This is a genomic window from Anaerotruncus massiliensis (ex Togo et al. 2026) (assembly GCF_030825285.1).
Classification (GTDB): Bacteria; Bacillota; Clostridia; order Oscillospirales; family Ruminococcaceae; genus Anaerotruncus; species Anaerotruncus massiliensis.
Map to the genome: position 1 here is coordinate 1 of NZ_JAPJQF010000014.1, position 55,725 is coordinate 55,725.

Sequence of the window (55,725 nt, forward strand, 5' to 3'; positions counted from 1 at the left end):
TCACCCAAACGCCGATCTTGCAGACCTGCGTTTGAGTGATGAAATGATTGACCTGCTGAAAAGTGGGCGAATTGATACCGCCTTGCTTTGTGAACTGGCGGCGCACCCGGATTTTGTCAAGCTGCTGGCCGATATACAGATTTATGTTGAGGGTATCGCCGCAACACAGATACAGAACTTGAACGCATGGGTAGATGTGGCGAGGGCCGAAATTATGGAGAAGTACCAGCCGGGGGAGCATGACAAGACCGCTGGTGTCCTGCAAGCCGCCCATGTGCGGGAGGGCGACTATTTCAGCAGCCGGGTACATCACGACATAGACGCTATTATGGAGGACATACGGGAAGCACACAGGGGCAGGAGCGACAGCGCCCCGGAGAATACCATTGTGGACGAACTCAAGCGGGATTTGGAGGAAGTGGCGAACTTCAAAGGCAGTCGGGCGGAACACCTGTTGATGGTGTTGTGTAAGCAGACAAAACTGCGCTACACCAAGCTGACGGAGGAAGAAAAACAATGGCTGACCCGGATTGTACAAAAATCCGAGTTGACGAAAAGCTATGTGCCGCAACGGGGAAAACGGAAATAGCGAGCGACAATCGAGAAATTGCGAGGTAAAAAGTAATGTGTGGATTGATGTTAGTTAGGCCATGTAAACTTTATGCAGAACAAGTAATGTCATACAAAGAAGAAATGTCACAAAATGGGGATAGCTTTGACGGTTGTGCAGGACTTGAAGATGTCTATTCATTTGATGAATGGATTGATTTTGAAGGAAGATTAAGAAAAAAGTATAAAACTGGATATGTTCCATCAGAAGTGTTTTTAGCGGTAAGACAAAGTGACAAATTTCTTGTCGGAATGATTGATTTTCGTCACCCATTATCGGATTTTCTTAAAAATTATGGGGGCAATATTGGATATAGTATTCGTCCATCAGAAAGGCAAAAAGGGTACGCGTCTGAAATGCTAAAACTGGTTTTGCCCATTTGTCGCGACTTCGGAGAAAGTAAGGTTTTATTAACCTGCGATAAAGGAAATGTAGCTTCACAAAGAACGATTATTAAAAATGGTGGGATGTTGGAGAACGAAATTTCTGATACAGTAGGTTTAAGTAAAAGTGGAATAATACAAAGATATTGGATTTCATTATAACATCTTTCAACAATTCCTCGTCTGGGAGATAGCAAAGCCAGCCGAGCCAGTCAACGGTCAAGATGAACGGCGCTTACAGCGCCGCCGTTGACAGTCTCGCCCGTCTTTGCTGATGGGTAATCAAGGCGGGAAAGCCCTAAAATGGCTTCCCGCCCATTCCAATTCTGAGAGGTCGGACAACTCCAAAATAGCTTTGATGGCGGACAAGCACAGTATGGGATTGTCCGTCTTGTCTACCCATTCAGCGGGACGGGCGGCGGCGGTCAAGGTCGGGCGTAAGCCCGTTCATTTCAGCCTTGACGGTTGCCGTCCGTTCTGCTATTTTTGCCGAGTGTCTATACACAACATCGGGCTAACTTGACCCGATGTCCAAGCGGGGGCGAGGGCCGGGGGCTTCATATACGCCCTGTCTGCTGGCGAAAACAGTCCTGCGCTTGTGGCATCCCGCCCCGCAAGCACAGCCTGTTTTCCTGCCGCTTCAAATGCCGTTGCCCTCCACGGCGGCAACGGCATTTTCACGGCAACGCCGACAGAGCGTATAACACACTACACTTTGCTTCGCAAAGTCGTGTGCCAAGGGGCAAGCCCCTTTGGATTCCCCAGACAACAAAACAGGCGGTATGCTGCCCTCTCCGGGAGCATACCGCCGTTTGTTGTTAGCAGCCCGTTTCACGGTCTGCGTGTAGTCTCTTGTAAACTGACCTAAATAAGAGTAGAAACCAGCAGACTGTTTCCACTTATCAGCCTAATAAGCTGGTTATTAACAAATAGCTAACTGCAACAAGGGCAAAAAGGGAACCGCCTTGCGGCGGCTATGTCCATTCGGACGCTAGAAACAGGGAGAGGGCCTAAAGCGGTTATCGAGCTAGATTTGCCCCTGTACCCGCCGGAGCGCAGTACACAAATCCACTGTGTAAGAATCCATTGACTAAATATGAGCAGAAGGGATATATTTAAAGAAAATTCGACTGAATTGTTTTTTAAACCGCTAAAGTATGTTATAATAAGTTGGAAATATTTAACTAAATATAGTGGGGTGACCCAATGCAATTAAAAAACCTAGTCCATGAAGAATATGGAGAAAAATATTATGACCATTTGTTAGAACAGTGGAAAACATGCGTAGAAATGGCAAACAGCAATAGTGAAAAAAGGATAAGCACAAACAATGTATTTATATCAATTAATGCAGCGTTATTCGCAATTATTTCTTTTTCATTAGACTATAAAAGCATACTTCTTTCTGCTATTGGTATTGTAGTATGCGCTCTTTGGCTGAATTCTATAAGTAGCTATAAGAAAATAAACAGTGTAAAATACCAAATCATAAACGAGATAGAAACATTATTGCCTGTTTGTCCATATGCCTATGAATGGGCGCTACTTGGCGATGATAATAAATATAAGAGATTTACACATATTGAAAGAATGCTACCCATTGTATTTATTGGTATGTTTGCTATTGCTATTCTTGTTCCTACAATTAGTTGGCTTGTTGAGCATGTGTGTTTATGAATTGAGTAATTATAATGTCAATAAATATATTAAAGTTAGGAGATTATCCAAATGATTAATGTTTTTATCCCACACCGTTGGAACAACAACGATTACAGTGAAATTAGCGCATTGTTAGACAGAACAAAATATAATGTGCGGGACTACTCCGTACCAGCGAGTTCGCCATTTGATAGCATCGACAAAAGGTACAACGTAGACCCACAAATCCAAAAGCAAATTAAGTACGCTAGTGTGGTAGTATGTTCAAATCGGCCAGCTAATAATGCAGGCATGGCTATCGATGAAATAAAATATGCTCTTAGTGCTGGTAAGCCAGTAGTAGCTGTAAAAATTACAGACAATACAAGTAGTGAAATATCAAATTTGAATATTCCCGTTATTGCAAAGAGAAAAGATTCCTTGGAATTATGGATAAATCAAAATACATAAATGCACATATATTATTAGAAAAGGGGGTTGTATTTTCTGAAAATATCTGTTTTTTTGAGCTATCCGCAACCTCATTTTAATGTGCAAATGATTTTTATTGATAAAGTTAAACAAGCGTTAAATGATCTGGGATTAGAACCAAGGACCTTGGGCGATTCTGACTATGATTATGATGCTCCGTTAACAGCAATAAGACGGTTAATGCTAGAGTCTAATGGGCTTATGACAATTGCGTTTAAAAGAACCTTAATAACGAGTGGTGAATATAAAGCGAATAGTGACATAGGCTGTATTTCAGATCGAATAAAAGATAAATGGTTAACAAGTCCATATTGTCAAATCGAACCTGCTATGGCATTCCAGATAGGTTTACCGGTCCTCGTTTTGCGTGAGAAAGATGTGGTAGCTGACGGGATACTCGAAAAAGGGGTTTTGGGTACATACATGCCAGAATTTGATTTATCTTCTTCTTCTGATTATTTTAAAACTGTGGAATGGAATCAACTACTGAAAAAATGGGAATTGCAAGTACAAAAGGTTTATGAAAAAAAGGGAGAGCCTCCAAAGTTATTTTGAAAAAGTAACGTGAGGGCCTACACCCACCTATCAGGCCTGAATCCCTGTACCCGCTTGGCTTTTATGCACCCAATAATAAAAGGTGCGCAGAATCTGCACACCTTTTCGAGTAAATATGCTTGTTTGACCACCGTACAAAGCCTTTAATAATGCGGTTCTGTAGTTTGTTCCTGTATCACCACTCCGACCAAAAGTAAGAAATCCGAACCCATTGGGTTCGGATTTCTTTTATTGCCCGCGCCGGAGTAAATCCGCTCCATGGCCGCGCATCCTATTCCACCGCCGCGATCTCGGCGCTCCCCGAAAACGTCTCGATCAGGTCCTCCCCGGAGACCGCCTGCCCCAGCGCATAAAGGCCGCCGCCGCTGCCGAAGCGATCGTAGAACATCACCACGTCCCCCCAGGGCGCGTAGTATGCCAGCGTACCTTTCCCGGCGTCCGCCAGGGGCGTTTCCGCCGTGTCCAGCTTGTCCGGCGGGTAAAAGACCTTCTCGTTGGTGCTGAAATCCTCGATCTCCGCCGTCAGGGGGAGCTGTGCATAGAGCGCTTTCGCCGCCCGGCTGTCGTTGAGTTCAAACAGCACCGTGTTCCCGCTTGCCGTTACGCTTATCCGCATCGTTTCCGCCTCCTTTGTCCGGTCGGCTTCCTCTTTCCCCGGCGCGGGGCCCGCCGCGCTTTCGAGCGCGAAGGACACCGCCACGCCGCCGCTGCCGAGTGCGTCCGCAAGGCCCGGCGCGTCCTCGACCCGCCCGAGCGGCGTATAGCGGTACGTGGTGGAGAAGCTCTCATAGAACAGCACCAGGCAGTCGGCGCCGTACAGTATCAGATCTCCCGCGCGGATTTGGGAGGGGACCCGGGAATCGGTGGAGAGGCCGTCGTCGAGATAGCAGTATTTTTCGTTCCCGTTCATTTCGCTCATCTCGAGCGTCAGAGGCAGGCGTTCCGCCAGCGCCCGCGCGGCCCCGCTGTCGTAGAGCCGCGCCAAAAAGGTCTGCCCGCCGACCGTGACCCGCAGGGCGCGCCCGTCCGGCTCCGCCGCTGGGGCAGCGGCGTCCTCCTCCGGCAGATCCGCTCCCGTGGAAGCGGCCGGGGCCGCCTCCGCGTGGGACGGTGGATCGGAAAGGCCTACCCCGGGCGCCTGCCCCGCGTTCCCGCCGCAGGCCGCTAGATTCAAGGCGAGCAGCAGGGCCAAAATCAATGAAAATTCCCGCTTCAATCGGGACGCCCCCTTTCTCCGGGCCCGGCGGGCTTGCCGCGCCGGGCAGGTTCCAATTCGTTTCAAGGCCCCGGGGCCTTTACGCACAGCACGCCCGCGCCTCCCCGCCGGCCGGCCGTTTTGTCACGACCTGCCCCTTGGCCGCTTCGTCGTCCAGGATGATCTCCCCCACGGCGGGCGCCAGGATGCGCCCGGACCGCGGGTTTTTGATGCTGGCGACCGGCGTGGTGATCGTGGCGTCCACATCGGATTTCTCGAAGGCGAGATCCGTGCCGGTCATCTCGCAGTCGACGAGCTTGAGGTTTTTGCAGTAGCAGAGCGGCTGGGTCCCGATGATCTTGCAGTTTATGAGGGTGAGGCCGTCCGAGTACCACGCAAGGTATTCGCCCTTGACCACGCTGTCCTTTACCGTAACATTCCGGGCGTGCCAGAAGGCGTCCTTCGTATCGAGCACGCAGTTTTCCAGGACGGCGTTTTGCACGTACTGGAAGGAGTATTTTCCCTTGAAGCGCACGCCGGATAAATACAGGTCCTCGGCGCGCATCATGAAGTATTCGCCCTCGGCGGCGCCGTCCTCCATCCGGACGCCCCTGACCGACCAGCCGAACTCGGGCGAGACGATGTCGCAGCCGCGCAGGACGGCCCGGCTGCATTCCCGCAGGGCCTTGATCCCGTGCAGCTTCGTCCCGGAAATCTCGATGCTGTCGGAATACCAGAGCGCCGCGCGGCAGAGCCCGGTCATCTCCGAGTCCGTTATTTGCAGCCCGCGGACGTGCCAGAACGGGTAACGCAGGTTGAAAAAGCAATGCTCCGCCCGGATTTCGGCAGACTCCTTAAACGCGCTCTCCCCGTCGGCGGGGCCGTCAAAGGCGCAGTCCTTCACGAGCAGCTCCCTGCTGCCGTAGAGCGCCCGCTCCTGGTCAAAGGTCCGGTTGCTGATCTGTTTCATGTCGGTTCCTCCCTGCCCAATCCGGGCGGTATTGAAATGAGGTCTCGTTCGATCCGGTAAATCAGGTAATCCAGGCAGTCGATCCGCCTTTCGTCCCGGTGGATCCGGTCGAGCAGCGCGTCCCGGTGCCCGGAAAGCACCTTGAGCTGGTCCTTCCTGCCGCCTTCCCTCAGGCAGTCCAGAAACCTTGCGATCAAGTCCGGGCCGCAGCCGGCGTCCATGAGGTTCCGGACCAATTCCTCCCGCGGCGTGTCGCGTTCCGTCGTCATCTGCATCTTCCCTCCGGCGGCTGTTCTGGTTTCATTATAGGCCGGGGAAGAAACGATAGCAAATACTTATGTTAAATATATAACTATAGTTGAAAACTATTTAAATGTCTTTTATACTGGTGGCATAAGGGGGGCGCGTGATGGAGCTGAGAGTCTTACAGTATTTTCTCGCGGTGGCAAGGGAACAGAGCATCTCCGCGGCGGCGGAGTCGCTGCACCTTTCGCAGCCGACCCTTTCCATCCAGCTGAAGAATCTGGAGGAGGAGCTGGGAAAGCGGCTGATGATCCGGGGGACGCCGGGCTCCCGCAGGATCACCCTGACCGAGGAGGGGATGATCCTGCGCAAACGCGCGGAAGAGATTTTGGACCTGGTGAAAAAAACCGAAAGCGAGCTGTCGCTTTCGGACGGGGTGGTGGCCGGGGACATCCACATCGGGACCGGGGAAACCGATATCGTCCGGATGATCGCGCGGGCGGCGCGAAGCCTCCGGGAAACCTGCCCGGAAATCCATTACCACATCTCCAGCGGCAACGCCGTTTACGTGCTGGAACAGCTCGACAAGGGCCTCATCGATTTCGGGTTGGTCTTTGGGGCCGTCGATTCGGGAAAGTACCAGTCCCTGAAGCTCCCCGCAAAGGACACGTGGGGCGTTCTGATGCGCAAGGACGCCCCGCTCGCGGCCAAAGAGGCCGTCGTCCCGGAGGATCTGTGGGATCAGCCGCTCATCATTTCCAGCCAGAAAAGCGACGACTGGCCGCTCACCGGCTGGATGAAGCGGGATATCGCCGAATGGAACGTGGCGGCAACCTACAACCTCGTCTTCAACGCCTCCCTCCTGGTGGACGAGGGGCTGGGGTACGCGCTTTGCCTGGATAAGCTGATCAATACATCGGGGGAAAGCGGTCTCTGCTTTCGTCCGCTCAGCCCCGGGCTGGAGTCCGGGGCGTCCATCATCTGGAAACGGTATCAGGTGCTTTCCAAGGCCGCGGAGAAGTTTTTGCAGACGCTCCGCAACGCCTTATAGGTGGTGCCGGCGGACAGAACAGGAGCCCCGGAGACCGGCCCGCAAAGCCGGTCCCCGGGGCTCCCGCACGACCGGCCGCCCGGATAAAAATTCCTCAGGTAAGAACGCTTTGATTCAGCAGGGTATCGATCTGCCGCTCAAACTCGCCCGCGGTCAACGCGGCCTTTGAGGACAAGCGCCAGAGCGGGATCCGCATATGCTGGATCGCCGCATCCTTTTTCTCATCCCTCGTTCTCTGCTCGGGGGTATTGTGGAAGCGCCCGTCCAGCTCTATGGCCAGGATGGGATTATCGATCGCGTTGCAAAGGGTGAAATCCACGTGCGTGTTGTGGTGCAGGACAAAAGCACGCATGGCGGGGTCCTGATCCAAATATGCCTGATCGGTTATCAGGTTTGCCAGGGGGAGCTTCACCCGGCAGTACATCTGAGGATGTCTGCTGATATATGTATCGATATGCCGGTAGACGGTTTCCTCAAAAATGTTGTCTAAATTGTCGTGCGGCGTGTAGGCGCGCATCTTTCGGTACAAACCGTCAAACAGGCAGACCGTCTTGTCCGGGATTCTTTGCCCGTAGCTGTTGATATAATCGATCAGATCGCGCATTTCCTCGCTTTTGCGGTGCAGGAAAGGCGCGTCCGCCACCATGACGAACCGCTTTTTCGCCCGTGAAACGGCGACATTGAGCAGTTCTTTCTTGAACAGGCAGTGCTCTCCGGACAGGTGGTTGTTGGCAAAGGGCAGATCGTTGAGCACAGTGGAAAAGAATACGGTATCCTGCCCCCTTCCCTGGAAGGTGTGGATCGTACCGCACACGTCCTTCCCGCAGTGGAAGTGGCTTCTCAAATGTTCGCCCTGCGCCTTGAACGGCGTTATAACATACGTCTTTTCCAGCGCCGGGCCGGTCAATTCTTCAATTGCCCGGATCTCCCTTTCATTGCAGAAAGAACTTCCCGATCTGTCCGGCTGCGCATACTTGCCCTGGTCCACCGTCACCATCTGCATCGCGTTCTGATGGGCCTCGGTATAGATGATCAGTTCCCCGTTGTAGTAAAGTTTGTTGCAGTAGTTGATGATCATATAGTCGCACCGGTAGTGCTCCCGCAGGAGGGTCGGCTCCAGGGACCAAACCTTTTGCACGGAGCTCAAAAGGTTCTCCCGGAAGTAGTCATACGGTTCTTTCACGGCCGGCAGGGCGCCGGAGGCCCCGTCGGTGATCGCGCTCAACTGCTTCTGGTCCCCGACAATGATGCAGCGCTCCGCCAGATGGAGAACGGGAAGCCCGGTGATCAAATCGCATTGCGACGCCTCGTCCATGATGACGCAGTCAATTTTGTCCGCGCCCTTCAGCATATCGCTGAAATTGTAAACAAGGGCGTCCGCCGTGGTCAATATCACCGGATAGAACGCCCGGACTGCCTGCTTGCAGCCTCTATACAGGTTCCCTTCCTGGCGCTGCATCACCTCCGCCGCCTTCCGCCGTTCGGGATCTGTGTAAAACGCCCGCAAAAACTGCGCCAGCGCCTGTGTGGAGACGTTGATATAACGGCGGTCGTACAGCTCGGCCAGCTCGCGCTGCTTCTCCCGGAGCCCGGCACGCTCCAACTCCGCGGACAGCTGCTCGATCTCACGCTGCAAGTAAATGGATTCCAGCCGGAATTGCAGCAATAGTCCCTCGGATTTGAAGCTGTCGACATCCAGCCTCCAGATAAAGCTGTTTTTGATGCGGTCCCAAATGGAATAGCGGCCGGTATAGTCCAGCCTTTGCAGGGCGTGGGCGATGCGGTCGATCTCGCGGCGCATGCTTTCAAGGCCGCGGTTCTGAAACCTGTCGATGTTTCGAAATACGGGCTCCTCCCGGAACGCCTCTCTCCGTTTTTCCATATGCCGCAGCGCATTCTCATCTTCCTGCAGCCTGTTTTTCATTTCAACCAGACGGTTGATGTCCGCTTCCATCGCCTTCAGCCGCTTATAAAGCGAATGCAGCGTTTCTTCGTCGGGCGCGCGCTCCGGGATTCCCAACGCGCCGTCAAGCGTTTCCTGCACGCCCGACCTGAGGGTGTGATCCAGCTCCCGCATGATCTGCTGGTTCCCCAAGCGGAGATAGAAGGGGGGCAATCGCAGGCCGTCCAGCTCCTCCTTGATGTTTTCGATCGCGGAGTTGTTTTTTGAAACAACGACGACGCGCTTTCCGCTGATTACCAGATTCGCCAGGATGCTCAGAATCGTCGTCGTCTTGCCGGTCCCCGGGGGCCCTTCAATGACGGAGATCCGTTCGGACAGCGCCTTCTCGATCGCCTGCTTCTGCGAAAAGTTGGAACGGCTGAGCAATAGGATCGGCTGCTCCTTTGCCGTTTCAGGCGGGTCCGCGGACGTTGCAAGGAGGTAATGCGTCAGCAGGCTCTCCGGCTGGAGGTAGGCCTGATGAAAAATGGTCTCCAGCCGGTCCGCCGCCAGTTTTTTCAGATCCGTTTTGGGTTCTCCAGACGCCTCCTCGTGCGGCTGTTCTTTCCGTTGCGAGACAATCTGTTTATAATACTCCTGATAGTGCGTGAAAAGACGCTCGACCTCTTCCATCCCGGCGCCATACGCGTCAAGGCAGGTCCGGTACTCCTCGAACCGCCGCTGTTCCTGCGGGGATGCAAAATGACAGGAGCGGATATTTTCAAACCGGTAGGACATCTCCCGGCCGGAACCGGCAAACCTTCCCCGCAGCTTTCCGCCCTGATAACCGTCCACATGGATTTTGGAGACCCGTCCGGAGGTCCCGGTTACCGCGAGCAGACCGCCATGTTCGCGGGCGAAATCCAAATAGCGCAACAGCTCGGTTCTTTCCATTTGACCGCTCACCCCTTTTCACGGCGATGATACAGAATTTGTAAAATCATCATATCACACAGACGCCGGCGGGTAAAGCCCGCCCGTACCGCCGCATGAGGAATCCCCCCTGTTTTTACCGCCGAGCCGTTATTGCAGCGTCGGCGCTTCCCGTTTTCCCCTCCCCGCCCCCTTGGAGGCGCTTTCAAAGTATGCTATCATGGGGGCAGGAGGTGAGAGCGGTGGAACTTCGCGTTTTGAACTACTTCCTGGCCATCGCCCGGGAGGAAAACATCACCAGGGCCGCGCAGATGCTCCATGTGACACAGCCCACCCTGTCCCGCCAGATCATGCAGCTGGAGGAGGAGCTCGGGGTCAAGCTCTTTGTCCGGAGCAACCACAACATCATCCTGACGGAGGCCGGCATGCTGCTCAAGCGCAGGGCGCAGGAACTGGTCGCCCTGGCGGACAAGACGAAAAGGGACTTCCGGCACAAGGCGGAGGAGCTCGCCGGCGAGATCGCCATCGGCAGCGGGGAATTCCTCAGCACCAGCGTCTTTTCCCGCATGATGGGTTCCTTCCGGCAGGAGCACCCGCTCGTCCGGTACCAGATTTACAGCGGCAACGCCGACAACATCCGCGACTCGATCGAGCGGGGCCTGCTGGACCTGGGCGTGATGACCGAGCCGGTCGATATCCGCAAATACGACTTTGTCCCCATGCCGCTCAACGAGATTTGGGGCGTATTGGTGCGGACGGGCTCCGAACTGGCGGAGCGGGAAGCGGTCCGCCCGGAGGACCTGGCGGGCGTGCCGCTGATCACGTCGGCGGGGGATTTTGTCCAGAGCACCTTCGGGAAATGGTTTGGGCCGCTCTACGACCGGATCAACATCGTGGCGACCGGGAACCTGCTGTATAACGAGGCGATGCTGGCGGAGAGCGGCATGGGCGTCGTCCTATGCATTCGGCTCAACTGCACCTATCAAAACCTCCGTTTCATCCCCCTCGCCCCCGCGCTGGAAACCAACACGGTGCTGGCGTGGAAAAAGGACCAGGTGTTCGCGCCCGCGACGGCCGCATTCATCGACTACGCCCGGCAATACCTTTCCAGCATTTCTAGCGATAAAAGATAAGTATTAGACATTTCACGCGTGGGCAATTACAATGAAGGTGTTCCCGAAAGGGAGCGCCTTTCTTTTTTGAATGAGCGCTGTGAAGAGGTGGCAGGATGACGATCAACGAAGCGAGCGAACGCTACCGCATCCCGATTGAGGTGCTGCGGGAATACGAAAGCTGGGGACTGTGCGGCGAGGTCAAAAGGGTCATGGGCGCCTGGCAATATGACAGCCGGGACCTCGAACGGCTGAGCATGATCATGACGCTGCACGACGTGGGCTTCAGCAACGGGGAGGTGGAGACCTACATGCGGCTGCTGCTCTCCGGCCGGGACACCGAGCAGGAGCGGATGCGGATGCTCAACCGGCTCCGCGACTGCGCCATGGACGAGCTCCACTTTAAGCAAAAGCAGCTCGACCGGCTGGACTACCTGCGCTACAAGATCCAGCAGGCAGCAAAACAACACGGATAGCGCCGGGCAGCCGGTCTGACCGGATGCCCGGGATTCAGAAAGGAGTCATGCAACATGAAAAAATGGTTTGCCGTCCTGGCGGCCTGTACCATGACCTTCGCCCTCGCCGCCTGTGGGGGCGGAGCGGCCGCCGGGGAGGACCCGGCGGCCCTCTCCCAGCCGCAGGCCGAAGCGCCCGCCGCCCCCTCGGAGCCTTCCGGCCCCGAGTCCGTCGCGGCGGAAAGCGGGGCCCCGGGCGCGGCGGAGGGCCCGCAGGGCGGGGAGGAAACATCTGAAAGCACCGCTGCGGCGGAAGAAAACAAGGAGGATGAAAGGATGAAATCCCTGGTGGTCTACTTTTCCTGGTCGGGGAACACCGAATCGGTGGCCAACGAAATCCAGTCCCAAACCGGCGCAGACCTGTTCGAGCTGGTCCCTCTGACCCCCTACACCGACGATTATAACGCCCTGCTCGACGTCGCGCAGGAGGAACAGCGCGCCGGCGCGCGTCCCGCCATCTCCGGCAGCGTCGACCTCAGCGGGTACGATGTGATCTACCTCGGCTATCCCAACTGGTGGGGAGACATGCCGATGATCCTCTATACCTTCCTCGACGGCTACGACCTCTCCGGAAAGACCGTCGCGCCCTTTGTCACCAGCGGCGGAAGCGGGTTCTCCGGGACGATCGGCGCCATCCAGTCGATGGAACCGGACGCCAGCGTCGCGGAGGGGCTCTCCCTCGGCAGCTCCGCCGCCGCGGACCCCGGCGCCGCCGTGGCCGAATGGCTGGACGGGCTCGGACTGGCCTGAAAAGGCACGATAAAACCCTGATTTGATAAGGAGGCCGGTTATGAAACAGACAGCGGGCCGGGACGCCCTGGGCGATTTCGCCCCCCAATTCGCCGCGCTCAACGACGACGTACTGTTCGGCGAGGTGTGGGCGCGGGAGGAGCAACTTTCCCCGCGCGACCGCAGCCTCATCACCGTGACGGCGCTGATGGCGGGCGGGACAATCGATTCTTCGTTTGCATACCATCTGGACGCGGCGAAGAAAAATGGGATCACCAGAGCGGAAATCGCCGAGGCGCTCACCCATCTCGCCTTCTACTGCGGGTGGCCGAGGGCCTGGGCCGCCTTCCGGATGGCGAAGGAGGTCTGGAAGGACTGAAGGGCCCGGCCGGGCCGGGAAAACGCCCGTCATGGAGCACGCTCCACGGGCTGAAAACAGATCTGCAAAGGAGTCTTCCGTATGAATGATTTCAGCAGCGGCGCGATCTTCCCGCTGGGGGAGGAAAACGACGCCTACGCCCGGTATTTCACCGGGAAGTCCTATCTCCGCATGCTCTCCACCGAGGGGGTGGGGATCGCCAACGTCACCTTTGAGCCGGGCTGCCGCAACAACTGGCATATCCACCGGGCAAAGGCGGGGGGCGGGCAGATCCTGCTCTGCACCGGCGGGCGCGGCTGGTACCAGGAGTGGGGAAGGCCCGCCCGGGAGCTCCGCGCGGGCGATGTGGTGAACATCCCCGCCGGGGTCAAGCACTGGCACGGCGCGGCGAAGGACAGCTGGTTTTCGCACCTCGCGGTGGAGGTCCCCGGGGAGCAAACGGAAAACGAATGGCTGGAGCCGGTGGACGACGCCCAGTACGGTGGGCTGGCGTAACGGCCGGTCACCGGGGGGAGGGACGCCCTTGAAGCCGCGCCAAATGATCAAAATGGCCGTCGACCTCCTGATGACGGCCCTCCTGTTCCCGTTGATGGCCTTCCATCTGACCGGGCGGGCCGCACACGAGTGGATCGGGGCGGGCATGTTCCTGCTGTTCCTCCTTCACAGCCTGCTCAACCGGAGATGGTACGCGGGCCTGCGCAGGGGGCGGTACACCTCCTTGCGCGTTTTGCAGACGGCGGTCAACCTGCTGGTCCTGCTCTCGATGCTCGTCCAGCTGGCGAGCGGCGTATTGCTCTCCCGGTACGCGTTTCGTTTTCTCGGGATCGCCGGGTACGCCGCCCCCGCAAGAATGCTGCACCTGCTGGGGGCCTACTGGGGCTTTGTCCTGATGTCGCTGCACGTGGGGCTGCATTGGGACCTTGTGCTGGGCATGGCTCGGCGGATGCTCCCCGCCCGCGTTTCAGAAGGGCCGCTCCGCCTGGTTGCCCGCCTGGGGGCGGCGCTGACCACGCTGTACAGCGCGGCCGCCTTCGCCCGGCACGGGCTGCTCTCCTATATGCTGCTGGAGGCCCGGTTCGTGTTCTTCGATCACGCGCAGTCCCCCCTCTCCTTTTTTGCCGATTACCTGTCCATGGCCTGCCTCTGGGCCTTCGCGGCCCACTGCGCGGGGAAGCTGGCCCGCCGGGTCCCCGCCCGGGGCCGCCGGAAATGCGCCCCGCCCGGCCAGGCGGCTTAGATGATGAAAAAATGCGGTCCGGAGGCAGTCTCCGGGCCGCGTTTTCGTCCTCCGCAGATTTTTTTCGCGGATTCCTTGACAAACGCCTTCGGGCCTGCTATTCTAAAAAAGGTAAGTGTAACTAAAATAGTTACAGAAAGAACATTACGACCGCACGGCAATCCCGCGCAGAACAGAAAGGCAGGTACCAGATGAATACACGCGAACATGAGACCATGAAGATGCGCGGCAGCGCCAACACGTCTTACCTGGGCCGGACCGTGGACGAGATGGTTTGGCGCTTTATGGAGGAGCAGGGCATCCCGGGCCTGACGCTCGCCATCGTCCAGGCGCCCTACATCCCCCGGGTGGTGGGCTACGGGCTCTCCGACGAAAAGCAGCGCCGCCTTGCCTCCGCCAACACGATGTGGCCCGCCGGCCCCATCTCCCAGGCGTTCGCCGCCGTGGCGGTGATGCAGCTCTTCGAGGACGGCGCGCTCGACCTCGACGCGCCCGCCGGAAACTACCTGCCCGACCTGCCGGAAACGTGGCGGAACGTCACCGCCAGGCAGCTCCTGCGCCACGCCGCCGGCCTGCCGGACATCCGGGGGGCCGAGGGCTTCTGCCCCTACCGCAGGTGGAGCTTTTCCGAGCTGGTCGCGCTGGTCGCCGGCCGGCCGCTCTCCTTCCGGCCCGGCACCCGGGTGGAGCAGAGCGCGACCAACTTCCTCCTCCTCACCGAGATGGTGGAGCGGATCAGCGGCATGAGCTACCACGACTTTGTCACGAAACGGCAGATCGATTTCCTGGGGCTGCGCCGCACCGGGTTCGCCGAGGACCTGGACGGGTTCCCGCATGAGGACGTGGGCCGGACGGACAACGTCCACCAGCTTTTCAAGGCCGACCGGCTCTACATCGACCCGACCGAGCCCGCCGCCAGCTACGACGGCGAAGGCGCCGCCGTCCGCCGTCAGGATTCCTCCGCGCTGCGGGGCTTTTCGGACATCTGGGCCTCCGCGCAGGACATCTCCTTCTGGGACATCGGCCTCGCGGGCTCCGTTTTGATCCACAAGCCGGAGAACCGGGCGCTGGTCTACGCCCCCTGGAAGCTGCCCGACGGCCGCGAGGTCCCGGCGGTGGCGGGCTGGCAGTTCTACAAGCACCGCGGCCTGATGGACATCAAGGGTTCGGCGCCCGGGTTCTCCTCCTTCCTCAGCCGGTTCACCCACTCGGAGGAGCTGGTCTGCGTGACCCTGATGGCCAACCGGGAAGGGGTGGATTTTACCAACCTGGGCAGGCGGATCGCCGGCGCCTTCGGGGACCTGCTCTCCACCAATTACGACGACAACAAGCTCTTCCTGCTGGAGGGGCAGCTCCCCGCCGCGGACACCGTGTCCCGGCTGGAGGAGGCGCTTCGGGAAAAGGGCGTGCCCCTCTTCGCCAAGTACGACCACGCGCAGAACGCCCGCGAGGCGGGATTGGAGCTGCGCCCCACCACCGTGCTGGTCTTTGGCTCCCCCAGCGTGGGTACCGCGCTGATGCAGGCCGACCAGAGCGTCTCCCTCGAGCTCCCGCTGCGCATCTCCGTGTGGGAGGACGAGGCCGGCAGCACCTGGCTCGCCTTCCCGCGGCTGGGGAGGCTGACGGCGGAGTACGGGCTGCAATCGCACCCCGCGGTCCCCAGGATGGAGGCCCTGATGGAGGAGCTCGTCCGCAGGGCGGGCAACGTCTATGGGGCGCGCCCCTTCTGAGCGGTCCGGGCCGCAAAAGCGACTTTTTTTGCGCCAGGAGAAATTTTCCTTGTTTCCCGGGAGAAACTGTGATAAGATGAAATCATAGGAATAGTAACCGATATCAATTTAAGGAAGGAGTGCATATTATGGAGAATAAAAAGCTGACCAACGAGGTGGGCGCTCCCGTTGCGGAGAACGAACACTCCCTGACGGCGGGACCCCGCGGGCCTGTAATGTTACAGGATGTGTGGCTGCTGGAAAAGCTGGCCCATTTCGACCGGGAGGTCATCCCCGAGCGGCGGATGCACGCCAAGGGCTGGGGCGCCTACGGCAATCTCACCGTCACCCACGACATCTCCCAATGGACGCGGGCGAAGGTCCTCCAGCCGGGCGCCAAGACCGACCTCTTCATCCGGTTTTCCACCGTGGCCGGCGAGCGCGGCGCGGCGGACGCCGAACGGGATATCCGCGGCGTGGCGGTCAAATTCTACACCGAAGAGGGCAACTGGGACCTGGTCGGAAACAACACCCCCACCTTCTTCCTCCGGGACGTTCACAACTTTCCCGACCTCAACCGCGCAGTCAAGCGCGATCCCCGCACCGGCCTGCGCTCCGCCCAGAACAACTGGGACTTCTGGACGCTGCTGCCCGAGACCTTCCACCAGACCACCGTCGTCATGTCGGACCGGGGCATCCCCGCGACCTTCCGGCATATGCACTTCTTCGGGGAGCACACCTTCTCCCTCTACAACGCGAAGAACGAGCGGGTGTGGTGCAAATTCCACTTCAAGACCCAGCAGGGCATCAAAAACCTGACCGACGCGGAGGCGGAGGCGCTGGTGGCCAAGGACCGCGAGAGCCACGGCCGCGACCTCTTTGAGTCGATCGAGAAGGGCGACTATCCGCGCTGGACGATGTACGTGCAGATCATGACCGAGGAGCAGGCCCTCAAGCACTACGAGAACCCCTTCGACATCACGAAGATCTGGCGGCATGCCGAATATCCCCTCCACGAGGTGGGCGTGCTTGAGCTCAACCGCAACCCGGAAAACTACTTCGCCGAGGTGGAGCAGGCCGCCTTCACCCCCGCGCACGTGGTGCCCGGCATCGGCTTTTCGCCGGACAAGTTCCTCCAGGGCAGGCTTTTCGTCTACGGAGACGCACAGCGCTACCGCCTCGGGGTGAACTACAACCAGATCCCGGTGAACCGGCCCAAGGTGGAGGTCCACGACTACCACCGGGACGGGTTCATGCGCACCGACGGCAACTACGGCGCTGCGCCCGCCTACTCCCCCAACAGCCAGGGCGAATGGGCGGCCCAGCCGGATGTGATGGAGCCGCCGCTCGATCTTTCGGGCGCGATGTACGCCTACGACCCGCAGGACGACCCCACCGACGACTGCTTCCGGGCGGGCGGCGACCTGTGGAGGGTGATGACGGAGGATAAGCGCGCGCTGCTCATCGAAAACACCGCGCGCAACATCGAGCCGGTCACCGAGAACGTCAAATACCGTCACGCCGTCCACTGCTACTGGGCGGACCCCGCTTACGGCGAGCGCATCACCGCCGCCATGGGGCTCGACCTGGAGAAGGTGAAGGAGCTGGCCAAGGGCGACCACAAAAGCCTGATCGCGGCCACGCTCCGCGCCTGAGCGCCCGCCTCGCGCGGATTTCCTGAAAAGCGCGCCATTGCGCGGCGTATCTTTCCATCCCCGGGGCCCATGGGGCCGCGGAAATGAAACCGGGCGCCGGACCCCCGCGGGGGTCCGGCGCCCGGTTTATCCGTGCCGTCCGTCTTCGCCTATTCGAGCACCACGCGCACCTGGTCGCCCGAATCCTCGTCGTCCACGTCGACGATCGCGTAGGGCAGGGTGATCTCGCCGTCGTCGATGCTGGCGAGCAGCTCGTCGACGTCGATGTTGTTGAGGATGTCAAGCGCCTGCTGCGCCTGCGGGTCGTCCTTGGCGCTTTTGAGGCTGATCGCGCCGATCGATTTGCCCATCTTGAGCCCGACCCGCACGAGCGAGAAGGGGACGCGCACGTTGACCTTCTGCTTGCCGTTCTCGGTCACGAGCACGACCACCCGCTTGGGGGACACGCCCGCGCGGGCGGGCGCGGCGGTCGTCAGCTGGCGGGACTCCTCGGCGGGCAGCGCCTCCATCAGGCGTTCCGCCTCCTCGACCGAAATCGCGCCCTCCTGGAGCATCTCTAAAATCATTCTGCGTTCTTCATTCATGGTTTGTTCCTCCCTGCAACAGGTTTAACGCCTCTTCGGCGGTGATCCCGCCCTCCTTGAGCCGGCTCAGGATCTCCAGCCTGCGGGCGGATTCGGTGTCTGCTTCCTCGGAAAGGCCCAGCGCCCGGATCAATTCGTCCAGGCGGTTGCGCGCGGTGGGATAGGAGACGCCCACCCGCGTCCCGACGTCCTTGAGGCTCCCCCGGCAGCGGATGAACGTCTCGAGAAAACGGAGCTGCTCCTCCGTCAGCCGCGCGAACCGCCCGAGCGGGAAATCCCCCGCGACCTCGGTATTGCAGGCCGGGCAGCGCAGCAGGCAGACGCGCATCTCCTGCCCGCAGGCCGGGCACTTTGTCGGTATGCTTCCTGCCATGGTATCCCTCCTTTTGATGTTATTATAACCTATTTTTTGATAATATCAATATAAATATTAATATTATTAAGTTTTATTTTGATTTTATTTATTTCTGATTCAAAAAGAGGCCGGGACGCAATGCGTCCCGGCCCCTTTGGAAGCGTCGGTTATCCGCCGGCGTTTCGCCGCGCCTCCCGGGCGCGGGTGGCGCGCCCGAGCAGGATATAGATGATCGCGAAGACGGGCGTCCCGAGGATCATGCCCGCCACCCCGAAGAGCCCGCCGCCGATCGTCACGGCGAAGAGCACCCACAGCGGCGGCAGCCCGACCGAGCCGCCGATCACCTTGGGGGCGATGATGTTGCCGTCGACCTGCTGGACGACGACCACGAAGAGGATGTACCACAGGGCGCGCAGGGGGTCGATCATGAGCAGGAGGAAGACTCCCGGAACCGCGCCGATAAACGGCCCGAAGAAGGGGATGATGTTGGTGACGCCCATGACGACGCCGATCAGCATCGCGTAGGGGAAGCGGAAGATCGAAAGGCCGATCACGCTCACGATCCCGACGATCATCGCGTCCAGCAGCTGGCCGGAGACATAGTTGCCGAACGTCTCGACCGAGACCCGCGCCGCGCCGCCCAGCCATCCGGCGGCCCGCTCGGGCAGGAAGGCGCGCCCGAGGCGGCCGACCTGGGAGAGGAGCTTTTCCTTGCTCATCAGCAGGTGGATGGAAACGATGATCCCGATGACGAAGGTGACGATGCCGCCGCCAAACGAGACGACGTACCCGAGCATCCGCGGGACAAAGTCGACGAGGAAGTTGAGCAGCACGTCCGCCGCCTGGGAGAACCAGGCGGCGATCTGCTCGAGCGCCTCGGCGGGCAGGGTGAGCTCCCCCTGCAGCCGGTTTCCGAGCACCCGGAGGGATTCCAGGTAGGCGGGGATGTTGTTGCCGAGCGTGACGACGCTCGCCGCCAGCTGCGGCACGACGACCCACAGCAGCACGCCGAACGCGGCGAAGGTGACCAGGTAGGTGGACACGAGCGAAAGCGGCCGCACCATCCGGGCGGAGCGGGGGTTCCTCCCCTCCGCGAGCCGGTAAAATACCTTCTTTTCAAAGAGGACCATCACATTGTTGAGGATGAAGGCGATGGCCACGCCGACAAAAAAGGGGGCCAGCAGGCCGCCCGCGACACGCAGCGCCCCCGTCAGGCGGTCCATATTGCTCAGCGCGAGGTAGAGGACCACGGTAAACGCCGAGACGATACAGTAGCCCCTGATCTTCTGTTTGTCCAAAGCGCGCCCTCCTTACGGCGTATTGGCGGGCTGGGGCTGGTTCCTGTGCGGGAAGGTCCCCTCGGCGATCATGACGCCCATCAGGATGAGCACCGCGCCGGCCAGCATCAGCAGGGTGATCCGCTCGTGGAGCACGACGATCGACGCGAGCATCGTGACGAGCGGGTTGAGATAGACAAAGTTGTTGGCGCGCACCGCGCCGAGCCGCCCGACCACATGGTACCAGAGCACGTAGCAGAGGGAGGAGGCCACCACCCCGAGGAAGAGCAGGTTCCCCCACACCTCGGGCAGGCGCAGCACCGCCGGGTCGAAGGGCGTGCTGTCAAAGAGCAGACAGGGCAGCATGGTGACGATCGAATAGAAGAAGATGCGCCGGGTGATGTAGACCGGCTGGTAGCGGCTGTCGATCTTGCGCAGGATGACCGTGTAAAACGCCCACGAGAGGGCGGCCGCCAGGGCGAGCAGGTCGCCCGCCGGGGAGAGCTTCAGAACGAAGCGCCCGTTGAAGACGACGAGAAAAATGCCCGCCATCGCGAGGAAGAAGCCGTAGAACGCGTGGCGGGTGAGGCGCTCGTCCCGCGTGAAGAGGTGCGCCACGACCGACGTGAGGATGGGCGCGGCCGAAATGAGCAGACTCACGTTGGATGCCTGCGTATAGGAGAGCGCGGTGTTTTCCGCCAGAAAATAGAGGGTGCTGCCGCAGAGCGCCGCGGCGATGCAGCACAGCTCCTGACGCAGCCCCTCCGGGCGGTGAAATTTCGGATGGATGACGAGCAGCGCCGCATAGGCGATCAGGTAGCGCAGCAGCATGATCTGCACGGGGGAGAGCCGCGTCAGCAAAATTTTGGTCGACACGAAGGTCGTCCCCCAGAAGAGGATCACAAGCAGCGCGAGCAGGGTATACAGTCTGTTTTTCTTCATCTGCGGTCCATTCTTTCCGTCGGAAATCAAAGCGCGGCGACTGCGGCGGAGTTGAAGTTCTGCCAGAAGCCCTTGTCCTCCACCGCCTCGCGGAACTGGATAAACAGAAAAACGCCAACGATCAGCACCGCCCCCGCGATCACCGCGGCGGTGATCCAGCCCGCGCGGCGGCGCGCCCGGTGGCGGTTCTGCTCCCGGCGTTTAATCTTATCGAAATCGATGATCTTGCGGTCAGGGTCACTGTTGTTCATCGGCAAAGAACATCCTCCAGATCAAATAGGCATAGGAAGCGACGGCCACGACCCACAAAACCGGCGCGAGCTTCTTCAGGGGCTTTATAAAGTAGACCCCGAGCAGCGCGCCGATCGACAGCAGGCAGGTCTTGAAGATCGCAACGTCCCGGACCGAAAAGCCCCGGAACCGCTCCATCCCCCAGTCGATCACCCTTTGCACCGCGTCCATGGCAATGCCTCCTTCTTTGACAGTCGTCCCGGCGGGCAGTCCCCGCCCCTATGGAAAGTCTATCACAGTTTGTCCCTTTTTTCAACCGGGGGGACCCTTTTGAAAAAGGGGCCCCCCCGACCCCCTCCGAAAACGTTTGGCGCAGGCGGGGCGCTCGGAGAAACCACAGGCGCGGGCCGTGCGGCGGGGAGGGGCGCTCGGGGGAACCGCTTACCTCTAGCTTTCCCGCCCGACGGCCGGTTCAAACGTCAAATTTTGAGCGCGGCGAAAAAGGCCGGGCGGCGGAAAACGACGCCCCGGCGGGGCGTCCGCGAAGGCCCTGCCTTCGCGCGTGCGGCGAAGCCGCGCGGTTTTCCGCCCGGCCCGCGTTCCCGCCGCGCGCTCCGTCAGCCGTCCCGTCCGGGAGGCGCGTCGTCTAGGGGTGGTCCGATTCGGTGATCCACCGGACCCCGCCGTCGGGCGGCAGCTCCCCGCGCGCATAGCAGACGAGGGCGGTGCGGTTGGGCATACAGACCGCCCGCTCGCCCGGCGCGCCGCACCAGCCGGTGCGCTCGCAGATGTGGTCGGGGCAGGTGACCTCGACAAAGCGCACCCGCCCGTCCGCGACCTCAAAGGAGACGGGCCTGCCCGTCTCCTCCTCGATGCGGAAGGTGTAGGGCCGCGCGGTCCTGCTGAGGTCGATGCGGTAGAGCGCGGTTCCGTCCACCGAGACGACCGCCACCGTGTCGCCCGAGCGCGGCCAATAAAAGAAAAGCGCCAGTCCGGCGCACACGGCGACCACCGCCGCGAGGATGATCCATTCGATTTTTTTCATTTTCATGCGAGGCGCTTCGCCAGCCCTTCAAAATCCACCGTGTCGAGGTGGATGCAGTGTTCCCGCTCGGAGATGTTTTCGAGGTAGTGCGCGTCCGAGCTCGTAACGATAGCGTACCCCTCTTTGTACGCCTGATTCCTCCCGTCCGCGAAGAATGCCTCCGGGTCCGCGACCTCGAGGGTGCGGAAGGCGCATTCGGGCGGGATGAACCCGAGGTTGGAGAGCACGCTGTTGCTCGCGCGGTCGATGTGCGCGGGGTAGCAGAACCCGCCGTACCCCTTGACGAGCGCGGGCAGGTCGGAGATTTCGATCGTCGTCGCGTTGATGAGCAGCTTTTGCTCGATGCCGGCGGGTTCGTCCCGCCGGTCGAGGATCTGCTGCGCGCCGAAGATCTCGGGGACGTTATCGATGTCGGGCAGGCAGCCGTGCACATACCCGTCGAAATCCATCGCGTTCTCCAGCGCGGGGAAGAGGCAGACGACGTGCACCTCTTCGGCGGTCGTCAGCTCCATGCCCGGCAGCACCGCAAGGCCCGACCCCTCGGCGGCGCGCATGAGCGCCGGGCAGTTTTTGCAGGAGTTGTGGTCGGTCAGCGCGATGAGGTCGAGCTCCTTCAGGAGCGCCATGTTGAGGATGTTGTTGGGGGTCATGTCCATGTCCCCGCAGGGGGAGAGGCAGGAGTGGATATGCAGGTCGTAGAACACCGGACGCATCGGCTCGCCTCCTCTCCCAAAATCGCCCTTCCCGCTAGGCCCCGGCCATGCGGGTGTGGATGTCCAGCGCGGTGTCGAAGACCGGCTTCTCCGACCAGAGCACCGCGATGTCGTTTTGCTCCGCCTTCTTTTTGGCGTCGTCGTCGAGCGCCGCGCCCTCGGCGAGCACCACGCAGGCCACGTCGGCCAGCAGCGCCACCGCCATCGCGTTGACGTTGCCCATGACCGTCACCCACGCGCTGTCCGCGGGGGCGCGCCCCATCACAAAGCTGAGCAGGTCGCAGCTGTAGACGCTTTCGATCTCCCGGCCGAGGGAACCCTCCCCCGCGAGAATTTTAAGCCCGGCCTGTGCGGCCAGCTGTTTCACCGTCATATTGGTCCCCCCGGTCATTCCTTTTCTTCGGTTTCCTCCGCCGCGACCTTGGGCATCACGCTCGAAAGCCGCCGGAGCCCCTCGGCCATCCCGCGGATCTCCTCGCGCAGCTTGAAGATGCACGCCTCCTCGGTGGCGAAGCCGCGCACGATGTCCTCGGCGAGCGCCTTGCAGGAGGGCGCGCCGCACGACCCGCAGTCCATGCCGTAGAGCCGCCCCTCGATCTCCCGCATCATCTTCATCTTTTCCATCGCGGTGCGGATGTCCGCGTCCAGTTCGAGCACCGGCTCGTATTCGACCGGCGCGTCCCAGGTGTAGGGGGCGAGGCTCTCCTCCTCGAGGTGGTTGCAGGAGACGGGACGGTATTTGCGGATGCGCTTGAGCTTGGCCTTGGCGACGTAGGGGTTTTCCACCCCGAGCACCCCGCCGACGCAGCCGCCCGAGCAGGCGTTGAGCTCGACGAAGTCGAGGTCGTAGAACTTCTCGTCCTCGAGATCCTCGAGCACGCGGATGACGTTTTCGATGCCGTCGGCCGCGAGGTACCGCTCCTTGAGCGCGGCGGCGGCCTCGCCGCCGCTGCTGCCCCAGCCGATGCCCATCCGGCCGGCCCCCGCCATGTCGACCGAGGCGGGCACCTTGCGCATGAGGCTGATCAGCTTGGGGTAGACCTCCCGGATGGCGAGCACCGCGTCGACGGCGCTCTTCTCGGTGCCCAGCGGCATCTTGACCGCCGTCACCTTCGCCGGGCAGGGGGAGATGAAGATCGCGCCGATCTTTTCGGGCGGAAGGCCCGTCTTTTCGGCGGCGCGCGCCTTGGCCACCCGCGCGGCCACCTCGATGGGCGGATGCAGCGGGAGGATGTTGTCGATGAGCTCGGGGAAGCGCACCCGGATGAGCCGCAGCACCGCCGGGCAGGCGGAGGAGATGACTGGGCGTTTGATGTCCTCGCGCATCATGTACCGCCGGGTCGCGTCGCTCACGAGCTCCGCGGCGCGCGCGACCTCGTAGACGTCGTCGAACCCCATGAGGGTCAGCGCCCCGAGGATGAGGTCGATGTCGTCGAGGTTGTTGAACTGCCCATAGAGGCTCGGCGCGGGCAGCGCGATCTTATATTCGAAGCTGTCCATCACCGAGATGGGGTCGAAGATCGCCTGCTTGGCGTGGTGCGGACAGACCCGGATGCACTCGCCGCAGTCGATGCACCGCTCCTTGATGATCTTCGCCTTGCCGTTGCGCACGCGGATGGCCTCGGTGGGGCAGCGCTTGACGCAGTTGATGCATCCGTGGCACTTGTCCCGGTCGAGGGTCACCGAGTGGAAAAAGTTTGTGGTATCCATCATGACGGCCTCCCAGATAAATCCTGCCCGCTCCGGGGGGAACGCGGATCAGGCGACGTACACCTTCATGTTGACGGTGGTGCCGACGCCGACCTCGCTGATGACCTCCATCTCGTCGGAGTATTTCTTCATGTTGGGCAGGCCCATGCCCGCGCCGAAGCCGAGGTTGCGCACCTCCTCGGGCGCGGTGGACCAGCCCTCCTGCATGGCGAGGGAGATGTCCCGGATGCCCGGGCCGTGGTCGACCAGCCGCATCGTGACCGCGTCGGGCGTCACCTCGACGGTGATCTGCCCGCCGCCGCCGTGGATCACCATATTGATCTCCCCCTCGTACATGGCGATGGCGACCTTGCGCACCACCTGCGGGGAGAGGCCCAGCTTTTTGAGGACCCCCTTGACGTCGCTCGACGCCTCGCCCGCGCGGGTGAAGTCGTCGCCCGGGACGTCGTAGGTGAGGTTGATCGTATCAGACATCGGTTTCACAGCCACCCTTCAAGCCGTTGTCGTAAAGCAGCCCGCAGGCGGTAAACATGCGGTAGGGGGTCGAAAGCACGGCGATCCCCCGCTGGCGCGCGAGGGAGAGGATCTGCTCGTCGGGGCGCTTGCCGCGCACGAAGACGATGCAGACCATATCCATCATTTCGGCGGTGCGCACCACCTGCGAATTGACGAGCCCTGTGAGCAGCACGCTCTGGTCCTTGACATAGGCGAGCACGTCGCTCATCATGTCGCTGCCGCAGGCGGTATGTACCTCGGCTTCCATCGAGTCCCCCTCGCAGAGGACCTCGGCCTTGAGAATCCTGGCGATATCGCTGACTGTCATGGGCCATTGCTCCTTTCGGAAATCGGAAAAGCGGTCGGTCTATACCTGAATATTATATCATTTTGCGCGCGGGGCCGCAATGACCGGCCCGCCAAAATCCCCCGCCAAAAGCTGTGGAATCTGCGGAGGGGGCGGGAATTGGAAAAGTCCGGAAGGACTTGTCGAATTGTCATGAAAAACGCCGCGTTTTTGCGAAAATTCAGGGGGATTCATCTGGACGGCATTATGATTTTCTGTTATAATCATAACAATTCTATAATGGTGCCGTACGCCCTGAGCGTATGGCAATGCCAAGGAGGTAAGACAGATGGCGAACACGAAAACCGTGGTCCCCTTCACCGGCACCGCTGAGCAGGAACAGCGGCTGCAGAAGGTGATCGAGGAGCACAAGGGCCAGAAGGGCGCTCTGATGCCGGTTTTGCAGGGCGCTCAGGAGATCTACGGGTACCTTCCGATCGAGGTGCAGAAGATGATCTCCCTCGGGCTCGACATCCCGCTGGAGGAAATCTACGGGGTCGCGACATTCTATTCCCAGTTCACCCTCAACCCCAAGGGACAGTACAAAATCTCCGTGTGCCTGGGCACCGCCTGCTACGTCAAGGGTTCGGGCGATATCTTCCAGAGGCTCCAGGAGAAGCTCGGCATCCAGTCCGGCATGTGCACGCCCGACGGGAAATTCAGCCTCGACGCCTGCCGCTGCGTGGGCGCCTGCGGCCTTGCGCCGGTCCTGATGGTCAACGACGAGGTCTACGGCCGCCTGACGGTCGACGACGTCGACACCATCCTCGCCAAATACCAGTAACGCCATGCAGGAGCTTTCGCTGAACGTGCTGGACATCGCGCAGAATTCGGTCCGCGCGGGCGCCTCGCTCATCGAGATCACGGTGGACGAACAGCCCGCCGCCGACACCCTCACGATCACCGTGAGGGACGACGGCTGCGGCATGACGCCCGAACAGGTGCGGCGGGTCACCGACCCGTTCTTCACCACCCGCACCACCCGCAGGGTGGGGCTGGGGGTGCCGTTCCTCAAGATGGGCGCCGAGATGACGGGGGGAAGCCTCTCGATCGAATCGGAGCCGGGGAGGGGCACCGCCGTGACGGCGGTCTTCGGCCTCACCCACATCGACCGCATGCCGCTCGGCGACATCGCGGCGACCGTCGCCTCGCTCGTGCAGTGCAACCCCGACATCGATTTCACCTACACCTTCCGCCACGGGGCGGGGGAGTTCACCGCCGACACGCGGGAATTCCGGCAGGTGCTCGACGGCGTGCCCCTCTCGGAGCCGTCGGTGGTCGGGTTCATCGGCTCGTTCATCCGCGAAAACACGCAGGAGGTTTTAGACACGCAGGCGTCCTGACGGCAGGACGCGCAACCACATTGTGGACGGAGGAATCTTACATATGAAAAGCTTAGCGGAGCTTCAGGCTCTGAGGGACAAGGTCAAAACCAACATGGGCATCCGCGCGGACGACAGCGGCAACACCCGCGTCGTGGTCGGCATGGCCACCTGCGGCATCGCCGCGGGCGCGCGCCCCGTGCTCCAGGCGTTCACCGAGGAGGTCGCCAAAAAGAACCTCCAGAACGTCACCATCGCCCAGACGGGCTGCATCGGCATCTGCCAGTACGAGCCGGTCGTCGAGGTCTTCGAGCCCGGCAAGGAGAAGGTCACCTACGTCAAGATGACCCCTGAAAAGGCTTCCCAGATCGTCCAGAAGCACCTGATCAACGGGCAGGTCGTTCAGGAGTACACCATCGGCGCGGTCGCCGGCAGCAAGCTGTAAGAAAGGAGGAAGCGCACCATGTATCGTTCCCATGTGCTTTGCTGCGGAGGTACGGGCTGTACGTCCTCCGGCTCGGCAAAGATCATCGAAGAGTTTGAAAAGGAAATCGCCGCGACCGGGCTCACCGAGGAGGTCAAGGTCGTCAAGACCGGCTGCTTCGGCCTCTGCGCGCTCGGCCCCGTCGTCATCGTCTATCCCGAGGGCTCCTTCTACTCCCGCGTCAAGCCGGAGGACGTCAAGGAGATCGTCGACGAGCACCTGCTCAAGGGCCGCATCGTCAAGCGCTTGCTCTACACCGAGACGGTCGTCGAGGACAAGATCAAATCCCTTGACGAGACCGACTTCTACAAGAAGCAGAAGCGCGTCGCGCTGCGCAACTGCGGCGTGATCGACCCCGAGGACATCAACGAATACATCGCCTACGACGGCTATATGGCGCTGGGCAAGGTCCTCACCGAGATGACCCCCGAGGACGTCATCGAGACGCTCAAGGTTTCCGGGCTGCGCGGCCGCGGCGGCGCGGGCTTCCCGACCTGGCTCAAGTGGAACTTCGCCAAGGCCCAGCCCCCCGGACAGAAATACGTCTGCTGCAACGCCGACGAGGGCGACCCGGGCGCGTTCATGGACCGCTCGGTGCTCGAGGGCGACCCCCACTCGGTGCTCGAGGCGATGGCGATCGCCGGCTATACGATCGGCGCGAGCCAGGGCTACATCTATGTGCGCGCCGAGTACCCCATCGCGGTCAAGCGCCTCGAGATCGCGCTGAACCAGGCCCGCGAGATGGGCTTTTTGGGCAAGAACATCTTTGAGACCGGCTTCGACTTCGACATCGACATCCGCCTGGGCGCCGGCGCCTTCGTCTGCGGCGAGGAGACCGCGCTCATGACCTCGATCGAGGGCCACCGCGGCGAGCCGCGCCCCCGTCCGCCCTTCCCGGCGGTCAAGGGCCTCTTCGGCAAGCCCTCCATCCTGAATAACGTCGAGACCTGGGCCAACATCCCCCAGATCATCTTGAACGGCCCCGAGTGGTTCGCCTCGATGGGCACCGAGAAATCGAAGGGCACCAAGGTCTTCGCGCTCGGCGGCAAGATCCACAACACCGGCCTCGTCGAGGTCCCGATGGGCACCACCCTGCGGGAGATCGTCGAGGAGATCGGCGGCGGCTGCCCGAACGGCAAGAAGTTCAAGGCGGCCCAGACGGGCGGCCCCTCCGGCGGCTGCATCCCGGCCTCCCTCATCGACACCGAGATCGACTACGACAACCTGCTCGCCATCGGCTCGATGATGGGCTCGGGCGGACTCATCGTCATGGACGAGGACAACTGCATGGTGGATATCGCCAAGTTCTTCCTCGAGTTCACCGTCGACGAGAGCTGCGGAAAATGCACCCCCTGCCGCATCGGCACCAAGCGCCTCTATGAGATGCTCGACCGCATTACCCGCGGCGAGGGCAAGATGGAGGACCTCGACAAGATGGAGGAGCTCTGCTACTACATCAAGGAGAACGCGCTGTGCGGACTCGGCCAGACCGCTCCCAACCCGGTGCTCTCGACGCTGAAGTATTTCCGCGACGAGTACGAGGCCCACGTGAAGGAAAAACGCTGCCCGGCGGGCGTCTGCAAACACCTGCTCCAGTACCAGATCGTGGCCGACAAGTGCAAGGGCTGCACCCTCTGCGCGCGCAACTGCCCGGTCGGGGCCATCGCCGGCACCGTCAAGAACCCGCACGTCATCGACCAGTCCAAGTGCATCAAATGCGGCGCCTGCATCGAGAAATGTAAGTTCGGCGCGATTGTGAGAAAGTAAGAAAGGAGCGTGCCTGGATATGGAAAAAGAAATGGTTAATATAAAGATCAACGGTATGCCCTTGTCCGTGCCGAAAGACAGCACCATTCTGGAAGCGGCCCGCTATGCCGGCATCCAAATCCCGACCCTGTGCTATCTCAAGGAGATCAACGCGATCGGCGCCTGCCGCATCTGCGTGGTTGAGGTCAAGGGCGCCAAATCCCTTGTGGCCGCCTGCGTCTACCCGGTCAACGAGGGGATGGAAATCCTCACCCACTCCAAAAAGGTCTATGCCTCCCGCAAGATCACCCTCGAACTCATCCTCTCCACCCACAAGAAGGAGTGCCTCTCCTGCGTGCGCAGCGGAAACTGCGAGCTGCAGAAGCTCTGCCACGACTTCAAGGTCGAGGATGAGCACCGCTATGAGGGCTCCAACCCCGAGTGGCCCAAGGACGACAGTGCGGTCCACATGGTCCGCGACGACAACAAGTGCATCCTCTGCCGCCGCTGCGTCGCCGCCTGCTCCAAATGGCAGGGCATCGGGGTCATCGGCCCCAACGAGCGCGGCTTCAATACCCACATCGCCTGCGCCTTCGAGCAGAACCTCAGCGAGGTGGCCTGCGTCTCCTGCGGGCAGTGCATCGTCGTCTGCCCGACCGGCGCCATCTATGAGAAGGACCAGACCAAGGAGGTCTGGCGCGCGCTGCATGACCCGACCAAGCATGTCGTCGTCCAGACCGCGCCCTCCATCCGCGCCACGCTCGGCGAGGCGTTCGGCATGCCGATCGGCACCAACGTCACCGGAAAGATGGTCGCCGCCCTGCGCCGCATGGGCTTTGAAAAGGTGTTCGACACCGACCTCGCCGCCGACATGACCATCGTCGAGGAGGCCCACGAGCTGGTGGAGCGCATCCAGAACGGCGGCGTGCTGCCGATGATCACCTCCTGCTCGCCCGGCTGGGTCAACTACTGCGAGCATTACTTCCCCGACATGATCCCCAACCTCTCCACCTGCAAGTCGCCGCAGCAGATGTTCGGCGCCACGGTGAAGACCTGGTATGCCCAGAAGATGGGCTGGGATCCCAAGGACATCTTTGTGGTCGGCATCATGCCCTGCACCGCCAAGAAGTTTGAGGTCCGCCGCGACAACGAGGACGCCGCCGGTTCCGGCATCCCCGACGTGGATATCTCGCTGACCACCCGCGAGCTCGCCCGCATGATCGACCGCGCGGGCATCGACTTTACCGCCCTGCCCGACGAGGACTTCGATTCCGCCATGGGCGAATCCACCGGCGCGGGCGTCATCTTCGGCGCCACCGGCGGCGTCATGGAAGCGGCGCTGCGCACCGCGGCCGAGTGGGTCGGCGGCAAGCCTCTCCAGGACGTCGAGTTCAAGGAGGTCCGCGGCACCGAGGGCATCAAGGAGGCCAGCTACCAGATCGGCGACCTGACGGTCAACGTGGCGGTCGCGTCCAGCCTCGCCTGCGCCCGCAAGCTGCTGGAACAGGTCCGGGCGGGGATGAAGAACTACCACTTTATCGAGATCATGGGATGCCCGGGCGGCTGCGTCAACGGCGGCGGCCAGCCGGTCCAGCCCGCGAGCGTCCGCAACTTCGTCGATCTCAAGTCGCTCCGCGCCAAGGCGCTCTACGACGCCGACGAGGCGAAGCCCCTGCGCAAGAGCCATGAGAACCCCGAGCTGCTCAAAATTTATGAGGAGTACTTCGGCGAGTTCGGTAGCCACCTGGCCCACCGCATCCTCCACACCACCTATGTGGAGCGGCCCCACTTCTGATTCTTACGTAAAAAGCCCCCGGGAGCGACTGCTCTCGGGGGCTTTTCTTAGATTTTCCGCCCAGTGGGGCGGAGGGCTTTTTCGCGCCTCATAGAGGCGCTCTGAATGTGCCGCCTTCGGCGGCGGGGGATTGCCGGGTCCCGCCCCGGCGGGCGGGGTACTTTCTTTGCGTCAAAGAAAGTACCCAAAGAAGGACGCTCAAGGGGACTTCCGCCAGTCCCCTTGAGAATCCCCCGGGAGTACCTTGCCAGTACCCGCCGGTTACCGTCACTCCCCACAGGTCACTAGCTGAAGGCTCAATTCAGGTTGCGGACGCTCCCAACGGGAGGGGAACGGCCCCTGTCGCCGGCGGAGGACTCAGCCCTCCGCCTTCTTCGGCGGATATGGGGTCGGCTCGTCCGTCAAATCAAGCAGATAGTCCACGCTTGTCCCGAAATAACGGGACAGAATTAGGAGCTTTTCTACCGATGGGGTACGCTCTCCGCTCTCATATCGGGAGAGCATCGCCTGATCAATCCCGGTTTTCATCTGGAGCTGGATCTGCGACAGACCGTTTTGTTCCCGGATATACCGCAAGTTTTTCATATCCTCCGCCCCCTTTATGCCATTATGTCATATTTTATTCTTGACATTTATACCTGTATGTCATAACATAAAATTATACCTATTTGGCATAAGGAGGGCGTTATGAAAGTTTATCACCATTTGGCGAAGATTCGGAAGGAGCGGGGGCTGACGCAAAAGAAAATCGCCGAGGTCATCGGGGTTTCCGAGGGCACCTATGGCCGGTACGAGCGGCGGGGCGGCATTCGGGTAAGCCATATTGACGCGCTGGCGGATTTTTACGGTACAAGCACCGACTACCTGATGGACCTGACGGACACCCAAAAGCCCCACCCGCGGGCCCCAAAGCGAAAAGGCTAATCCGCGCGCCAAACGGGGAAAGCCGTGCTCCCCGGCCGCACCTGTAAGAGCGTTATTGAGGCTCCCCGGCAGAGGCGTCGAGGCGCACGTCAGTTGCGGCCCCCGACCGCAACTGACCCCGCGTTTTGACAAGCAAAAGCGCGTGCGCCTCACGAGAGGAGGGCTTAGGCGGCCTGCCCGGGCTGCGCCCGGAGCGCGCTACGCGCGACGGCCGCTCGCGGGCGCTCCGCCCCGCGCCCCCGGCTTGAGTCCGCTTCGCGGACCCGGCCCTGCGGGCCGGATTTCTTAAGCAGAGTCCCCTTTGGGGACAAAATCCTGCCCCGTGTGCCCACCCCTGGCGGGTGCGGTGGCACTTACCGTTGAAAGCACCGCAACCCGAATTGTCTCCTCGGACGCACCGGTAAGAGCGTTCTGGGGGCTCGCCCGCAGAGACGTTGCGCCTGCGGCTAGGCGGTTGACGGGTTGCTGTAGACTGGTACTTCGATCCGTGTTACGAGGCCGCGACCTTTGGGGCCGAAGGCCCGTCGCGGCCGGGGTCGCAGGGGCGCAGCCCCTCGTGCCCTTCTTTGGTTCCTTTCTTGGGCAAGCAAGAAAGGAACTCGCTGTCGGTCGACTACCGACAAGCTCCGCCGCCCGATGAGCGGCAAATCTAAGCTCCCCGCCGCTGAAAGGGCGGCAAGCCGCTCCCTGAGCGGCAAAGAAAAGAGCCGCCCTGACGGGCGGCTCATTATTTTTTGTTACTTTTTCAAAGCAATCGCGGCGCGGGCTTTTTCGGCGATGCCCTCGGGGGTGAGGCCGTAGGCCTTCATGACGAGGGGGGCCTTGCCGGAGCGGCCAAACACGTCGTTGACGCCGTGCTTGACGACCGGGGTGGGGCAGGTCTCCGAGAGGAACTCGGAGACGGCGGAGCCGAGGCCGCCGATGACGTTGTGTTCCTCGCTCGTGACGATGCAGCCGGTTTCCTTCGCGGCCTTGAGCACGAGCTCGGTATCGAGGGGCTTGATCGTGTGCATATCGATCACGCGGGCGGAGACGCCCTCGGCCTTGAGCAGGTCGGCGGCCTTGAGGGCCTCCTGGACCATCATGCCGATGGCGATGATCGTGACGTCGCTTCCGTCCACGAGCTGGATGCCCTTGCCGATCTCGAACCGATAGCCGGGAATGGCGTCGGTTACGGTTTCGACCGCAAGGCGGCCAAGGCGCATATAGGCCGGGCCATCATAGTTGAGGAGCGCCTCGACGGCGGCGGTCATCTCGTTGCCGTCGCAGGGGCAGAGCACCGTCATGCCGGGGATGACCCGCATAAGGGCGAAGTCCTCGATGCACTGGTGGGTGGCGCCGTCCTCGCCGACCGAGAGGCCGCCGTGGGAGCCGATCACCTTGACGTTGAGGTGGGGGTATGCGATCGAGTTGCGCACCTGCTCATAGGCGCGGCCGGCGGAAAACATCGCGAACGAGTTGGCAAACGGTTTTTTGCCGCAGGTCGCGAGACCCGCCGCAATGCCCATCATGTCCGCCTCGGCGATGCCGATATCAAAAAACTTCTCCGGATACGCTTTCGCAAAGCTGTTGGTCATCGTCGCGCCCGCAAGGTCGGCGTCGAGCACGATCAGGTCGGGATCGCTCCCGCCGAATGTCACAAGCGCCTTGCCGTATGCGGCGCGGGTTGCAATTACCTCTCCCATGATTAACCCTCCAGACCTTTCAGGGCCGCTTCCAGTTCCGCGCGGCCGATCTCATACTGCTCGTCGTTGGGCGCCTTGCCATGCCAGCCCGCGTTGTTCTCCATATAGGAGACGCCCTTGCCCTTGACCGTCTTGGCCAGGATCATCGTGGGCTTGCCCTTGCAGGCCGCCGCCGCGTCAAACGCGTCGGAAATCGCGCAGTAGTCGTGCCCGTCGATCTTGATCACGTTCCAGCCGAACGCTTCCCACTTTTTATCAAGCGGCTCGGTGGGCATGACGTCGGAGGTGGAACCGTCGATCTGCAGGCCGTTGACGTCGATGACGCCGCAGAGATTGTCCAGGCCGTATTTGGCCGCGGCCATGCCGGCCTCCCAAATCTGGCCCTCCTCAATCTCGCCGTCGCCCATGACCGCGTAGACGCGGTAGTCCTTCTTGTCGAGCTTGCCCGCCAGCGCCATGCCGACCGCGACCGAAAGGCCCTGTCCGAGCGAGCCGGTGGACATATCGACGCCGTTGACGTGCCGCATCTCGGCATGTCCCGAAATATGGCCCTCAATGCTGCGGAAGAGCTTTAAATCCTCCTCGGGGAAGAAGCCGCGCAGAGCGAGCGTGGGGTAGAGGGCGGGGGTGCAGTGTCCCTTGGAAAGGACAAAGCGGTCCCGGTCGGGATTCTTGGAATCCTTGGGATCCACCCTCATCTTCTCGAAGTAGAGGACCGCCAGAATATCAGCGACCGACAGCGATCCGCCGATGTGTCCCGAAGCGGCGGTATGTACCGCGTCCAGTCCCGCGAGGCGGATTCTGGTCGCGATAATGGCCAGTTCCTTCGCGCGTTTTTGATCCATTCACGTTCATTCCTTTCACCATACAAGTCCAATCTTTGCGGCGCCGGCACCGTGGCGCCGCCAAATGACAGCACCTTTATCATAATACAGATTCCCCGAAGAATCAATAGAATTCCCCCGCGCGGGCGTCTATTTTTTGCGCGCCGGCCGCCCCGGAAAGTGAAAAATGCGTTGACTTCGGACATGCGATCTGATATAATAATATCCTGTTATGGAAGCGTATCGAAGTGGTCATAACGGGCCTGACTCGAAATCAGGTAGACGGCAACGTCTCGTGGGTTCGAATCCCACCGCTTCCGCCAAATAAAAGCAGCCAGTCGAAAGACTGGCTGTTTTTATTTGGCGCCTCTGCGGCAGGTTATCCCCTCCCCGACCAGGCGTTGCCTCCCAGTGGAAACCGGGAATCCAAACGGAACACTCACGCAAAAAGAAAAGGCGCCAGCCTGCGGCTGGCGCCTTTTCTTTTTGGTCGAGCGGGGCGGCGGCCCGCAGGCGAAACGCAGCGTGTCTGTTTTTCCGGAGGTCCCCATGATCGGCGGGTCCCGCTTGTAAGAGCGTTGCCATGCCGGAAAAAACCGCGCGTTTCCACGGCTAGTTGTATTCTGCCAGATACGACAGCACAATAATATGGTATAATTTAACAAATATCGGCTTCAAATCGATAAAGCGCAAAACGCGGGAAGGGGAGGACCCTGGCGGGCGGTTAAAACTCGGATCGTAAATCAGATAAGGAGGATGTCGCAATGAATCACCAGGCATTGGAAAAAGAGATCTTACGCTCCTGGAAGAACTGCGCCCGGGCGGGGCTGTCGCCCGACCAGCCGACTCCCTCCCACCCCCTGAAGGACCGGCAGCTCGAACGCCTGCGGACCGAGCACGGCCGGGCCATCACCGCGCTGGAGGCCAGCATTTCGGAGGTGCGCCGCGAGCTCCCCGACCACATGGCGTTTTTAATGACCGACGCCCAGGGCATATTGGTAAAAAAAAATGCCGCCGGACGGGCGGTTTCCCAGTCTGGACGAGGGCGTCTCCTTTGCGGAGCGGTACGGGGGAACCAACGCGATCGCGCTCTCGCTTCGGCTGCACAGGCCGGTTCGGACGGAGCCCCAGCACCATTACTGCGCGTTTCTCAGCGGATGGTATCTCTGCGCGCTCCCGCTCCGTCTGTCCACGCAGACGCTCTGCCTCGCCATTGTGACGGAGCGGGAATCCATCACCCGGCTCCACCTCACGCTGCTCGGCCTCCTCTCCCAGACGGTGTCCCACCGGTACCGGGAGAGCCTGCTCAGCCGCACGCCGGAACATCCTCCCGTCCGCCTGAGCGCACAGCAGCGGGCGGTCCTCCTGTGCCTCGCGCGGGGGATGACCGAGAGGGCGGCCGCGGCGCAGCTGCATCTGTGCGAGGACACGGTCAAGTACCACAAGCGGAACCTCTTCCGAATCTTCAGCGCGCCCTGCAGCGTCAGCCTGGTGGTGAAGGCGCTCCAGAGCGGCGCTTTTTCTTTGGAGGAGATCGGTGTTTGAGGGGCCGCGCCGCGGGACTGCCCTTTTGGGCAGCCGGCGGGAAAAGCCGCCTCCCCACCCGTTTGGGGGTATGGCGGGGGAGAGGGTCCGGCGCTATACTTGCATCAAGGTTTAAACCTCCAGCGTTCCCGCCGGACCGCCGGCGGCCCCTCGCCCCTCTCCGGCGGGAACGAACGGGCGCCCCGTCTCTGGAAACACCATTTTGTTAGGAGGTATGGTATGCCTGGCGACGTTCAAATCACCTATACCAACCAGTCCATGAACCTGGACCAGCCCAAAGTGTTCCTGTTTACGAGGAACGAGATCCCCACCTTCGACAGCCTTAAGAACGGCGTTGCCTGGAAGGTCATCGAGCGGGTGGGGCGCGGGTCCTCCTGCGTCTTTCCCTTCCCCGAGGAGACGGAGATCTGCGCCAGCTGGAACAACGGGACCTGCTCGACCATCCGTCTGAAGGCCTTCAGCGGACAGGGGTACTGCGTATCCCGGGATGAGACGGGGATCGTTCTTCTGGCGGACGGGAACGGGGCGAACCCCCGCTCGCTAGATGTGCGCAACGACGTCCACGTCCCCAACGGCGTCAGCGTGGACCTCTACAAGGACGGCCGCATCATGATGAGCGAAAAGATCGTCGCCTACGACCAGAAGGCGACCTTCGTGGTCCATCCCAAGCTGTACTGGGGCCTCGCCTCCGAAATCCAGGAGGGTGAAACCATCGGCTCCGCCGTCCTCAACTCCAGCCGCTTTTTCGAGCTCGATCTGGAGGGCATGTCCAATGTGGTCGTGGGCCTGCACGGCAACGCGGAGGACGGCTACCGGTTCCGCGTGGAATCCAAGTGGTGAACCCGCGCCGATCCCCGCACGACCAACACCCAATACATATGGAAAGGATGCTATTCATGCCGAATACAATCAAAATCCACTACGTGAACAAATCCATGAACCAGGATATGCCCAAGATCTTCATGTTTATGCGCAACGAGATCCCGACCTTCGACGCCCTCAAGGACGGCGTCGCGTGGAAGGTCATCGAAAACGTGGGCCGCGGCTCCTCCTGCAACGTGCTCTACCCCATTGAGACCATGGTTTCCGCCTCCTGGGATGAGCGTACCTGCCAGACCGCGATGATGCAGTCCACCATCGGCAGCCGCTACACCGTGCTGCAGGACGAGACCGGCATTACCATCACCAACGACGGCAACGCCGGGAACACCCGCTCCATCGACGTGGCCAACGACGTCCATGTGGAGGGCGGCATCAGTGTCGACCTCTATAAGGACGGCAAGCTGATGATGACCAAGAACACCGTCGCCTACGGCCAGAAGGCGACCTTCGTGCTCCATCCCAAGCTGTACTGGGGCCTGGCCTCCGAGATCCAGGAGGGCGCGCAGATCAGCTCCGCCGTCCTCAACTCCGACCAGTTCTTTGAGCAGGACCTCGAGGGCGTGTCCGAGGTGACGGTGTCCCTGTACGGCAACGCCGAGGACGGCTACCAGTTCAAGCTCGAAAACCAGCGCTGATCCGCCGGCCGGCCGAGGAACCCCCGGGGCCGTCCCAACGGCGGCAAAAAGCTGATAAGGCAGCTGCAGGCTGCGGCCAGTTCCTCTCCGGCCGGCCCGGGTCCGGTCCGGCCGCCGGGGGGCCGGCCGCGGCCTGCCCTTTCCCTGCGCGGCCCCGGTCCCGGCGGCCCCCGCAATCACCGCCCGGGGCGCGGACCGATTCTGCCAACGACAAGGAAGTGAGACTATGGGAAAATACGCAAAAATACAGTTGATTCCGTGGGAGGTCTATACCGGGCCGGTTTTCGACGGCCAGTGGCGGGCGGTGGACTACGCGGGCATCAAGCGCCCGCTGGGGGACCGGCGCTGGGACGTGCTGAGTCAGTGCGTCGACATCAGCGCGCGCTGCGCGTTCACGCAGATGGCGGTCGAGCGGGCGTTTGAAGCCGCCGACGCGAGCGAGGAGGTCCTCAAAATCTTCATCGCCCCCGAGTTCCTCTACCGCGGGGGCGGGGGCGCGTACCTGCACGACCTGATCAACGGCTGGAGCGCGGCCTGCCCCTTCTCCGACTGGCACCTGCCCCTGCCCTACGGCGGCCCCTGGCCCGGGCTGTTCGGAAGCCTGCGGGCGCTGGTGGCGGAGGAGCGGTTCAAGGACTGGCTCTTCGTCTTCGGCACCGCTGTGAGCGCGGGCTTCCGCGCGCGCAACGGCATGATCCTTCGGGTGGGGGCGGGCGAATCGGCGGGGGGCGCGCCGCCGCCCGCGGTCTGCTTCAACAACGCGCTCATCCAGTGCGGCGGATGGGGCCCGCTGGAGGCGGCGCACGCGCCCCACTCCTACGTGACCGGGAAGCATTTGCAGTCCGGCATCGACTTCATCGAGTTCAGCCTGGAGGGCTGCACGGTCAACGACAACGGCAACGTGGAGCCGGCCAACGACCAGTCCATCAGCGTGCTGGACAACATGCTGGTCGAGGAGGGGTCCGCAGTGATGGGCTTTCCGCACATCCGGCACCTGGACGGCAGCATGATCAAATTCGGGGTGGAAATATGCCTCGACCACGCGGCCTGCGGCGGGCGGCCGGACTGCGGGCGGCTGGCCTACTGGGGCGAGCGCGTGGATATCCAGCTCGTGCCCTCCTGCGGGATGACGCTGAGGCCTCATTCCGTTTCCCTTCGGCAGCACAACCCGGATACGCCGGACGCTTACGCCTTCAACTGCGACGGTCTGGTCACCCTGCGGACGGCACAGGACGGCTACGGGACCCATCTCCAGCTTTGGGCGCAGGACACGGCGGGGGCCTGCCACACGCTCATGGAGGTCGGCAACGGCTGCGACCCGGACGACCCGGACCACATCCCTGTGGGAGAATCGGTGACGGTGACGGCGGATTGGCCGACGGACGCCGTGCTGCTCTGCGATCCCGCCGAGATCCCGGGCTACCTGCTCTGGGCCAGCATGGGGGAGCCCGACCCCGGCGCCTATGTCGACCCCTCCGTCCTTTCCTTCCAGTGGCCGGCCGGCGCGGGATATGTCCGCCCGCTGCCCCCTCTCGACCTCTCGCCCGAGGGCGGGGATTAGCGCTCCCCGGGCCGCTTCACAGGCCGCTTTCCCCCGCGCCGCGCGGGACGGCGGAAAAGCCGCGGGGCCGAACGGCCCCGCGGCTTTTTGCACCCGTTTCAGATTCTTTACCCGCGCCGTCAGAACAGCTCCGCGTCCTCCCGGTCCCGGGGACGCAGCAGGCGAAAATGGCTGCGGCGGGTCTCCAGCAGTCCCTCCTCCCTCAGCCTGGACAGGGCGGCGGACATCGCGCTGCGCTCCACGCAGAGATAGTCCGCCAGCCCCTGCCGGTCGAAGGGGATGTCGAATTCCCCGCCGCCATGGGCCGCCGCCTCCTCCGACAGGTAGGAGAGCAGCTTCTCCCGGGTGGTGCGCTTGGAGAGGTGCCTCAGCCTGCGGTTGAGGAGCAGGTTTTTGTCCGCCAGCACGGCCAGCATGTTCCGGACCAGCCGCGCGTGAAAATCGCAGGCCGACGGACAGGCGGTAATGATTTTCCGGTAGTCGATCAGCAGGACGCGGCAGTCCGACGTTGCAAGCACGCTGACCGGGAGCGTCCGCCCGCCGCCCGACGCGCAGGCAAACGCCTCCGCGAAGAGGTCCCCCGGCGCAAGGGCGGTGAGGATGGTGCGGGCGCCGGAAAACTCCTCCCGCAGGACCTGCGCGCGCCCCTCCAGCAGGACGCCGACCCGGTCGGCGGACTGGCCCGCCATCAGGATGAATTCCCCGGCGGGATAACGCCGGTGCACGGCGCCGAGGCAGCCGAGCATCCGCTCCCACTCGTCGGGCCGAATCCCGTCGAAGAGGGGGACGCTCCGGAGAATGGCTTCATGGTCGTTCATTTGGCGCCTCCCTCGTTGGAAAAACAACATTTGTACGATACCCAGTATAGCCTGCCGGCAGCCAAAAAGCAAGCTGTCCGCCGAAAGTGAAAGCCGGGAGGACACGGCCCCGGCCGCGTCCTCCCGGTGATAGGTTTCCGCTGTTGTTTCAAAGTCCGAGCTGCCTGGCGCGGTCGAAGGAATCCAAACCGTTTCGGCAGACGCCGCAGACGATGTCCAGCTCATTTTTCAGCTGCTCCGCGGCCTGCTGGATCTCCTCCAGCTGTTCCCTGCCGGCACAGCGCAGGCCGGCCCCCGCGAGCCTGCGGATACACGCGCGGATCTGGGCGACCTGGCCGGGGATGTCCTCCGCATCCGCGGCGGCTTCCTGCGGCGCGGTCCCGGCCCCCGCCGGTCTCCAGTAGGCCTTGAAGTAGTAGTGCCTGCCGTCGGGGAAGGTCATCGTGTCCACCTCATCGGCCGCCTCCAGCCGCAGCTCTCCGGCCTCCTGCATCCGGAAGACCTCGTTGACCAGGTCCACCAGCAGGTCCACGCGGTCGTCCGGAACGGCGAAGCCGTCCGCCCTCTCCTCAAAGCCCTCCCGGCGGAGCAGCCCGGCCAGCGCGGGATAGAGCGCGCTGTAGTTGGAGCCGCGCGTCCCCTTGAACTCGCACACCTGCAGCGTCCCGTCGGCATAGCGGAGGTAGCAGACGCGGTTGACCGAGTCGAAGACCTTTGCGCGGCGGGAAAAGACGTTCGCGTTTTTATAACCCGCCTTTACCTCGGTCAGCGAAAACTTCCCGTTGATCCGCCTGAGCTTCTGGGCGATTTCACGCGGGATGGTGATCGAATTCGTAATCTCCCGGGCGGGATCGTTCGTCTGGTCGGGAAGGAGCAGCGACCCCTCGTAAACAAACGGGCGCGTCCGGTCGAGCGCGTCCTCCGAGCGGGCCCCCTCGTGCGAAAATAGGATCTTACCGGTCATCAGCCTCGTCCTCCTCCATCAAAATCTCCTCCGGCGGAACGCCGAAAATCGCGGACAGCTTCATCAGCGTATCCCCCGGGAGCCTCGTCTGCCCGGATTGATACCGCCGAAGGGTCCTCACGCTGATCGACAGTAGCCGGGCCAGCTCCTGTTCTCTGTATCCATGCTCCGTCCGCAGCTCCCTGATTCGAATCCGCATGGCCTGTTAGCCCCTCTCCCAGCTCTTTTCTCCCATTATAGCCTGTTTAGCCCGGGTTGTATAGTGCCAATGTTGACCCATTTCCCCGGATAGGCCGGGCCATTTCGCAAGTTCGCCGCTTTCCCGGCCATCCCGGCGGTCCTGAAACAGGGTGTGGTTTCCCCGCAATCCGTGCTTGTAAGCGGAGGGGAATTGGGGTACAATAAATGAAAAGCCGATGCTGGCGGAGGGGAGGGAAGGGCCGTGATCCTCAGCGTAAGCCGCCGGACGGATATTCCGGCCTATTATTCCGCGTGGTTTCTGAACCGCCTCGCGGAGGGCTTCGTCCTGGTGCCGAACCCGCATAACCCCCGCCAGTTGAGCCGGATCCCGCTTTCGCCCGAAACGGTCGACTGCATCGTCTTTTGGACAAAGAACCCCGCCCCCATGCTGGACGCTCTCCCGCGGATCGAAGCGGCGGGCTACCCGTTTTATTTCCAGTTCACGCTGACCCCCTACGGGCCGCGGACGGAACCCGGCCTGCCCCCAAAGGAGGAGCTCGTCCGCGCCTTTTGGGCGCTCTCCCGGCGGCTCGGCCCCAAACGGGTCGTCTGGCGGTACGATCCCGTCATGGTGGACGGGCGATATCCCACGGCATGGCATCTGGAACGCTTCGAGGCGCTCTGCAACGCACTGGAGGGCGCGGCCGAACGCTGCGTCTTCAGCTTCGTCGACCCCTACCGCCACACGGGCGGCGCCTACCGCGAGACGACCCGTTCGGAATGCCTGGACGTGGCCGGGGGCTTCGGGGAGATCGCGGCGTGGCACGGCTTCTCCCTCTTTACCTGCGCGGAAACGATCGACCTGTCGGCCTTCGGCATCGGGCACGCGGCCTGCATCGACCCGGAGCTGGTGGGCGGGATCCTCGGCTGCCCCGTCAAGGCCGCGAAGGACCCCGGCCAGCGCCCCGCCTGCGGATGCTGCGAAAGCGTCGACATCGGCGCGTACAACACCTGCCCCGGCGGCTGCGCCTACTGCTACGCCACGACCGGCCGGGCCGCCGCCCTGCGGTGCGCGGCGGCGCACGACCCCGCCGCCCCCATGCTGACCGGCTGGCCGCGCGGAGGGGAGCGCATCTCCGACCGGGCGGTGAGATCCCTGAAAACAGCCCAGACAACCCTTTATTGACTGTTGGGAGGCGACGCATTGAAACAGATCCTGTACACCGAATCCCCCTTCGGGACGGTCGGCATCGCCGAGGACGGGAAGGGCATCTGCGCCCTCTTCTTCCTGCGCGGCGAAAAGCCGGAGGGCTACATGGAGGCGGAGACGCCCCTGCTCAGGCGGGCAGCGCGGGAGCTGGCCGAATATTTCTCCGGGGAGCGGCGCGCGTTTGATTTGCCGCTCTCGCTGGAGGGCACGGCCTTCCAGCGCGCCGACTGGGCGGCGCTTTGCGAAATTCCCTACGGCGAGACCCGTTCCTACGGGCAGATCGCCGCAAGGCTCGGCAATCCAAAGGCCTGCCGGGCGGTGGGCATGGCCAACCACCGGAACCCCGTGGCGGTCCTCGTGCCCTGCCACCGGGTGGTGGGCAAAAACGGTTCCCTGACCGGCTACGCGGGCGGACTGGACGTCAAGGAAGGGCTGCTCGCGCTGGAAAAACGCTGCGGCGGATAAAAAGGAGGCGGTTTCTTGAAGGGAAAAAAGCTCGTTGCGCCCGCCGTGATCACGACCTTTCTGGTGCTCTGGTTTTTCGGCTATCTGGCGCTCTGCCTGCTGGTCCCCATGCCGGTTTTTTTCAAGGTGGTGGGCTGCCTCGTCTTTCTGGCGCTCATCAGCGTATCCATCTACGTTCTGACGGAACGAATCAAAGAAATCAGGAGTGGTGAAGAAGATGATCTTGGTAACTACTGAAACGATCAGCGGAAAAGAGCTGGAGACCCTCGGGCTCGTCCGGGGCAGCACCATCCAATCGAAAAACATCGGCCGGGATATCACGCAGGGGTTTAAAACCCTCGTGGGCGGCGAGCTGAAGGCCTATACCGAGATGATGAACGAGGCCCGCGCCATCGCCACCAAGCGGATGGTCGAGGATGCGGAAGGGCTCGGCGCGGACGCCGTCGTCTGCATGCGCTACGCCTCCTCCGCCGTCATGCAGGGCGCCGCCGAGGTGATTGCCTACGGCACCGCCGTCAAGTTTAAATAAGGCCGATTTCCACCCAGGTCCACGAAGCGAAAGAAACCGGGCCGTCAATCCAAAGGATTGACGGCCCGGTTTTTGACTGTGCGGCAATCAGCCCGGCCTGATCAGCGTTTTCGGAGTCACGGGGGCGCTTTTTCAAAAGCGTCCCTTTTTTCTATTTCCCATCCCTTTTTGCGTCCTTCCGCTCTTTTTTCTCCGCGCGCATCCTGGCGACGCCCGCGCGCAGGGCGTCAAGCGAAGCGGGGGAGCGGGGGAACTGCATGTGCGGGAAGGCGTCGAGCATACGGCGGTGGAGGGCGTTGTGGCTGCCGGCAAGGGCGTTCAGCCGCTCGTGCAGGCGCAGGCCCTCCCCCTTTTCCAGCAGCCGGTCGATCCGGTCGGAAAGGGGCAGCGCGCGCTGCTCCTCCAGTTGGAGCTTCTTCTCCATGATGACCGCGTCGGTGCGGGCGCGCGCGTCCTCGAGGGCGTCGCGCAGCGCGTCGAGCTTGCCCGAAAGCTGCAGGGCGGTGCGCACCGAGAGGAAGAGGTCGACCGCGAGCAGGGTGGTCAGCGCCGAGGCGAACCAGATGAGCGTCACAAAGGATAAAGACCCGACCATGCGCCCGACAAAGGGGTGCAGCACCCGCATGACGAACACGCCGAGCAGGCCGAAGAGGACGGAATTCAGCAGGCAGACCCGGCCGTGGATGTTGAAGCGCATGTTGGAATAGTCCCACCACTTGGCGTGGAAGATCGTCTCCAGCAGCCAGCCGGTGAAGTATTCGAGCGCGCTCGTGACGAGCAGTCCGCAGACAAAGAGGAGCGGCAGGCTGAAATCGACCGGCGTCAGGCAGTGGATGACCGCCAGCGCGCCGAAGCCGTAGACCGGGCAGAGCGGGCCGTTCAAAAAGCCCCGGTTGATAAACCGCCCGGCCGGGATGGAGCAGTAGACGCACTCGCAGCACCAGCCCAAAAAGCTGTAGATGAAAAAGCAAAGGACGATCCCGCAGAAGGTTTCCGCGCTCAGAAAGACCCCTCCCCCCGGTTGTTATTCATGCAGGGAATTGCTGAAAAACCCGGAGGAGACGGCGGGCTCGCCGCCGTATTCCTCCTCGTGCCGCGGCAGCGGCACCTCGCGCGCCGCGTGCTGCCCGGCGATCGAGGCGGCGTTGGCCAGCATCAGCTTGATGCGGTTCTCCTGGTTGATCTTGGTGGCGCCCGGGTCGTAGTCGACCGCCACGATGTTCGAATCGGGGTTGCGCGCCTTGATGATGCGCATCATCCCCTTGCCCACGATGTGATTGGGCAGGCAGCCGAACGGCTGGGTGCAGACGATGTTGCCCACCCCCTGCTCGATCAGCTCGAGCATTTCGGCCGTCAGCAGCCAGCCCTCGCCCATTTTGACGCCATGGCTAATATAGCCCCGGACCAATTCCACCGTATGCGGAAAATAGCCCCCCGGCCGGAAGGTGCCCTCCCGGGTGACCGCCTCGATGACGTCCTTCTGCTTTTTGCAGAGCATGTCGTAGACCTTGCGGAAGACGAGCGTCTTCCAGAAGCCGCCCGCCCCGTAGAGCTTGTGGTCGTTGAGCTGGTTGTAGACGCAGTAGAGGCAGAAATCGAGCAGCCCCGGCACGACGACCTCCGCCCCCTCGGAGAGGAGAAAATCCTCGAGGTTGTTGTTGCCGAGGGGGGAGAACTTCACATAGATCTCCCCCACCACGCCGACCAGCACCTTCTCCTCCGTTTTGCGGGGGAGGGCCGCGAAGTCGGCGACGATCGCGTCGTAGTTGCGGCGCACCGCCCGGTAGCTCAGGGGGCCGCGCCCCTTCATCTCGTCGGTCAGCCGGTTCGCCCAGCGGTCGACGAGCGCGTCGGTGACGCCCGCCTCCGTCTCGTAGGGACGGCACTGGTTGGCCAGCAGCATGAGCAGGTCGCCGTAGGTCATCGCGTAAAAGATGCGGTCCAGCATCATCGGCGTGAGGGAAAAGCCCGGGTTTTTCTCCATCCCGTTGGCCGAGAGGGAGACGACCGGCACGAATCCGTAGCCGCTTTTTTTCAGCGCCTTGCGCAGCAGGTGGATGTAGTTGGACGCGCGGCAGCCGCCGCCCGTCTGGGTGATGAGCAGCGCCACCTTGTGCACGTCCCACCTGCCCGATTCGAGCGCGTCGATCATCTGGCCGATGACGAGCAGCGCCGGGTAGCAGGTGTCGTTATGTACGTTGCGCAGACCGCTGTCCACCACCCGCTGGCCGCTGTTCTCCAAAAGCTCCGCCCGGTAGCCGTACTCCCGCAGGATGTTGAGCATCAGCTTAAAGTGCACCGGGAGCATGGTGGGCACGAGGATCGTATAGTCGCGCTTCATCTCTTTGGTAAAGAGGACGCGTTCGTCATTTTGTAGCTGCATGGCTGCGTTCCCTTTCTTCCACCGCCTCGAGCAGGCTGCGGATACGGATTCTGACCGCGCCGAGATTGGTGATCTCGTCGATCTTGAGCTGGGTGCAGAGCTTGCCGCCCGCCTCCAGGATGTCGCGGACCTCGTCGGTCGTGATCGCGTCGATGCCGCACCCGAAGGAGACCAGCTGCACCAGCTCCATGTCCGGCTGGGCGGTCACATATTTGGCGGCGTTGTAGAGGCGCGCATGGTAGGTCCACTGGTTGAGCACGTGCACCTTCACCGGCTCCACCAGGTCGGCCACACAGTCCTCGCTGACGACCACGATGCCGAAGGAGGCGATCAGCCGGTCGATGCCGTGGTTGATCTCCGGGTCGATGTGGTAGGGCCTGCCCGAGAGCACCACGATCTTTCTGCCCTGCTCCCGCGCCCAGGCGATCGCGCGGCGGCCCTCCGCCTTCACCGCCTTCATCCAGTCGTCGTAGGCCGCATAGGCGGTCCGGGCGGCCTCCCGCACCTCCCGCAGCGTCAGGTCGGGATAGACGGCGCGCAGGTTGTGAAAGAGCTTGTCGGCGAACTTGGCGGGGCGGTGGATGCCCACATGGGGGTAGAGGAAGTGCACGCCCGGCTCGGAAAGCTCCGACACGTTCGCGCGCAGCAGCTCGGGGTAGTAGGCGACCACCGGGCAGTTGTAGTGGTTGTCGCCCTTCTCCTCGTCAAAATTGTAGGTCATGCAGGGGTAGAAGATCGTCGTGACGCCCTGTTCCAGCAGGTCGGCGATGTGGCCGTGCATCAGCTTGGCGGGATAGCAGACGGTATCCGACGGGATGGAAAACTGCCCCTTGATGTAGGTCTCGCGGGTGGAGACGCCGCTCGTCACCACCTCGAAGCCGAGGGCGGTGAGGAAGGCGTGCCAGAAGGGGAGGTTCTCAAGCATGTTGAGTCCGAGGGGGACGCCGATTTTGCCGCGCCTGCCGGGCAGGGGCTTAAGCGCCTCAAGCTGCTCGAGCTTCCAGGCGAAGAGGTTGGGCAGCGGCTCCGCCGCCTCCCGGCCGAGCGGACGTTCGCAGCGGTTGCCGGAAATGAATTTCTTGCCGCCGCCGAAGGTGTTGACGGTGAGGTTGCAGTGGTTGCCGCACAGGCCGCAGGTGACCGATTTGGAGGCGTGGCGGAAGCTCTCGAGCTCCTTTGCCGAGATGAGCGACGACTCCGGCAGCGCCAGCTCCCGCGCGTAGAGCGCGGCGCCGTAGGCGCCCATCAGCCCGGCGATGGCCGGGCGCACCACGTCGTGGCCGATCTCCCGCTCAAAGCTGCGGAGCACCGCGTCGTTTAAGAAGGTGCCCCCCTGCACGACGATGCTCTGCCCGAGCTCCTCGGCGGAGTGGGCGCGGATGACCTTGTAGATCGCGTTCTTGACGACCGAAATGGATATTCCCGCGGAAATATCCTCGACGCCCGCGCCCTCCTTCTGCGCCTGCTTGACCGACGAGTTCATGAAAACGGTGCAGCGGCTGCCAAGGTCGACGGGGTATCTGGCAAAGAGGCCGAGCTTGGCGAACTCCTCGACGCTGTAGCCCATCGACTGGGCAAAGGTGCCGATAAACGACCCGCACCCGGAGGAGCAGGCCTCGTTGAGCATGATCGAATCGATCGCGTTGTCGCGGACCTTGAAGCATTTGATGTCCTGCCCGCCGATGTCGAGGATAAAGTCGACGCTGGGGTCGAAGAAGCGCGCCGCCTTGAAGTGGGCCATCGTCTCGACGAGGCCCGCGTCGATCGAAAAGGCGTTTTTCACAAGGTCCTCGCCGTAGCCGGTGGCCGCGCTGCCGCGGACCGTCACCCGGTCCCCGCAGCGGGCGCGGATCTTGACGAGCTGCTCCCGGATGATCTCGACGGGGTTGCCCCTGTTCGCGCTGTAGTAGTCGTAGAGGATGCGCCCGTCCTCCGCCATCAGCACGAGCTTGGTCGTCGTGCTGCCGCAGTCGACGCCGAGGTAGGCGTCCCCCTCGTAGGCGTCGAGGTCGGCGCGGCCGACCGACGCCTTCCCGTGGCGGTTCAAAAACGCCGCGTAGTCGTCCGCGTTCTCGAAGAGCGGCTCGAGGTAACGCGCCGCGTGGCTTTCGCTGGCCGCGGCCTCGAGCCTGCCGACGAGCTCCTCATAGGTCATCGGCTGGCCCGTCTTTTCGGCGAAGAGGGCGCTTCCCAGCGCCACCGCGTAGCGGCCCATGTCGGGAAAGACGGCGTTTTCATGCGAGAGGCCGAGCGAACGGACGAACTCCCGCTGGAGGCCCTTGAAATAGTAGAGCGGGCCGCCCAAAAAGAGCACCTTGCCGGTGATCCGCCGCCCCTGCGCGAGGCCGGTGATCGTCTGGTCGACGACCGCCTTGAAGATCGAGGCGGCGATGTCCTCCTTGCGGGCGCCCTGGTTTAAGAGCGGCTGGATGTCGCTTTTGGCGAAGACGCCGCACCGCGAGGCGATCGTATAGAGCTTTTCGCTGCCGAGGCTGAGCGTGTCGAGCTGTTCGGGGGTCACGTCGAGCAGGGTCGCCATCTGGTCGATGAAGGCGCCGGTGCCGCCCGCGCAGGAGCCGTTCATCCGCTCCTCGAGCCCGCCGGTGAAGAAGATGATCTTCGCGTCCTCGCCGCCCAATTCGATCACGCAGTCGGTGTCGGGGGCGTAGGACTTGACCACCTCGCCGGTGGCGAAGACCTCCTGGATGAAGGGCAGGCCCGCCGCCTTGGCGACCCCGAGCCCCGCCGAGCCGGAGAGCGCGACGGTGAGCTCCCCGCCGCCGATGACGTCCTTCGCCATGCGGATGAGCTCGAGCGTCTTGGGCCGCACCTGCGACATGTGGCGTTCGTACTGCTGGTAGACGACGTCGCCGTTCTTCACGATGATGATTTTAACCGTGGTGGAGCCGATGTCGATCCCCATCGTCATCCGCGCCGGAATCCGTTCCATATAGAGCACCTCACTCTGGCCCCTGCGGGGCCGATCAGACCGGCGGCGGCCGCACAAACCCACGGCCGTCCCGGGAAGGGGCAAATTGCCCCATATTAGTATAGTTTGCTATGCCTCATCTTAACACGAATTGAGCGAACAGTCAATTTGCGTAAACGGCGAAATCCTGACTTTTCAGGAAAGATTTGAGAAAACGGGCCCCGCGCCCGATCCTTTTGGCGATTCTGTCGAAAAAAGCAAAAAAAGGACGGGCCCCGCCGCCATGCGGCGGGGCCCGTCCGATTCAGTCGTTCTTATTTTGCGGGCGCCGCAGCCGTTCAAACTCCCCGGCGGGCATCGGCCGGGCGAAATAGTAGCCCTGCACCACGTCGCACCCGATCGAGGTGAGAAAGTCCACCTGCCCGGCCGTCTCGACCCCCTCGGCCACCACCTGGATGTCCAGCTTGCGGGCGAGGTCGGCCACCTCGGCGATCACCGTGCGCCCGCGGGCGTTGTCCGCGTCCCCCGCGAAGAACGCCCGGTCGAGCTTGAGCACGTCGACCGGCAGCCGCCGCAGCAGGTTGAGGGAGGAGTAGCCGCTGCCGAAGTCGTCCATCGATACCAAAAAGCCCGCGTCGTGCAGCTCCCCGATGATGCCGGTCAGCCGCCCGATGTTCTCGAAGTCGAGCACGCTCGTCTCGGTGATCTCCAGCTCGATCAGCCCGGGGGGCACCCCGTACTCCCGCGCGGCGGCGCACACCTTGCCGACAAAGCCGGGGTCGTGCAGGTTGACGCGGGAGACGTTGACCGACACCGGGATCTCGGGCAGGCCCTCGTCCGCCCATCCGCGGAGCATGCGGCAGGTCTCCCGCAGCACGAACGCGTCGATCTGGACGACGAACCCGTCCCGCTCAAAGAGGGGGATGAAATCGTTGGGCGGCACCAGCCCCACCCCCGGGCGGTTCCAGCGCACGAGGGATTCCGCGCCGACGATCTCCCGCGTGGAGGCGCTGTATTTGGGCTGGAGGTAGACCTCGAACTCGCCCTTCTCGAGCGCCGAGGCCATCGCGTCCTCGATCTGCTTCTCCCGCAGGATCCGGTCGCGCACCGCGTGGTCGTAGAAGGCGACCGTCGTGCGGCTGTCGTCCTTGCCCGACTTGCGCGCGATGCTCGCGCGGTCGCTCATCAGGCTGACGTCCGTCTCCTGCGGGCCGACCCGGTAGACCCCGAAGGAGAGGGTGAGGGTGTATCGCTGTCCGGGCGGGTTGATCTGCCCGCCGATCTCCGTCAGCCGCCGGACGATCTCCTCGTCGGGCGCCGCGTGCAGCAGCAGGTCGAAGGTGTCCGCCGACACCCGCGCGAAAAGCTCCCCCTCCCGCACGGAGCGGGAAAGGATCCCCCAGATCTGCCCGAGCAGCTCGTTGCCCGTGCCGTGCCCGAACATGTCGTTGAAGACCTTGAATTTGTCGATGTCAAAGGAGACCATCACATATTCCGCCGCGCCGCCGACAACCTCCCTGGCCGCGCGGATGAACCCGTTCCAGTTGTACCCGCCGGTGACCGGGTCGGTGAAGGCGATCCGCTCGAGCTCCCGCCGGCGGCTGTTCTGCATGAAGAGGATGTATCCGAACAGCCCGATGAGCACCGTGACCGTGACGACGCACACCACGAGGGTGAGCATGGTGAGGTAGACGGACTTCCTGGCGGCCACGTGGCCGGACACCGCCGAAAGCACATACCAGCCGTTGACCCCGATCGGCGTGTAGGAGAGGTAGCGGCGCTCCCCGTCGCGGAAATACTCCTCCACGCCGCTGTCGCCCGAGGACATCCGCCGGCGCATCCGCCCGAGCTCCTCGTCGGGGAGCATGCGGCCCTCCTCCATGCGGTCAAAGATGTTGGACATCCCCTGCTCGCTCTCGGGGTTGTCCGGATGGACCAGCACGTCGCCCCCGGCGTTGGTGAGATAGGAGTAGCCCGCCCCCTCGAACATCCGCACGTTGATGACCGACGCGAAGGCGTCGGCCGCGTTGGTGGCGAAGAGCACCGCCTCCGCCCTCCCACCGCGCAGGATGGGGGTGGCGTAGACGTAGATCGGCTCGCCGTCGGCGTAGTCGGTCAGCTCCTTGGAGATCACCGTCTCGCCGTCCATCGCCCGCAGGAAGTAGCCGCGCCCGCCCAGGTCCATCTCCACGCTGTCGGTGGTGTGCGCGGTGCCGTCGGGGGTGATGAGCCCCATCCGCTTGAAGCTGGTGCTCTCGACCTCCTCGCAGAGCACCCGCGTCACCCCGTCGATATCCAGTTCGGGCTGCGCGCCCACAAAGCGGGAGACCGCCTCGAGCATCTGCATGTCCTTTTCGATCCGCATCGCGATGTTCCCCGCACTCTGGCGGGCGACCTCGCGCAGCCCCGAGAGGGTCTCCTCACGCAGCGTGCCGGTCACACTGCGCATATAGAGCGCGGCGCACAGGACCATCGTGGCCGCCGCAACGGCCATGACCACCGCCGTGCGCACAGCCGTACGCTTCCGCTCCCTGAACACGCTGCCACCCCCATCGGTCTCCATTCTGCGGGACCTGTCGATCCCTGATGTGCTTATGTTACCATACGGCGCGGCGTTTGCCAATACCCGCGGGCCTGTAAAATCCGGATTCTCCAAAGAAAACCCCCTCCGCCGGACATGCGGCGGAGGGGGTTTTTATGCCTCCTGCTGTTTTTTGGCCTTGATGACCTTGAGTCGTGAAAACTCCTCGCGGTCCTTTTCCTCGAGCGCGTCCGTGATGAACTTCGCCGTCTCCTCGTAGCGCGGGATCACGATGTTTTCCAGCGCGTTCGCACGGCGCTGCGTCTTGCGGATGGCGTTGGCCAGCCGGTAGACGCTGTTCTCCACCTCCGCCAGAAGCGCGGTCACGCGTTTGGCCTTCTGGAAGCAGACATAGGCGTAGTCGAGCCTCGAGTTGGTGCGGTCGAGCCCGTAGCACATGCGGATCTCGCTCTCCGCCAGCCGCACGTTGGGGATCTCCACCCCCATGACGCTGCGGTAGGTGATCGTCACGCCGTCGTCCACCGGGACGGCCATCGCCGTCTCCTGCACCATGCCCAGCGTCACGTTGGCTTCCTGAAGGGCCTCGTAGGCCTCGCGGTAGGTCGAGCTGATCTCCCCGCGCAGGGATTTGACCTTGTCGATCAGCAGCATCATCTCCCGGATGAGGATGTTGCGCTTGCGGTCGAGCAGTTCAAAGCCCAGCGTGGACAGCGACAGCGACTTCTGGATCGCCATCAGGCTGCCCTTGGTGGGCGTCACGCCCAGTACGTTTGCCATCCGCCGTCACTCCTTTCCCCGCCGGGGCTACTCCTTCGGCGCGCCGAATTTCTGCACGGCCTGTTCCGGCCGGTAAAATTTGTCGAGCGTCTCCCGGTCGACCCGGTCGAGCTCCTCGCGCGGCAGCAGCGAGAGCAGCAGCCACCCGAGGTCGAGCGTCTCGCCGATTTCGCGGTTTTCCCGCGCGCCCTGGCAGACGAAATGCTCCTCGAACATGCGGCCGAAATACATATATTTCTGGTCGACCTCCGAGAGCTCCTCCTCGCCGATGACGCTCGCGAGCGCCCGCGCGTCCTGCACCCGGGCGTAGGAGGCGAAAAGCTGGTTGGAGCAGTCGGAGTGGTCGGCGCGGGTGAACCCTTCGCCGATGCCGTCCTTCATCAGGCGGGAGAGGGAGGGCAGCACCGAGACGGGCGGATAGACCCCCGTCTGGTCGAGCTGCCGGTCGAGCACGATCTGCCCCTCGGTGATATAGCCGGTCAGGTCGGGGACCGGATGGGTGATGTCGTCGTTGGGCATCGTGAGGATGGGCACCTGCGTGACCGAGCCGGGGCTTCCCTCAATGATCCCCGCCCGCTCGTAGAGGGAGGCGAGGTCGGAGTAGAGGTAGCCGGGGAAGCCCTTGCGCCCCGGGATCTCCCCCTTGGAGGAGGAAAACTCGCGCAGCGCCTCGCAGTAGGCGGTGACGTCGGTCATGACGACGAGCACGTGCATGCCGTGCTCGAAGGCGAGGTACTCCGCCACGGTCAGCGCGCAGCGGGGGGTGAGGATGCGTTCGATGATCGGGTCGTTGGAGAGGTTCAGGAACATGACGACCCGCTCCATGACCCCCGACTCCTCGAAGGAGCGGCGGAAATAGTCGGCCACGTCGTTCTTGGCGCCCATCGCGGCAAAGACGATGACGAAGTTCTGTTCGTCGGTGCCCGACAGCCGCGCCTGCCGCACCATCTGGACGGCGAGCTTGTTGTGGCTCATGCCGCTGCCCGAAAAGATCGGCAGCTTCTGGCCGCGGATGAGGGTGGCCAGCCCGTCGATCGTCGAGATGCCGGTGTTGATGTAGTTGCGCGGGTAGACGCGCTCGACGGGATTCATCGGCTTGCCGTTGATGTCCGCCGCGCGCTCGCAGAAGATTTCTCCCAGCCCGTCGATCGGGCGGCCGGAGCCGTTGAAGGTGCGCCCGAGCACCTCGAGGGAAAGGGGCATCTCCATCGGATGCCCGAGCAGGGTGGTGCGGGTGTTTTCGAGGGAGAGCCCGCGGGTCCCCTCGAACACCTGGATGACCGCCCGGTCGCCGTCGATCTCGACGACGCGGCCGAAGCGCGTCTCGCCCGAATCGAGTTTCAGGGAGACCATCTCCTCGAACGCCACCTTCGGCACCCGGTCGAGCGCCACCAGCGGGCCGTTGATTTCGCTGAGCCCCACAAACTGAAGCATATTCCGGCCCTCCTTTACAGCTGGTTGAGCCCGGCGAGCTTGTCGTCGATCTCTTTATAGTAGTTGTCGAACAGTTCGAGATGCGCGTTGGGGATCTCGTACTTGATCTTCACGAGCGAATCGATCAGCCCCGAATCGGTGATCTCGGAGATCGGGATCCCCTTGGCGATGACCGCCGAAGCCTTGTCGTAGAAGTAGAGGATGACCTGCATCATCATGAGCTGCTTGGGCAGCGGCACGTAGGTGTCGTCCCGGTGGTAGGCGTTCTGCTGGAGCAGCCCGACGCGGATGAGCCGCGCGACCTCCATGATGAGCTTTTGGTCGTCGGGGAGGACGTCCTCGCCGATCAGCTTGACGATCTCGTTGAGCTTCGCCTCCTCGAGCAGCACGGTGGAAATCCGCTGGCGGCAGGGGAGGAAGTCGCGGGAGATGTTTTTGGCGTACCAGGGGGCGAGGTCGTCGAGATATTCGCTGTAGCTCGAAGTCCAGTTGATGGCGGGATAGTGGCGCGCGTAGGCAAGCGCCTTGTCGAGCGCCCAGAAGCAGCGGACGAACCGCTTGGTGTTCTGGGTGACCGGCTCGGAGAAGTCGGCGCCCTGCGGCGAGACCGCCCCGATGATCGTGACCGAGCCCTCGGTGCCGTTCAGATTTTCCATATACCCGGCGCGCTCATAGAACTGGGAGATGCGGCTGGGCAGGTAGGCGGGGAAGCCCTCCTCGGCGGGCATCTCCTCGAGGCGTCCAGAGATCTCCCGCAGCGCCTCCGCCCAGCGGGAGGTGGAGTCCGCCATGACCGCCACATGGTAGCCCATGTCGCGGTAGTATTCCGCCAGCGTGATGCCGGTGTAGATCGACGCCTCGCGCGCCGCGACCGGCATGTTGGAGGTGTTGGCGATCAGCACGGTGCGGTCGGTCAGCGGCTTGCCGGATTTGGGGTCGGTGAGCTCGCCGAACTCCTTGAGCACCTGGGTCATCTCGTTGCCGCGCTCGCCGCAGCCGATATAGACGATGATGTCCGCGTCGCTCCATTTGGCGAGCTGGTGCTGGGTCATCGTCTTGCCGGTGCCGAAGCCGCCCGGGATGGCGGCGGTGCCGCCCTTGGCGATCGGGAAGAGGGTGTCGATGATCCGCTGCCCGGTGATGAGCGGCCGTTCGATCGGCAGGCGCTCGGCCACCGGGCGGGTCTGGCGGATCGGCCACTTGTGCGCGAGCGTCAGCTCGTGGTCGGTCCCCCGCGCGTCCCGCAGCACGACGAGCGGCTCAAGCACCGTATAGTCCCCGTCCGGACGGGCGGACACGACGGTTCCGTCGAGCCCGGGCGGCACCATCGAGCGGTGCTCGATGATCGACGTCTCGGGGCAGGCGGCAAAGACGTCGCCGCCCTTGAGGCGGTCGCCCTCCTTCACCTTCAGGGTGACCGGCCATTTCTTTTCCACGTCGAGGGCGGGCATGTCGCTGCCCTCGGGGATAAACGCGCCCGACGTTTTTGCGATCTCCTTGAGCGGGCGTTCGATGCCGTCAAAGATGTTCGAGAGGATGCCCGGGCCGAGGGTGGCGCAGAGCGGCCCGCCCGTGCCGGTGACCGGCTCGCCGGGGCGCATGCCGGTGGTGCCCTCGTAGACCTGGATGGTCGTGCGCTCGTCGGAGATGTTGATGACCTCCCCGATGAGGCGGCTGTTCCCGACAAAGACCATCTCCTGCATCTCAAACTGACGGGCGCCACGGACCGTCACGACCGGCCCGTTGATGGAATATACGGTATTCTTATCCAAAGCATTTCCCCCCGCCGCTAATCAAAATTGAAGTTGGAGCCGCGGTAAAACCACTCCCGCTGCCCGGCGAGCGCCGCGTCGAGGCTCAGGTCCACCTCAACCCCGCGTTCCCGGTTCACCAGTACCGCGCCGCCGAGCGAAACCGCCCCGGCGTCCGCCTCTACCGCGCAGTCCCCGTAAATTTCACGGATGCGCGGCTCGAACGCCGTGTCCTCCGGGCGCACCTTGATCGTGCTGCCCTCCAGCTTCCAGGATGCGGCCAGTTCCCTGATCTTTCCCAGGAAATACGCCTCGTACCGCTCGCTTTTCGCAAAGCTCCCGAGCTCCACGCGCGCTTCGGCGATCATCTGCGAGAGATACTGCTCCCGCTGCTTGAAAAGCTCCTTCTTGAGCGCGAGCGTTTCCCGGGAAATCTCCTTGATATTTTCCGTCTTGATCTCATCGATCTGCGCCTGGATCCTGTGGAAGCTCTCGTCAAGCAGGCGGTTTTCCTCCTGCCCGAGCGCATCCCGCTTCATCTGCTCGGCCTCCTTCAGGATCGCATCCCGCTGGGCCTGGGCGCGCTGCATGATCTCCTGTTCAAACAGCTCCAGTTTATCTTCCTGCATATCAGCCATCTGGTTTCACCTCATTTTCCGGGCGCGCGCCCTTTAGAGTTTGATGCCGATCGCCTCGCTCACATATTTTTCGATCGTCTGTGAAACGTCCCCTTCCCCGTGGCGGTCGGGGACCTCCACGATCAGCGGCCGCTTTTGGGTCAGCTTGTAGCGGTAGATGATGTTCGGGCAGGTGTTGATCAGCTTTTCCGTCATCAGCACGATCCCGATCGACGGGTCCGCCATCACCCGCCGCAGCGAAGCCAGCACCTCGTCCGCCGTGTGGATGACCTCGCCCTCAATGCCCGCGAGGCGCATCCCCATCAGCGTGTCGACGTTGTCGCTCAGCGTATAGAATTTCATCCGGGTCCCTCCCAACGGGGTTTGAATGATGCCGCCCAGCGAGCGGCCCAGCTTTCACGGGAATTGCCGCTTTCCAAGCGGCAAGAATCACGAGCGCGTTCCGCCGCGCGTCACGGGTTCCTTTTCGGACGGACGAAAAGGAACCAAAAGTCCGCCTAAGGACCCTCCGCCGGGTTCTTAGGAATCTCCGGGAGTACCTTGCCATAGCCCGCGAGCTGCCGCCGCTCCCCACGGGTACACAAGCTGAAGGCTCAATTCAAGTTGCGGACGCTCCCAACGACCGAAGCCGGATGGCTCGCCGGGGACGCACGGCGGAAAACAACGCCCGTTCCGGGCGTTCACGCGCTCTGCACGCGTGCGCGGCAAAGCCGCGC

Annotated in this window: 59 protein-coding genes and 1 tRNA gene; 29 read left to right on the forward strand and 31 right to left on the reverse strand. The window is 62.3% G+C overall.

Annotated features, from left to right (window positions below):
* The 5 genes from RCI06_RS06250 to RCI06_RS06270 all read left to right on the forward strand — a co-directional run.
* The coding region (locus RCI06_RS06250; RefSeq protein WP_306575067.1) for a transcriptional regulator at positions 1 to 589 on the forward strand (589 nt) is incomplete at its 5' end.
* Between the two features lie 35 nt (positions 590 to 624).
* The gene (locus RCI06_RS06255) at positions 625 to 1,155 is read left to right on the forward strand and encodes a GNAT family N-acetyltransferase (RefSeq protein ID WP_057572612.1); all 531 of its coding nucleotides are present in this window, start codon (positions 625 to 627) and stop codon (positions 1,153 to 1,155) included.
* 1,044 nt (positions 1,156 to 2,199) lie between these two features.
* On the forward strand, positions 2,200 to 2,670 hold the full coding sequence (locus tag RCI06_RS06260) for a hypothetical protein (protein WP_306575069.1): 471 nt from the start codon (positions 2,200 to 2,202) through the stop codon (positions 2,668 to 2,670).
* Between the two features lie 51 nt (positions 2,671 to 2,721).
* Positions 2,722 to 3,102, forward strand: a complete 381-nt coding sequence (locus RCI06_RS06265) for a TIR domain-containing protein (protein ID WP_306575072.1) — start codon at positions 2,722 to 2,724, stop codon at positions 3,100 to 3,102.
* Between the two features lie 27 nt (positions 3,103 to 3,129).
* Positions 3,130 to 3,678, forward strand: coding sequence for a hypothetical protein (locus RCI06_RS06270; RefSeq protein ID WP_306575074.1), 549 nt, complete (start codon positions 3,130 to 3,132; stop codon positions 3,676 to 3,678).
* Between the two features lie 271 nt (positions 3,679 to 3,949).
* On the opposite strand, the gene RCI06_RS06275 is transcribed toward RCI06_RS06270, so the two are convergent.
* From RCI06_RS06275 to RCI06_RS06285, 3 genes are all read right to left on the reverse strand, one after another.
* Entirely contained in the window at positions 3,950 to 4,894 is a 945-nt protein-coding gene (locus RCI06_RS06275) for a cyclophilin-like fold protein (protein ID WP_306575076.1), read from the reverse strand.
* 79 nt (positions 4,895 to 4,973) lie between these two features.
* The gene (locus RCI06_RS06280; RefSeq protein ID WP_306575079.1) at positions 4,974 to 5,843 is read right to left on the reverse strand and encodes a DUF3737 family protein; all 870 of its coding nucleotides are present in this window, start codon (positions 5,841 to 5,843) and stop codon (positions 4,974 to 4,976) included.
* Positions 5,840 to 6,112, reverse strand: a complete 273-nt coding sequence (locus RCI06_RS06285) for a hypothetical protein (RefSeq protein ID WP_306575081.1) — start codon at positions 6,110 to 6,112, stop codon at positions 5,840 to 5,842. Before RCI06_RS06285 ends, RCI06_RS06280 begins: the two co-directional genes overlap by 4 nt.
* 140 nt (positions 6,113 to 6,252) lie before the next feature.
* Here RCI06_RS06285 and RCI06_RS06290 point away from each other — a divergent pair, with 140 nt between their 5' ends.
* Positions 6,253 to 7,137 carry a LysR family transcriptional regulator gene (locus tag RCI06_RS06290; RefSeq protein WP_101553054.1) on the forward strand — a complete coding sequence of 295 codons (885 nt, stop codon included), beginning with the start codon at positions 6,253 to 6,255 and terminating at the stop codon, positions 7,135 to 7,137.
* A 94-nt stretch (positions 7,138 to 7,231) separates the two neighbouring features.
* Here RCI06_RS06290 and RCI06_RS06295 read toward each other — a convergent pair whose 3' ends face one another.
* The gene (locus tag RCI06_RS06295) at positions 7,232 to 9,973 is read right to left on the reverse strand and encodes an AAA domain-containing protein (protein ID WP_306575082.1); all 2,742 of its coding nucleotides are present in this window, start codon (positions 9,971 to 9,973) and stop codon (positions 7,232 to 7,234) included.
* Positions 9,974 to 10,194: 221 nt separating this feature from the next.
* Here RCI06_RS06295 and RCI06_RS06300 point away from each other — a divergent pair, with 221 nt between their 5' ends.
* The 8 genes from RCI06_RS06300 to RCI06_RS06335 all read left to right on the forward strand — a co-directional run bounded on the left by RCI06_RS06300 (position 10,195) and on the right by RCI06_RS06335 (position 17,288).
* Entirely contained in the window at positions 10,195 to 11,085 is an 891-nt protein-coding gene (locus RCI06_RS06300) for a LysR family transcriptional regulator (protein ID WP_306575083.1), read from the forward strand.
* A 95-nt stretch (positions 11,086 to 11,180) separates the two neighbouring features.
* Positions 11,181 to 11,540, forward strand: a complete 360-nt coding sequence (locus RCI06_RS06305; RefSeq protein ID WP_101553057.1) for a MerR family transcriptional regulator — start codon at positions 11,181 to 11,183, stop codon at positions 11,538 to 11,540.
* 54 nt (positions 11,541 to 11,594) lie between these two features.
* Positions 11,595 to 12,329, forward strand: a complete 735-nt coding sequence (locus RCI06_RS06310; protein WP_306575084.1) for a flavodoxin — start codon at positions 11,595 to 11,597, stop codon at positions 12,327 to 12,329.
* 40 nt (positions 12,330 to 12,369) lie between these two features.
* On the forward strand, positions 12,370 to 12,687 hold the full coding sequence (locus RCI06_RS06315) for a carboxymuconolactone decarboxylase family protein (RefSeq protein WP_146021735.1): 318 nt from the start codon (positions 12,370 to 12,372) through the stop codon (positions 12,685 to 12,687).
* An 81-nt stretch (positions 12,688 to 12,768) separates the two neighbouring features.
* Entirely contained in the window at positions 12,769 to 13,182 is a 414-nt protein-coding gene (locus tag RCI06_RS06320) for a cupin domain-containing protein (protein WP_306575087.1), read from the forward strand.
* A gap of 28 nt (positions 13,183 to 13,210) precedes the next feature.
* Entirely contained in the window at positions 13,211 to 13,924 is a 714-nt protein-coding gene (locus RCI06_RS06325) for a DUF4405 domain-containing protein (RefSeq protein ID WP_306575089.1), read from the forward strand.
* A gap of 191 nt (positions 13,925 to 14,115) precedes the next feature.
* Complete coding sequence (locus tag RCI06_RS06330) at positions 14,116 to 15,654, forward strand: serine hydrolase (RefSeq protein ID WP_306575091.1); 1,539 nt, start codon at positions 14,116 to 14,118, stop codon at positions 15,652 to 15,654.
* Positions 15,655 to 15,782: 128 nt separating this feature from the next.
* Complete coding sequence (locus RCI06_RS06335) at positions 15,783 to 17,288, forward strand: catalase (protein ID WP_101553061.1); 1,506 nt, start codon at positions 15,783 to 15,785, stop codon at positions 17,286 to 17,288.
* 149 nt (positions 17,289 to 17,437) lie between these two features.
* Here RCI06_RS06335 and RCI06_RS06340 read toward each other — a convergent pair whose 3' ends face one another.
* The 12 genes from RCI06_RS06340 to RCI06_RS06395 form a co-directional block, all read right to left on the reverse strand.
* On the reverse strand, positions 17,438 to 17,872 hold the full coding sequence (locus tag RCI06_RS06340) for a hypothetical protein (RefSeq protein ID WP_101553062.1): 435 nt from the start codon (positions 17,870 to 17,872) through the stop codon (positions 17,438 to 17,440).
* Complete coding sequence (locus RCI06_RS06345; RefSeq protein ID WP_276873070.1) at positions 17,865 to 18,245, reverse strand: DUF2089 domain-containing protein; 381 nt, start codon at positions 18,243 to 18,245, stop codon at positions 17,865 to 17,867. Before RCI06_RS06345 ends, RCI06_RS06340 begins: the two co-directional genes overlap by 8 nt.
* A 149-nt stretch (positions 18,246 to 18,394) precedes the next feature.
* A complete protein-coding gene (locus RCI06_RS06350; protein ID WP_276873068.1) occupies positions 18,395 to 19,525 on the reverse strand; it encodes an AI-2E family transporter in 1,131 nt (376 codons plus the stop codon).
* A 12-nt stretch (positions 19,526 to 19,537) separates the two neighbouring features.
* Complete coding sequence (locus RCI06_RS06355; protein ID WP_276873066.1) at positions 19,538 to 20,446, reverse strand: DMT family transporter; 909 nt, start codon at positions 20,444 to 20,446, stop codon at positions 19,538 to 19,540.
* A 26-nt stretch (positions 20,447 to 20,472) separates the two neighbouring features.
* Positions 20,473 to 20,697, reverse strand: a complete 225-nt coding sequence (locus RCI06_RS06360) for a hypothetical protein (RefSeq protein ID WP_101553065.1) — start codon at positions 20,695 to 20,697, stop codon at positions 20,473 to 20,475.
* Positions 20,684 to 20,908, reverse strand: a complete 225-nt coding sequence (locus RCI06_RS06365; RefSeq protein WP_306575094.1) for a hypothetical protein — start codon at positions 20,906 to 20,908, stop codon at positions 20,684 to 20,686. Before RCI06_RS06365 ends, RCI06_RS06360 begins: the two co-directional genes overlap by 14 nt.
* Before the next feature lie 415 nt (positions 20,909 to 21,323).
* Entirely contained in the window at positions 21,324 to 21,728 is a 405-nt protein-coding gene (locus RCI06_RS06370) for a NusG domain II-containing protein (RefSeq protein ID WP_306575097.1), read from the reverse strand.
* Positions 21,725 to 22,435, reverse strand: a complete 711-nt coding sequence (locus tag RCI06_RS06375; RefSeq protein ID WP_306575100.1) for a PHP domain-containing protein — start codon at positions 22,433 to 22,435, stop codon at positions 21,725 to 21,727. The genes RCI06_RS06370 and RCI06_RS06375 overlap by 4 nt, the downstream gene beginning before the upstream one ends.
* 34 nt (positions 22,436 to 22,469) lie before the next feature.
* Positions 22,470 to 22,808 carry a hypothetical protein gene (locus RCI06_RS06380; RefSeq protein WP_306575102.1) on the reverse strand — a complete coding sequence of 113 codons (339 nt, stop codon included), beginning with the start codon at positions 22,806 to 22,808 and terminating at the stop codon, positions 22,470 to 22,472.
* A gap of 14 nt (positions 22,809 to 22,822) precedes the next feature.
* Positions 22,823 to 24,145 carry a [Fe-Fe] hydrogenase large subunit C-terminal domain-containing protein gene (locus RCI06_RS06385; RefSeq protein WP_101553070.1) on the reverse strand — a complete coding sequence of 441 codons (1,323 nt, stop codon included), beginning with the start codon at positions 24,143 to 24,145 and terminating at the stop codon, positions 22,823 to 22,825.
* 48 nt (positions 24,146 to 24,193) lie between these two features.
* A complete protein-coding gene (locus RCI06_RS06390; RefSeq protein ID WP_306575122.1) occupies positions 24,194 to 24,619 on the reverse strand; it encodes an ATP-binding protein in 426 nt (141 codons plus the stop codon).
* Entirely contained in the window at positions 24,612 to 24,968 is a 357-nt protein-coding gene (locus RCI06_RS06395; protein WP_101553072.1) for a DRTGG domain-containing protein, read from the reverse strand. Before RCI06_RS06395 ends, RCI06_RS06390 begins: the two co-directional genes overlap by 8 nt.
* A 307-nt stretch (positions 24,969 to 25,275) precedes the next feature.
* Between RCI06_RS06395 and RCI06_RS06400 the strand changes: the two genes are divergently transcribed.
* The 5 genes from RCI06_RS06400 to RCI06_RS06420 are packed head-to-tail and all read left to right on the forward strand — an operon-like array spanning position 25,276 to position 30,333.
* A complete protein-coding gene (locus RCI06_RS06400) occupies positions 25,276 to 25,770 on the forward strand; it encodes an NAD(P)H-dependent oxidoreductase subunit E (protein ID WP_101553073.1) in 495 nt (164 codons plus the stop codon).
* A gap of 4 nt (positions 25,771 to 25,774) precedes the next feature.
* Positions 25,775 to 26,329, forward strand: coding sequence for an ATP-binding protein (locus tag RCI06_RS06405; RefSeq protein WP_121586316.1), 555 nt, complete (start codon positions 25,775 to 25,777; stop codon positions 26,327 to 26,329).
* Positions 26,330 to 26,372: 43 nt separating this feature from the next.
* Positions 26,373 to 26,753: a ferredoxin gene (locus RCI06_RS06410; RefSeq protein WP_101553075.1), complete on the forward strand. Its 381-nt coding sequence runs from the start codon at positions 26,373 to 26,375 to the stop codon at positions 26,751 to 26,753.
* An 18-nt stretch (positions 26,754 to 26,771) separates the two neighbouring features.
* The gene (locus tag RCI06_RS06415) at positions 26,772 to 28,559 is read left to right on the forward strand and encodes an NADH-quinone oxidoreductase subunit NuoF (RefSeq protein ID WP_121586315.1); all 1,788 of its coding nucleotides are present in this window, start codon (positions 26,772 to 26,774) and stop codon (positions 28,557 to 28,559) included.
* Positions 28,560 to 28,578: 19 nt separating this feature from the next.
* A complete protein-coding gene (locus RCI06_RS06420) occupies positions 28,579 to 30,333 on the forward strand; it encodes an NADH-dependent [FeFe] hydrogenase, group A6 (protein WP_101553077.1) in 1,755 nt (584 codons plus the stop codon).
* Between the two features lie 357 nt (positions 30,334 to 30,690).
* Here RCI06_RS06420 and RCI06_RS06425 read toward each other — a convergent pair whose 3' ends face one another.
* On the reverse strand, positions 30,691 to 30,918 hold the full coding sequence (locus tag RCI06_RS06425; protein ID WP_101553078.1) for a helix-turn-helix domain-containing protein: 228 nt from the start codon (positions 30,916 to 30,918) through the stop codon (positions 30,691 to 30,693).
* A gap of 102 nt (positions 30,919 to 31,020) precedes the next feature.
* Between RCI06_RS06425 and RCI06_RS06430 the strand changes: the two genes are divergently transcribed.
* Complete coding sequence (locus tag RCI06_RS06430) at positions 31,021 to 31,257, forward strand: helix-turn-helix domain-containing protein (protein WP_306575104.1); 237 nt, start codon at positions 31,021 to 31,023, stop codon at positions 31,255 to 31,257.
* A gap of 737 nt (positions 31,258 to 31,994) precedes the next feature.
* Here RCI06_RS06430 and RCI06_RS06435 read toward each other — a convergent pair.
* Complete coding sequence (locus RCI06_RS06435; RefSeq protein WP_101553080.1) at positions 31,995 to 32,942, reverse strand: transketolase family protein; 948 nt, start codon at positions 32,940 to 32,942, stop codon at positions 31,995 to 31,997.
* 2 nt (positions 32,943 to 32,944) lie between these two features.
* Entirely contained in the window at positions 32,945 to 33,787 is an 843-nt protein-coding gene (locus RCI06_RS06440; RefSeq protein ID WP_101553081.1) for a transketolase, read from the reverse strand.
* 213 nt (positions 33,788 to 34,000) lie between these two features.
* Here RCI06_RS06440 and RCI06_RS06445 point away from each other — a divergent pair.
* From RCI06_RS06445 to RCI06_RS06465, 5 genes are all read left to right on the forward strand, one after another.
* Positions 34,001 to 34,089: transfer RNA gene (locus RCI06_RS06445), tRNA-Ser, on the forward strand.
* A 685-nt stretch (positions 34,090 to 34,774) separates the two neighbouring features.
* Complete coding sequence (locus tag RCI06_RS06450; RefSeq protein ID WP_101553085.1) at positions 34,775 to 35,311, forward strand: helix-turn-helix transcriptional regulator; 537 nt, start codon at positions 34,775 to 34,777, stop codon at positions 35,309 to 35,311.
* A gap of 219 nt (positions 35,312 to 35,530) precedes the next feature.
* Complete coding sequence (locus RCI06_RS06455) at positions 35,531 to 36,151, forward strand: hypothetical protein (RefSeq protein ID WP_101553086.1); 621 nt, start codon at positions 35,531 to 35,533, stop codon at positions 36,149 to 36,151.
* Positions 36,152 to 36,207: 56 nt separating this feature from the next.
* The gene (locus RCI06_RS06460) at positions 36,208 to 36,828 is read left to right on the forward strand and encodes a hypothetical protein (protein ID WP_101553087.1); all 621 of its coding nucleotides are present in this window, start codon (positions 36,208 to 36,210) and stop codon (positions 36,826 to 36,828) included.
* A gap of 226 nt (positions 36,829 to 37,054) precedes the next feature.
* Positions 37,055 to 38,389: a hypothetical protein gene (locus tag RCI06_RS06465; protein ID WP_306575105.1), complete on the forward strand. Its 1,335-nt coding sequence runs from the start codon at positions 37,055 to 37,057 to the stop codon at positions 38,387 to 38,389.
* A gap of 119 nt (positions 38,390 to 38,508) precedes the next feature.
* Here the strand turns inward: RCI06_RS06465 and RCI06_RS06470 are convergent, their stop codons facing one another.
* The 3 genes from RCI06_RS06470 to RCI06_RS06480 form a co-directional block, all read right to left on the reverse strand.
* Positions 38,509 to 39,207, reverse strand: a complete 699-nt coding sequence (locus RCI06_RS06470; protein WP_306575106.1) for a Crp/Fnr family transcriptional regulator — start codon at positions 39,205 to 39,207, stop codon at positions 38,509 to 38,511.
* A gap of 148 nt (positions 39,208 to 39,355) precedes the next feature.
* Entirely contained in the window at positions 39,356 to 40,171 is an 816-nt protein-coding gene (locus tag RCI06_RS06475) for a hypothetical protein (RefSeq protein WP_306575107.1), read from the reverse strand.
* Positions 40,161 to 40,370 (reverse strand): helix-turn-helix domain-containing protein, encoded by a 210-nt coding sequence (locus RCI06_RS06480; RefSeq protein ID WP_101553091.1) that lies wholly within the window; start codon positions 40,368 to 40,370, stop codon positions 40,161 to 40,163. Before RCI06_RS06480 ends, RCI06_RS06475 begins: the two co-directional genes overlap by 11 nt.
* A 243-nt stretch (positions 40,371 to 40,613) precedes the next feature.
* Between RCI06_RS06480 and RCI06_RS06485 the strand changes: the two genes are divergently transcribed.
* From RCI06_RS06485 to RCI06_RS06500, 4 genes are read left to right on the forward strand one after another with little or no spacing between them, the layout of a single operon-like run.
* A complete protein-coding gene (locus tag RCI06_RS06485; RefSeq protein ID WP_306575110.1) occupies positions 40,614 to 41,537 on the forward strand; it encodes a DUF1848 domain-containing protein in 924 nt (307 codons plus the stop codon).
* A gap of 18 nt (positions 41,538 to 41,555) precedes the next feature.
* Complete coding sequence (locus tag RCI06_RS06490; RefSeq protein ID WP_276872235.1) at positions 41,556 to 42,026, forward strand: methylated-DNA--[protein]-cysteine S-methyltransferase; 471 nt, start codon at positions 41,556 to 41,558, stop codon at positions 42,024 to 42,026.
* A 15-nt stretch (positions 42,027 to 42,041) separates the two neighbouring features.
* Positions 42,042 to 42,263 (forward strand): hypothetical protein, encoded by a 222-nt coding sequence (locus RCI06_RS06495; RefSeq protein ID WP_101553094.1) that lies wholly within the window; start codon positions 42,042 to 42,044, stop codon positions 42,261 to 42,263.
* Positions 42,244 to 42,555: a YbjQ family protein gene (locus RCI06_RS06500; protein ID WP_101553095.1), complete on the forward strand. Its 312-nt coding sequence runs from the start codon at positions 42,244 to 42,246 to the stop codon at positions 42,553 to 42,555. Before RCI06_RS06495 ends, RCI06_RS06500 begins: the two co-directional genes overlap by 20 nt.
* A 151-nt stretch (positions 42,556 to 42,706) precedes the next feature.
* Here the strand turns inward: RCI06_RS06500 and RCI06_RS06505 are convergent, their stop codons facing one another.
* The 9 genes from RCI06_RS06505 to RCI06_RS06545 form a co-directional block, all read right to left on the reverse strand.
* The gene (locus RCI06_RS06505; protein ID WP_306575125.1) at positions 42,707 to 43,558 is read right to left on the reverse strand and encodes a hypothetical protein; all 852 of its coding nucleotides are present in this window, start codon (positions 43,556 to 43,558) and stop codon (positions 42,707 to 42,709) included.
* 21 nt (positions 43,559 to 43,579) lie between these two features.
* Positions 43,580 to 44,938, reverse strand: coding sequence for a 2-hydroxyacyl-CoA dehydratase (locus tag RCI06_RS06510; protein ID WP_306575111.1), 1,359 nt, complete (start codon positions 44,936 to 44,938; stop codon positions 43,580 to 43,582).
* The gene (locus tag RCI06_RS06515; RefSeq protein ID WP_306575113.1) at positions 44,922 to 47,888 is read right to left on the reverse strand and encodes an acyl-CoA dehydratase activase-related protein; all 2,967 of its coding nucleotides are present in this window, start codon (positions 47,886 to 47,888) and stop codon (positions 44,922 to 44,924) included. Before RCI06_RS06515 ends, RCI06_RS06510 begins: the two co-directional genes overlap by 17 nt.
* Before the next feature lie 283 nt (positions 47,889 to 48,171).
* Entirely contained in the window at positions 48,172 to 50,406 is a 2,235-nt protein-coding gene (locus RCI06_RS06520) for a bifunctional diguanylate cyclase/phosphodiesterase (protein ID WP_306575114.1), read from the reverse strand.
* A 156-nt stretch (positions 50,407 to 50,562) separates the two neighbouring features.
* Positions 50,563 to 51,186 carry a V-type ATP synthase subunit D gene (locus RCI06_RS06525; RefSeq protein WP_101553100.1) on the reverse strand — a complete coding sequence of 208 codons (624 nt, stop codon included), beginning with the start codon at positions 51,184 to 51,186 and terminating at the stop codon, positions 50,563 to 50,565.
* A 27-nt stretch (positions 51,187 to 51,213) separates the two neighbouring features.
* Positions 51,214 to 52,620, reverse strand: a complete 1,407-nt coding sequence (locus tag RCI06_RS06530) for a V-type ATP synthase subunit B (protein ID WP_101553101.1) — start codon at positions 52,618 to 52,620, stop codon at positions 51,214 to 51,216.
* A 14-nt stretch (positions 52,621 to 52,634) separates the two neighbouring features.
* Positions 52,635 to 54,392 carry a V-type ATP synthase subunit A gene (locus RCI06_RS06535; protein WP_306575116.1) on the reverse strand — a complete coding sequence of 586 codons (1,758 nt, stop codon included), beginning with the start codon at positions 54,390 to 54,392 and terminating at the stop codon, positions 52,635 to 52,637.
* A 17-nt stretch (positions 54,393 to 54,409) separates the two neighbouring features.
* Complete coding sequence (locus RCI06_RS06540) at positions 54,410 to 55,009, reverse strand: V-type ATP synthase subunit E (RefSeq protein ID WP_306575119.1); 600 nt, start codon at positions 55,007 to 55,009, stop codon at positions 54,410 to 54,412.
* A gap of 33 nt (positions 55,010 to 55,042) precedes the next feature.
* Positions 55,043 to 55,351 carry a V-type ATP synthase subunit F gene (locus RCI06_RS06545; protein WP_101553104.1) on the reverse strand — a complete coding sequence of 103 codons (309 nt, stop codon included), beginning with the start codon at positions 55,349 to 55,351 and terminating at the stop codon, positions 55,043 to 55,045.
* Positions 55,352 to 55,725: the final 374 nt, after the last annotated feature.

Coding starts and splice junctions, on each gene's coding strand:
- RCI06_RS06255 (WP_057572612.1), top strand. CDS start 625: ATGTGTGGATTGATGTTAGTTAGGCCATGTAAACTTTATGCAGAACAA.
- RCI06_RS06260 (WP_306575069.1), top strand. CDS start 2,200: ATGCAATTAAAAAACCTAGTCCATGAAGAATATGGAGAAAAATATTAT.
- RCI06_RS06265 (WP_306575072.1), top strand. CDS start 2,722: ATGATTAATGTTTTTATCCCACACCGTTGGAACAACAACGATTACAGT.
- RCI06_RS06280 (WP_306575079.1), bottom strand. CDS start 5,843: ATGAAACAGATCAGCAACCGGACCTTTGACCAGGAGCGGGCGCTCTAC.
- RCI06_RS06285 (WP_306575081.1), bottom strand. CDS start 6,112: ATGACGACGGAACGCGACACGCCGCGGGAGGAATTGGTCCGGAACCTC.
- RCI06_RS06290 (WP_101553054.1), top strand. CDS start 6,253: ATGGAGCTGAGAGTCTTACAGTATTTTCTCGCGGTGGCAAGGGAACAG.
- RCI06_RS06295 (WP_306575082.1), bottom strand. CDS start 9,973: ATGGAAAGAACCGAGCTGTTGCGCTATTTGGATTTCGCCCGCGAACAT.
- RCI06_RS06305 (WP_101553057.1), top strand. CDS start 11,181: ATGACGATCAACGAAGCGAGCGAACGCTACCGCATCCCGATTGAGGTG.
- RCI06_RS06310 (WP_306575084.1), top strand. CDS start 11,595: ATGAAAAAATGGTTTGCCGTCCTGGCGGCCTGTACCATGACCTTCGCC.
- RCI06_RS06315 (WP_146021735.1), top strand. CDS start 12,370: ATGAAACAGACAGCGGGCCGGGACGCCCTGGGCGATTTCGCCCCCCAA.
- RCI06_RS06320 (WP_306575087.1), top strand. CDS start 12,769: ATGAATGATTTCAGCAGCGGCGCGATCTTCCCGCTGGGGGAGGAAAAC.
- RCI06_RS06330 (WP_306575091.1), top strand. CDS start 14,116: ATGAATACACGCGAACATGAGACCATGAAGATGCGCGGCAGCGCCAAC.
- RCI06_RS06335 (WP_101553061.1), top strand. CDS start 15,783: ATGGAGAATAAAAAGCTGACCAACGAGGTGGGCGCTCCCGTTGCGGAG.
- RCI06_RS06340 (WP_101553062.1), bottom strand. CDS start 17,872: ATGAATGAAGAACGCAGAATGATTTTAGAGATGCTCCAGGAGGGCGCG.
- RCI06_RS06345 (WP_276873070.1), bottom strand. CDS start 18,245: ATGGCAGGAAGCATACCGACAAAGTGCCCGGCCTGCGGGCAGGAGATG.
- RCI06_RS06355 (WP_276873066.1), bottom strand. CDS start 20,446: ATGAAGAAAAACAGACTGTATACCCTGCTCGCGCTGCTTGTGATCCTC.
- RCI06_RS06360 (WP_101553065.1), bottom strand. CDS start 20,697: ATGAACAACAGTGACCCTGACCGCAAGATCATCGATTTCGATAAGATT.
- RCI06_RS06365 (WP_306575094.1), bottom strand. CDS start 20,908: ATGGACGCGGTGCAAAGGGTGATCGACTGGGGGATGGAGCGGTTCCGG.
- RCI06_RS06370 (WP_306575097.1), bottom strand. CDS start 21,728: ATGAAAATGAAAAAAATCGAATGGATCATCCTCGCGGCGGTGGTCGCC.
- RCI06_RS06375 (WP_306575100.1), bottom strand. CDS start 22,435: ATGCGTCCGGTGTTCTACGACCTGCATATCCACTCCTGCCTCTCCCCC.
- RCI06_RS06380 (WP_306575102.1), bottom strand. CDS start 22,808: ATGACGGTGAAACAGCTGGCCGCACAGGCCGGGCTTAAAATTCTCGCG.
- RCI06_RS06385 (WP_101553070.1), bottom strand. CDS start 24,145: ATGGATACCACAAACTTTTTCCACTCGGTGACCCTCGACCGGGACAAG.
- RCI06_RS06390 (WP_306575122.1), bottom strand. CDS start 24,619: ATGTCTGATACGATCAACCTCACCTACGACGTCCCGGGCGACGACTTC.
- RCI06_RS06395 (WP_101553072.1), bottom strand. CDS start 24,968: ATGACAGTCAGCGATATCGCCAGGATTCTCAAGGCCGAGGTCCTCTGC.
- RCI06_RS06400 (WP_101553073.1), top strand. CDS start 25,276: ATGGCGAACACGAAAACCGTGGTCCCCTTCACCGGCACCGCTGAGCAG.
- RCI06_RS06405 (WP_121586316.1), top strand. CDS start 25,775: ATGCAGGAGCTTTCGCTGAACGTGCTGGACATCGCGCAGAATTCGGTC.
- RCI06_RS06410 (WP_101553075.1), top strand. CDS start 26,373: ATGAAAAGCTTAGCGGAGCTTCAGGCTCTGAGGGACAAGGTCAAAACC.
- RCI06_RS06415 (WP_121586315.1), top strand. CDS start 26,772: ATGTATCGTTCCCATGTGCTTTGCTGCGGAGGTACGGGCTGTACGTCC.
- RCI06_RS06420 (WP_101553077.1), top strand. CDS start 28,579: ATGGAAAAAGAAATGGTTAATATAAAGATCAACGGTATGCCCTTGTCC.
- RCI06_RS06425 (WP_101553078.1), bottom strand. CDS start 30,918: ATGAAAAACTTGCGGTATATCCGGGAACAAAACGGTCTGTCGCAGATC.
- RCI06_RS06430 (WP_306575104.1), top strand. CDS start 31,021: ATGAAAGTTTATCACCATTTGGCGAAGATTCGGAAGGAGCGGGGGCTG.
- RCI06_RS06435 (WP_101553080.1), bottom strand. CDS start 32,942: ATGGGAGAGGTAATTGCAACCCGCGCCGCATACGGCAAGGCGCTTGTG.
- RCI06_RS06440 (WP_101553081.1), bottom strand. CDS start 33,787: ATGGATCAAAAACGCGCGAAGGAACTGGCCATTATCGCGACCAGAATC.
- RCI06_RS06450 (WP_101553085.1), top strand. CDS start 34,775: ATGCCGCCGGACGGGCGGTTTCCCAGTCTGGACGAGGGCGTCTCCTTT.
- RCI06_RS06455 (WP_101553086.1), top strand. CDS start 35,531: ATGCCTGGCGACGTTCAAATCACCTATACCAACCAGTCCATGAACCTG.
- RCI06_RS06460 (WP_101553087.1), top strand. CDS start 36,208: ATGCCGAATACAATCAAAATCCACTACGTGAACAAATCCATGAACCAG.
- RCI06_RS06465 (WP_306575105.1), top strand. CDS start 37,055: ATGGGAAAATACGCAAAAATACAGTTGATTCCGTGGGAGGTCTATACC.
- RCI06_RS06470 (WP_306575106.1), bottom strand. CDS start 39,207: ATGAACGACCATGAAGCCATTCTCCGGAGCGTCCCCCTCTTCGACGGG.
- RCI06_RS06475 (WP_306575107.1), bottom strand. CDS start 40,171: ATGACCGGTAAGATCCTATTTTCGCACGAGGGGGCCCGCTCGGAGGAC.
- RCI06_RS06480 (WP_101553091.1), bottom strand. CDS start 40,370: ATGCGGATTCGAATCAGGGAGCTGCGGACGGAGCATGGATACAGAGAA.
- RCI06_RS06500 (WP_101553095.1), top strand. CDS start 42,244: ATGATCTTGGTAACTACTGAAACGATCAGCGGAAAAGAGCTGGAGACC.
- RCI06_RS06510 (WP_306575111.1), bottom strand. CDS start 44,938: ATGCAGCTACAAAATGACGAACGCGTCCTCTTTACCAAAGAGATGAAG.
- RCI06_RS06515 (WP_306575113.1), bottom strand. CDS start 47,888: ATGGAACGGATTCCGGCGCGGATGACGATGGGGATCGACATCGGCTCC.
- RCI06_RS06525 (WP_101553100.1), bottom strand. CDS start 51,186: ATGGCAAACGTACTGGGCGTGACGCCCACCAAGGGCAGCCTGATGGCG.
- RCI06_RS06530 (WP_101553101.1), bottom strand. CDS start 52,620: ATGCTTCAGTTTGTGGGGCTCAGCGAAATCAACGGCCCGCTGGTGGCG.
- RCI06_RS06540 (WP_306575119.1), bottom strand. CDS start 55,009: ATGGCTGATATGCAGGAAGATAAACTGGAGCTGTTTGAACAGGAGATC.
- RCI06_RS06545 (WP_101553104.1), bottom strand. CDS start 55,351: ATGAAATTCTATACGCTGAGCGACAACGTCGACACGCTGATGGGGATG.